Here is a 57671-nt window from a genome sequence, read left to right as displayed (position 1 = left end):
GCCCTACCGCAAGCCTCTTTTTTGTCTTTGTGCTTATTGGATTTATCTTAAAGAGGAATTTCAAGCTGATGGAAGCCCTTGCAATCGTCACACTTGTGAAATACGGAATATGGGCAGTTGTGATGAATATACTGACCCTGATGGAAACAGGAGAGCTTCCGATAGAAGGGTATATGCTGATCGTCTCGCACGGTGCAATGGCCGTTCAGGGGATCCTTTACAGCCCATACTATCGATTCACAATGTGGCATCTTGTTGTGGCAGCCATATGGACATTACATAATGATGTGATTGATTATGTGTTTAAAATGATGCCTTGGTACGGCAGTCTTGTGAAGTATATGTCCGAGATCGGCTATTTCACTTTCTGGCTCAGCATTTTCTCCATTGCGACCGCTTACTATTTTTCAATTAGAAGCAACCGTCAAAAGTTATCTCTGCAATAAAGTTCTAACCTTGTCCCATATCTCATAATTATCTACTAGAGAATATGGGAGGGACAAGCGATGATAGGGAAAAGGTTTACAGTCATCTTATTATTATTACTACTTGCGATACCAACTAATTCAGCGGCACGCTCCAATGAAAATGTACACCCTTTAAAATTGAACATATTGACTGATGACGCGCTACAACTAGTGAAAAACGAACGGTATGTAGAAGCGCATAATTTACTTGATATTTTTTCTGACGAATTTACAAAAGTGATGGTGAATGATCCGATGATGCCGATGGATCAAGTTCGGATCATTACCCTTGTCCATGATAAATCGATGGCGTCCCTATCGGATATCAACTTGCCCCATGAGGAAAAGGTGCGTGCTTTGACTAGGCTCCGATTGGTGGTAGATGCGATGACATCTGAGCATCAACCTTTATGGACGGAGATGGAGGATCCGATCATCACAACCTTCAATCAATTGAAGGATTCGATTGAAACGAGGAACAGTGAATCCTATCAGACACTGTATCAGCGGCTTTTACTGAACTATGACCTGATTCATCCGAGTTTGAAAATGGATGTCAAACCTGAATTCATCCATAAGGTCGATTCACATATCGCATATTTGAATGAAAACCGTGAACAGTTGCTTTCCAGTCCGGAAAGTGCGGAAGACCTGGCAGTCATCGAGGCCGACCTTAAGTCATTGTTCAAGGAACTGAAAGAGGATGAGACTGATCCATCCCTTATCTGGGTGATGATTTCGACAGGCAGCATCATCTTCCTTACGTTGTCCTATGTAGGATGGAGAAAATTTAACGCGGACAGAAAAAGGGCGAAGCGGAAAACAGAGAAACTATAATGTATAGGTGAACTAAAGGGATGAAGCCATATGGCTTCATCCCTTTTTCCATCCCTCTGGCCCATGTAGGAATAAAATGATGTTTCTTAAAGAATCCTAATGGGGTATAGCATCATACATAAAAGGCCAAAAGGAGGTCTCAAGCTTATGGGTCTATACTTAATTTACTTTGCGATACTTCTGATTGTCCCACTTTGGGCACAGTCAAGGGTGAAAAGAGCCTATAAAAAATATTCAAAGGTTCCTTCCTCGTCAGGTTTGACGGGAGCAGAGGTTGCCACAAGAATTCTCCATGATAATGGGATGTATGATGTGCGTGTGGAAGAATCCAGGGGCGTGTTGACGGACCACTATGATCCAAGAAGCAAGAGTGTGCGATTATCCTCACAGAATTTTCATGGTACATCCATTGCAGGTGCGGCCATTGCAGCACATGAAGTGGGGCATGCCTTCCAGGATGAACAGGCATATGCCTTTTTGAGATTTCGTCACGCTTTGGTTCCGATTGCCAGCCTTGGCTCCAATATGTCCTTCTTTATCATTTTTGCAGGATTGATTTTCGGGTTGAACAACCTGATCCTGCTCGGAATCATCTTTATGGCAGGGGCAGTGTTGTTTCAGCTTGTGACACTGCCTGTTGAGTTTGATGCATCAAACAGGGCGATGGATCAAGTGATCTCACTTGGGATCATCAACAATAATGAGGAACGGGAAACAAAGAGAGTACTGAATGCTGCTGCTTTTACATACGTGGCTGCGGCAGCTGTGGCGGTGGCAGAGCTTGCACGATTTATACTCATTTACCTGGGAAACAGGGAATGATGCAATTTGTATGGAACAGGGGATCTGTCCCAAAAGAAAAGCTCCGCTGAATATCATTCAACGGAGCTTTTCCTTGTTTATCTTTCCAATGGGTTTTTGTTTTCATCCAAGGTGAAGCCTTCCCCGAGTACGTCGTGGACATCGCTTACGGCTACGAACGCATGCGGGTCGACGGAGGTGATGGTGTTTTTAAGTTTTACGAGTTCATTCTTGGCGACTACACAGTATAGTACATTTCTTTCGGCTTTTGAATAGGAACCCTTACCGTGAAGGATGGTAACCCCGCGGTCCATCTCCTGATTGATTCTCAATGCGATGTCTTCATGCTTGTCCGAAATGATGGTTGCACCTTTCGCTGCATATGCACCTTCCTGCATGAAATCGATGACACGTGCCGCAACAAAGACAGCCACAAGCGTGTACATCGCTTCCTGATAGCTTAAATAGGTGATCAAGGACAGGATGATGACGATGGCATCGAACAGAAACATGGTTTTCCCCATACTCCATCCGATATACTTATGTCCTAGCCTGGCGATGATATCCACTCCGCCTGTTGTCCCGCCATAGCGGAATATGATGCCGAGCCCGATCCCGATGAAAACCCCTGCAAATAGTGCCGCAAGGGCAAGGTCATCCTCAAGTGGCGGAAATACCAAAGGAACACGCTGGAATATCCAGAGGAATACTGAAAGGCTGATGGTCCCGATCATTGTATAGATAAAGGTGTTCCGACCAAGCAGCTTCCACCCGATAAAGAATATCGGTATATTCAATATGAGGTTGGTGTAGGATGGATCTAGTTCAAACAGGAAGAATAGCAATAGTGTGATTCCCGTGAAACCGCCTTCTGCAAGGTTGTTCTGCATATTAAAGTTGACTAGTCCGAATGCAAAGATCGCTGATCCAAGTAAAATGAAGAAGATATTAGATGCTTTTATGCCTTTAAACATGGTGTCCTCCAAAAACTAGTGAATTTTTGAACTATTTCATTATAATAAACATGTAGACGGTAAGTAAATCAAATTAATTATTTGTCAAATGATTCGGTTTTAGCTAACATGAGAGGATGAGGTGAAAAAGTTGACTGAAAAGACCATGAAAGAGATGCAACAAGAGGTGGATCGATACATTTCACAATTTAAAGAGGGGTACTTCAGCCCGCTTGCGATGCTGGCAAGGATGACGGAGGAATTAGGGGAACTATCCCGCGAAGTTAACCATTATTATGGAGAAAAACCAAAAAAAAATACAGAAAAAGAAAATACGATGGAAGAAGAGATGGGAGATGTCCTGTTTGTATTGATCTGTTTTGCGAACAGCTTGAATATAGATCTTCAGGAAGCGCATGACAGGGTGATGCATAAATTCCAGACAAGGGACAAAGACAGATGGACGAGGATAGAATCTGAAACAGACAGAGGGGAAGAAGAGTGAACATGAATACTATCAAGATAATACTCGCAGGTCCACGTGGAAGAATGGGCCGTGAAGCAGTGGAATTAATACATAGAACAGAACATTTTGAATTGGTTGCCTGCCTTGATCGTGTCAATGGGGGCAAGAAGCTTTCTGAATTGGAAGGTTTCCCTTCGATGGATGCAAAAATTTTCACGGATGCTAACGAGTGTTTCGCTGCAGTTGAGGCGGATGTACTTATCGATCTTACAACCCCGGAAATCGGAAAACTCCATACAAGGCTGGCACTCGAACATGGAATCCGTCCAGTGGTCGGTACAACCGGCTTCAATGAAGAGGAGTTGAAAGAACTGACCCAGCTTGCTGAAGAAAAGAAGACTGGTGTCATCATTGCTCCAAACTTTGCGGTCGGAGCCATCCTAATGATGAAATTTGCACAGATGGCTGCCAAGCATTTGCAGGATGTCGAAATCATTGAACTTCATCATGACCGCAAGCTTGATGCTCCTTCAGGTACTGCCATCAAGACTGCTGAATTGATTTCCAAGACACGTGAGGCAAAGAAGCAGGGTCATCCGGATGAAGAAGAACAGCTTAAAGGTGCAAGAGGTGCGGAAACAAAAGACGGCATCCGCATTCATAGCGTACGCTTGCCTGGTCTTGTAGCCCATCAGGAGGTCATCTTCGGCGGTGAGGGTCAATCTTTGACTATCAAGCATGATTCATATAACCGCGCATCCTTCATGTCGGGAGTCAAACTTGCAGTAGAGACGATCATGACTTTGGATATGTTAGTGTACGGACTTGAAAATATCATCGAGTAGGGGGGAGAAACCATGAAAATTGCATTAATTGCACATGATAAGAAAAAGCCGGATATGATTCAGTTTGCGACAGCATATGAGCCAATCTTAAAAAAGCATGAATTATATGCAACTGGGACTACAGGTTTACGAATCGCCGAAGCGACAGGATTGAATATTCACCGCTATCAATCCGGCCCACTTGGGGGAGACCAGGAAATCGGGGCGATGATCGCACAAAACCAGATGGACATGGTCATCTTTTTCCGTGATCCATTGACGGCTCAGCCGCATGAACCAGATGTCACTGCGCTCCTTAGACTGGTGGATGTATACTCCATTCCTCTTGCAACCAATATGGGCACTGCAGAAATACTGATACATGGATTAGATCGCGGAGAGCTTGGCTGGCGTAATCTGGTAAAGGAAAAAGAGGGAGATCAATGACAGCACCATTAGACATACTGGCCTTTGGCGCCCACCCAGATGATGTGGAGATCGGGATGGCTGGCACTTTGGCAAAATATAAGGAAAAGGGATTGAGGGTCGGCATCTGCGATTTGACGATGGCTGAGCTATCCTCCAACGGTACAGTCGCCATCCGTCAGAAGGAGGCAAAACATGCCGGGGAAATTCTCGGGTTGGATGCAAGAATACAGCTGAATCTACCCGACCGTGGCTTGACCTTGTCGGATGAACATATCAAGGAAGTAGTATCTGTCATTCGCAAATATAAGCCAAAAGTCATATTTGCACCTTACTGGGAGGATCGTCATCCAGATCACGGCAATTGTGCAAAAATAGTGGAGGAGGCTGCTTTTTCCTCTGGCATAAGAAGATTTGCTGCTGATGATGATGGTCTTGAAGCACATAAGATCCAGAACTTATTTTTTTATATGATAAACGGAATGCATCAAGCCCAGTTTTACATAGATATCACAAAGTATGTTGATAAGAAGACAAATGCCCTCATGGCTTACGAAAGTCAATTCGAGGTCGGGGAAAATGGTGTAGTCACACCGTTGACCAATGGATATGTAGATAGTGTCATCAGCAGGGAAAAAGTATTTGGAAAACAAATAGGATCTGTTTATGCGGAAGGATTCTTTGCTAAAGCTCCTCTGATCATAAATAACGATCTAATAGGTGGGATTTAAGTGAAACTCAAGATAGGAATCACCTGTTATCCTACGGTTGGGGGATCAGGTGTCATTGCAACGGAGCTCGGAAAGCTCCTCGCGGAAAAAGGGCATGAAATCCACTTCATCTCCTCGAGCATGCCTTTCAGACTGAATAAGGTCTATAGCAACATCTATTATCACGAAGTGCAGGTCAACCAGTATTCCGTGTTTCAATACCCTCCATATGACCTGGCACTTGCAAGCAAAATGGCAGAGGTGGCAAAGCGGGAGAAGTTGGACCTGCTTCATGTCCACTATGCCATTCCACACGCTGTATGCGCGTATCTGGCAAAGAAAATGACAGGCGATGAGCTGAAAATAGTAACCACCCTTCATGGGACGGATATCACGGTCCTTGGCTACGATCCTTCCTTGAATGACATGATCAGATTCGGAATTGAAGGCTCAGATGTCGTCACAGCAGTATCAGAATCACTTGTACAGCAAACCTATGACCTTCTGCAGCCACGTTCATCGATCAGGACTGTTTATAACTTCATCGATGAAAGGGTCTATTATAAAAAGGATACATCCGACTTAAAAGAGCAATATGGCATCCTACCGGAAGAAAAAGTGGTCATTCATGTCTCCAATTTCCGTAAAGTGAAACGGGTGGAGGATGTGATCCAATCCTTTTACCGCATTCAAAAGAAAGTGGCATCAAAACTGTTGCTCGTTGGGGACGGCCCGGAGATTTCAGTGGTTTGCAAACTGGTCAAAGATCTCGGGATATCAGATAAAGTATTGTTTTTAGGCAAACAGGAGAATGTGGAGGACCTGTTATCCATATCGGACCTCAAATTGCTATTGTCTGAAAAAGAAAGCTTTGGACTGGTACTGTTAGAAGCAATGGCATGCGGAGTGCCTTCAGTCGGAACCAATATCGGCGGTATCCCTGAAGTGATCGACCATGGTGTCACCGGCTATCTGAGTGAAGTGGGAGAAGTGGATCACATCGCAGAACAGGCAATTTCCATCTTAAGCGATCCGGATTTACATAAAAGATTTTCAGAGAATTCCATTCAACGCGTCAAGGATAGGTTCAGCTCGAGACATGTTGTGGAACAATATGAAGAAATATATATGAATCTGATAAAGGAATAGCTCCATCGATCATTGATGGAATAAAGGGGAGGGATATCAATGAACATCGCTTTTCATTCTGCCACCGACATTATCGACATTCTTGAGAAAGCAGGACATGAAGCCTATTTTGTCGGGGGTTCAGTCAGGGATCATCTAATGGGAAGATCCCTGGGGGACATTGATATCGCCACTTCTGCCACTCCCGATCAGATACAGGCACTCTTTTCAAAAACCGTCGATGTCGGAGCGGCACACGGAACCATCATAGTGGTAACAGAAAAAGATTCTTTTGAAGTGACAACCTACCGCACTGATGGAACATACACCGATAACAGAAGACCGGATGAGGTTGTTTTTGTAAAGAGCCTAACAGAGGATCTGAAGCGTCGCGATTTTACAATGAACGCCATTGCGATGAATAAGAAGGGGGATATCCTTGACCCTTTTCATGGAAAAGTGGATATAGAAAGAAAAGTGATCAGGACAGTTGGTGAACCATCAGAGCGTTTCCACGAGGATGCATTAAGAATGTTCCGTGCACTGCGTTTTTGTTCCCAGCTTGGATTTGCAATCGATAAGGAAACATTCCTGGCCATCAAAAAACATGCAGCACTGATGGGAAATGTCTCAATTGAAAGAAAGACAGTCGAAATGGAGAAGCTGCTTCTTGGAAAATCCATGAACCTGTCTGTACCATCATTGATTGATACAGGATTATTCAAGTACCTACCATTATTGAAAGATAAAGGCGAGGAGCTTGGGAGCTTATCCTCCTTTCCTTTTCACAGATTGACCAGCCGCATACAACTATGGACGGCTTTTGCATATTTATTGAAAATACCCGATCTTGAGGATTTCCTGAATAGCTGGAAACTACCGAAGAAGGTCAGCAAATCAGTCATAATGAATATTACGACGATGAATCATTTCATGGATGAGGGTTGGAACAGGGAGCTCATTTATTACTCAGGGATAGAAGCCTGTCTTCAGTCCCATGAGATTCTGCTGCTGCTGGGAATGGACAAGCCTACAAACAGGGAGACGATTCAAAAGATAGATGAAGCGCTGCCAATCAGGGGAATAAAGGACATTGTAGCAAATGGAAACGATTTAGTGCAATGGCGCGACCAAAAAAGAGGAAAATGGATCTCCGAACTTTTACATGATCTTGAAAAAAATATATTGAATGACCTTGTCCAGAATGAAGCAGGTGCAATAAAGGAGTGGGTAAGATCTTGGCAACAGAAATAAGATCCAAGCTATTAAAAATGTTTACAGAAGCACAAGGCGGCTTTTTATCCGGTCAAAAGATCAGCGAGGAACTGGGTTGTTCAAGAACTGCAGTATGGAAGCATATCGAGGAACTGAGGAACGCTGGATACGAGCTTGAGGCAATCAGGAGAAAAGGTTACCGCATCACGAAAATCCCCAACAGGATCAGCTCAAATGAAATATCCCTCGGATTAAAGACTGAAGCGTTAGGAAGAAGGATTCATTTTGAGGAATCAGTCACTTCCACACAAAAAATCGCTCATCAATTGGCATATGACGGTGCGCTGGAAGGTACTCTGATTGTAGCGGAGGAGCAGACGGCAGGACGTGGAAGGTTGAATAGGGCATGGCATTCACCGATGTACACGGGAGTGTGGATGAGCCTCATTTTAAGGCCGAACCTTCCTCCGGCGAAAGCACCCCAGCTTACCCTGCTTACGGCGGTGGCTATTGCGCAGGCAATCGAAGAGGTCACATCCTTGCGGACCGATATTAAGTGGCCGAACGATATCCTTATCAATAAAAAGAAGACAGTCGGGATCCTGACCGAGATGCAGGCCGAGGCGGATAAAATCAATTCTGTCATAATCGGGATGGGGATCAATGTGAATCAGGAGTTGGAGCACTTCCCCGAAGAACTCCACAGCATCGCAACTTCGCTCGCAATCGAGCTCGGAAAGCCGATTAACCGAGCGGAACTGATTCAAATGATATTATTGAAGTTCGAAAACTTATATCATAGCTATCTTGAGCATGGATTCTATCCGATCAAACTGCTATGGGAATCCTATGCCATCAGCATTGGCAAGAAAATCATCGCGAGGACGATTACCGGCACCCTTGAAGGAACCGCAAAAGGAATCACAGAAGATGGTGTATTGATGCTTGAAGATGACAAAGGTCATATTTCCTATATACATTCGGCCGATATTGAAATTGGAAAAGATTAAAAGAATGGCATCTTTTCCAAACATCTTTTATAATGGAATTGTGGGCAGTATCCCCAAAGGAACTGCACCGGGAGTACCGATTTTTTAAATGAAAACGCAACTACAACCAAATATCTGCCTTGATCCAAAGGACTAGGACAGAGGGATTGAACTGAACCGATTAAAATTAACCATGCAGCACGCCTGCGTGAATTAACCTTCCTTCTTTCTGTGGAAAGAGGGATTTTTATGTTTCGGTCGTTCATTTCTTGTCCTCAATAAGAGGAGGAAAGAACATGAAAACAGCTACAGATTTCATGAAGATGAAACAAAATGGAGAGAAGATCGCCATGTTGACAGCCTATGATTATCCATCTGCAAAGCTGGCAGAGGAGTCCGGGGTGGATGTTATCCTTGTCGGGGATTCGCTAGGGATGGTCGTACTTGGCTACGACTCGACAGTGCCTGTGACGGTGGAGGATATGATCCATCATACCAAGGCGGTCAAACGGGGAGCAGGTTCGACTTATATCGTGACAGACATGCCGTTCATGAGCTATCATCTATCCATTGAAAATACGTTATATAATGCAAAAAAAATGATCCAGGAATCAGGTGCACATGCTTTGAAGCTTGAAGGGGCGGAAGAAGTAGTGGATATGATCCGTTATATTACAAAAGCCGGGATCCCGGTCGTAGCACATCTTGGCCTGACGCCACAGTCCGTCGGCGTACTTGGGGGCTTTAAAGTGCAGGGCAAGGATGTGGAAAGTGCCAGGAAAATGATCGAGGATGCCATCATGGTCGAGAAGGCTGGCGCGATGGCGCTTGTATTGGAGTGTGTACCAGAACAGCTGGCAAGGGAAATCTCAAACAGATTATCCATCCCGACAATCGGTATCGGTGCCGGAGAAGCGACAGATGGCCAGGTGCTGGTTTTTCATGATGTTCTCACATACGGAGTAGAGAGAGTGCCGAAGTTTGTTAAATCCTATGCCAATGTTCAGACTGTCATGAAGGAAGGACTCTCCGGTTATGTAGCGGAAGTGAAAAGCCAAGCTTTCCCCAAGACTGAACACAGCTTTACCATGAAGGAAGAAACCCTGCAAAGATTATACGGAGGCAAATCTCAGTGAAAATCATTAATCTAATTTCCGACATGCAAAAGGAAAGCCTTGAGGCACGCCAGGCTAATAAAACAATCGGGTTTGTCCCGACCATGGGCTTTTTGCATGAAGGCCATGCAACATTGATTGAACGTGCAAGAAAAGAAAATGACATTGTCATACTCAGTATTTTTGTCAATCCTCTGCAATTCGGTCCAAACGAGGATTTTGATGCATATCCGCGGGACATCGAACGGGATGAAAGAATAGCCAGGGAACTTGGAGTGGATTATCTCTTCTACCCAACCATCCAAGAAATGTATAAAGATGACCGGACCACGCTCATTACAGTGCAGAAGAGGGTGGATGTCCTTTGTGGGAAAAAACGTCCCGGTCATTTTGACGGTGTTGCAACTGTCGTAATGAAGCTTTTTCAGATTACCATGCCTGACAAAGCTTATTTTGGGATGAAGGATGCCCAACAGGTTGCGGTGATCGAAGGATTGATCTCTGATTATCATTTGACTGTAAATCTAGTCAGGGTAAATACAATCAGGGAAGAGGACGGCCTTGCTAAAAGCTCCCGGAACGTCTATCTTTCTCCTTTGGAACGGAGTGTAGCCCCTGCCATCTATCAGGCTTTGAAGATGGGAAAACAAAGGCTCGAACAAGGGGATTCCATTTTACAGACAAAGGAACTTGTAGAAAGCTATATAACAGAAAAGACAGGTTCGGAAATTGACTATGTGGAAATCTATTCCTATCCTGGTCTGAAAGAAATACAAAAACCGGAAGATGGAGACGGGCTTATTCTTGCCGTTGCTGCAAAGTTCAGCAAGGCGAGACTGATTGACAACATCGTTTTTTCATACACGAAGGGGGAAAATTAATATGTTTCGTACTTTAATGAATGCAAAAATACACCGTGCACGTGTCACGGATGCAAACCTTGACTATGTCGGAAGCATCACCATCGATGAGGATATCCTGGACGCAGTCGGGCTTGTTGCGAACGAAAAGGTCCAGATCGTGAATAATAACAATGGGGCACGTTTTGAAACGTACATCATCCCTGGGGAACGAGGGGGAAAAGAATTCTGCTTGAACGGTGCAGCAGCCCGCTTAGTGCAAAAAGGGGACGTCATCATCGTCATTTCCTATTGCCTGATCCCAGAGGAAAAAGTAAAAGGGCATCAGCCTAGAGTAGCTGTGATGAACGAGAGCAATGAAATCGTGGAAATGCTCGGGACAGAGCCGGCAGCCACCGTCATGATCTGATTTTACGTATAATGGTCACAACATATTCCCAATAAGTTAATTACTGTCGAAATCCCCCTTAAATGGGGGTTTTTCTTTTAAAAGACTGGAGAAAATAAATTTAACTATTTTTTTCATGGAATGACTATGATACTTTGTTTATAGATGATTTGAGAAGTTAAGAGGTGTAAAGAAATGAAACAGCGTTATGTAGTCCTTGATTTGGAAACAACAGGGAACTCTCCGAAGAAACAAGATAAAATCATACAAGTGGGCGCTGTTTTAGTGGAAGATGGCGAAATAACGGAACGATTTGCCAGCTTTGTCAATCCAAGCTGCAAGATCCCTCCTTTTATTGAACAACTGACAAGTATAAATAATGAAATGGTAAAAAAGGCACCGACCTTTGCCCAGATCGCTCCGATGCTTGTAGAGATGCTGGAAGGTTCCACATTGGTGGCACATAATGTCCCGTTTGACCTCTCCTTTTTACAGCATGAACTTCAAGAGAGCGGCTATCCGGCTTTTTCAGGGAATACTGTGGATACAGTGGAACTGGCACGAATTCTCCTGCCTACCCGTACAAGCTATAAGCTGACGGACCTGGCAGACTTTTACCAGTTGGACCACGATAATCCTCATCGGGCCGACAGTGATGCGGAAGTGACGGCAATCATTTTTCTTAACCTTTTGGAAAAGATAAAGAGCCTGCCCATCCAAACGAGTAAGAAGTTACATAACCTGTTACATAATATGAAAAGTGATATATACATCCTGTTCCACCATAAGGATGATGGCGCAACACTTTCCGATAGGTTCCATCTTTATCAGGAAATGGTGGTCCTTAAAGCTCCAAGTTCCCTGCAGATTGATGAAATGGCGAAACGCAAGGAAATACTACTCTCACAGATAAAAGAGCTTATCGGACAAACTCACGTGATAGATGAAGTCAAGAGGCTTTTTGAATCCAGGGAGCATGGACTTTTGGAAATTCCTCCTACATTTGAAGAAGAGGACTCCTATCTGCTTGGGGGAATCTTGTTTTCCCTTGAAAATGATAAACAGGTAGTCATCAGCAGTCACCGTTCCGACACCCTTAACACTATAAGGGGGCTCTTTAAAAGGCTACATATGGATGACCGGGACTTCAATATGCTTACCTCTTCTATAAAAGGGAAGTATTTTTATTTGAGTCTTCCGCGATTTATACACGCGCTCGGAGAAGAGGAAGACAATTATGATGCCGTGCTGACTAAAGCGCAGATCCTTGTTTGGCTGACTGAAACGGAAACAGGTGATATGGAGGAGTTATCCTTGTCATCTGGAGGCCGCTTTTTATGGGAATCCATCAATTGCTCCTTACCCTCGGGATGGGGTGGGGCGGAAGAAGCAACGTACTGCTTTTATCAGGCAGCAAGACGAAAAATCAGCCAAAGCATTATGCTGCTGACTAATCATTCCTTTTTGGCCAAAGAAATTTGGAAAGAGGAAGTATTAAAGGGGATGCATTATTACATAATCGAAAATGCAAATGTATTCCATCAGAATGTCAGTAAATTCTTAGGGATTGAAATAAGCTATCTGGACATTTACTTCGCCTTATCGAAGCTCCCTGATGTACCTGCCGTTTTGCAATCAAAAGAAGAGCTGGATGATATGTTCAGGATTCTTAGGGATTACTGTCTTGCAAGAACCAAAAGATCATCAACTAAAGTAACCTACCGTTATTCTGTCCAAGAGGAGAGCGGCAGGGCATGGTCGGGTGTACAGGAGGCGGCACAGAGACTTTATATGTCATTGACTGATGTCATCCTCTACCTGGATAAGGAGACAAGCAGGATCGGAACAGCTTCTGAAGCCATGCATTCTGACCATTTCAAAGAGGAGCAGGCAATTCTCACAGAGATGCGGGAAACTTTCTATTCCCTCCTATTTATTCCAAAGAAAGATCGGTTAACATGGTTTGAGGTGAATGTCCGAGGGGCAAAGAACTCTGTAACCATTTACGAACAACCCTTGGATATCAGTACGAGGCTTGCTGAGAAATTTTATCAGCTGAAAAGCAGTGTGATATTCGTTTCCCCGGCGCTAAGTGTGAACGGTAGCTTTGATTTTGTAACGGAGGAACTTGGCCTTACAGAATTTTATCCGGCTATGAAGGTGATGAATCGAAAAGAACTGAATCCTTTACCAGGAGTCTTCATCCCAACAGATATGCCTTACATTGAAAAAGGCAAAAATGATGCATTCGTTTCAATCGCTGCCCTGCAGATCCAGGAGTTATTGGCACATAACGGAGGACGGATCCTCGTAAGCTTTTCATCAATCGACATGCTTTCCGCCGTATACAATGAATTGAAGAATTTGCCGCAATCAAATGAAACCGTTGTTGTCAGCCAAAGCGGCATAAGCGGGGGCAAGCAGAAAATCTTAAAAGCTTCAGCAAACTTCGAAAATGCAATCCTACTGGTGACAAACAGCTTTTTGGAGGAGGTATCGATCAAGAAGGAGAAAATTGATACCCTTGTCATCATCAGATTGCCATTTAGCGCACTAGATGAGCCTCTTTTAGCTACAAGAATCAATTTTGTTGAAAAGCAGGGGAGAAATTCCTTCAAGGATGTGTCCCTGCCAATTGCCGTCCTCCGGTTCAAAAAAATGATCGCCACTTTTTTGGAAGGGCAAGGCAGCAAAAACATTTTTATTTTTGACAGAAGAGTGGTAGAAAAAAGATACGGCACCCAATTCATTGAGTCGATTCCAAATGGGATCGTAAAAAAAGATACTTTTTTCAGCCTTCTCCATAGTATAGATTAAAGCGATTGAAGTCATTTTAATACAGTACAAAACTATGGTTAGAATGGATGAGACCAATGTGGAATATCTTCTTGCTGGGACTTCTTTTGATCAACTTTGGAATCCTGCAGCCTGAATACCCTACCGATGTAGAAAAAATCGATCTACAATTGGATGAAGAGGAAATAGCCTTTACCTTTCTTGACCTGCCGAATGGAGAATGTACCATCATCCAGACATCGGAAGGAGAAAATATCCTGATAAATACGGGATCGCCTGAATCCGAAGATGAATTGCTGCATTACTTGAAAATTTATGGAATTGACGAAATATCGGACCTGATCATCACCAGCCCCGATTCTGAATATACAGGGAACCTGAAGTATCTTGTGGAAAATATCGCAATTGACAATTTGATCCTCCCTAACAGCATGTCAGATGCTAAACTTGGGAAAGAGACCGATTGGTGGGGGAAAGGTACTAAAAGCGAACCTGTGAAGGATTTAAAAGTGCTGGTACTCAATGAAGACTATTCCAAGAAAAAGCATCTTGGGATGGATTTATTATTGGAATACAATGATACGTATCTGTTATACATGACCAGTGCAGATAAAGAAGTCGAGAACAGATTGATTCGGCAGCATGACCTTAGTTTCGTCAACATAATCAAGGTAGGGGACTTCGGGAATGATACGGGGACTTCAAAAAAATTCCTCAATGCCTGTGATCCACAAACTGCAATCCTGTTTCACAAGGAAACAACCTATGGAAAGTCGATGGTCTTGGAAAGGCTCAAGGAGACATGGCTTGACTTATATCAAACGAGCCAAAAAGGAAATATCACCATCAAAATGAAAAACGGCTATTACCACGTCTTCACACTGACCCTCGACACCTTTCAACAGATGTCATAAAAAATAAGTGTAAAATTTCATCCTTTAGTACGAATATGCTTAGCTGTTGATTGGAGCAATAGGCGAAGACTCCTTGAAAATGCGAGCATTTTCTGCGTGCGATGTATCGCTTCCGAAGCCTTCCTTGTCCTGCGGGAGATGGCGTTTAGTGGAGACCCCACAGGCGAAGCCGAGGAGGCTCCACAAACGCCCCGCGGAAAGCGCAGCCTAGTGCGGAAATCAACAGCGGTTTTAAAGGAGACGGAACATCATAAAAAAATGGGTGAATCAATAGCTGCCAATTGACTCACCCTTCAAATATCGGTGTAGGATAGGAGAAAATTTATTATACTGAAAAGTACTTAAGTGTACTAAACTGAATATTTACTGTTATAATGTGTTTGAACACTATAGGTGATTCAGTACTTATATTCTTACCGACAAAAAGGTGCAATATGAGTAACAATAATTGCTTGAAAGCAGGAGGATTTTGGGATGGAAAGTAAAATTGAAGTGATTTCCACCGTGAAAGTGGAATACTCTTCCGATCTTTATAAAGTTGTCGATACACTCAATCGGAATCTGAAAAGGGAAAACCTTATGTTTGGCCTGGCATTGGATGAAGAAAACAAAGATAAAGCAGTATTCACCATATATCGTACATAAAGAAGTGATAAAATGAAAAAATGGATGATAATCATAAGCACCCTCATTGTAGTCCTGTTTGTGTGGCAGTTGATATCTATTTACCATACAGCAATGTCGCCTATACGCGAGGATGAAAATGAAGCTGTGGAAATAGCAAAAGAAGAGAAGAACCTGCAGACCATCAGTGAAGTTTATACATATAATGGTACGACTCCTTACACCATCGTCCAGGGAACGGATGAAAAAGATGAAGAAATAATCATCTGGGTGGATGAAAAGAAGAAGATTGCCCTGACAGCAAACGCCAGTGATGGAGTAGCAAAAAAAGATGTAATGAAATATGTCGATACTGACCGGAAGCCTTCTGAGGTCTTATCTGTAACACTTGCGATGGAGAATGAAATCCCACTATGGGAAATCAAATTCAAAGATCAGAATGACCGATATAATCTGTACTACATTAAGTTTGAAGATGGAGAGTATTATCAACGTATAACGTTTTAATTGTAGCGGGAGGAATAAGAACCATGAAATTAGCCAAGCGAGTATCAACCTTAACACCATCAACTACATTGGAAATTACTGCAAAAGCAAAAGAATTAAAAGACGCAGGTCATGACGTTATCGGCCTCGGAGCAGGGGAACCGGATTTTAATACGCCTGAACATATTTTAGATGCTGCTAAAAAAGCAATGGACGAGGGGCTAACAAAATACACACCATCCGGTGGACTGCCTGCATTGAAAAAAGAAATTATCAGCAAATTGGAAAAAGATCAGAAGCTTTCCTACAAGCCTTCGGAAGTGATTGTATGCACCGGGGCAAAACATGCCCTCTATACATTATTCCAGGTTATCTTGGATAAAGAAGATGAAGTGATCATTCCTACACCTTACTGGGTAAGCTATCCCGAACAAGTGAAGCTTGCAGAGGGAGTTCCTGTCTATGTTGAGGGAAAAGAAGAAAATCAATTTAAAATTACTCCATCACAGTTAAAAGCTGCAATTACATCAAAAACTAAAGCACTCATCCTGAACTCCCCGAGTAATCCTACAGGGATGATCTATTCAAAACAAGAACTGCAAGAACTGGGGCAGGTGTGTCTCGATCACGATGTCCTGATTGTTTCTGATGAAATATACGAAAAGCTTTTATACGATGGGAATGAGCATGTTTCCATTGCCCAATTGTCACCAGAGCTTAAAAATATGACCATCATTATTAATGGTGTCTCAAAGTCCCATTCCATGACAGGTTGGAGAATCGGTTATGCTGTTGGAAATGCAAGCATCATCAGTGCAATGACAAACCTTGCAAGCCACAGTACATCCAATCCCACTTCGATTGCACAATATGCAACCATTGCAGCATACTCCGGTTCACAGGAAGATGTGGAAGTGATGCGTCAAGCTTTCGAGGAACGCCTTAACATCATATTTGAAAAATTAAATCAGATTCCAGGCTTCCATTGCATCAAGCCTCAAGGGGCATTCTACCTGTTCCCTAATGCATCAGAAGCTGCAACTATGGCTGGTTTTGATGATGTTGACGGTCTTGTGAAAGCTTTGCTTGAAGAGGAAAAGGTGGCACTGGTTCCCGGATCCGGATTCGGGGCAGATAACTACGTACGCCTTTCCTATGCTACCAGCCTCGACCAGTTGGAGAAGGCTATTGAACGTATAGCCCGCTACATGGAAAAAGTGACTGTAAACAGATAAAGAAGGAAAGGAAGCAGGCTTAAAAGTGTTTGCTTCCTTTATTCATGGCTTGTATAATAAAGGTTATGTACATAACAGTAAGATAAAGCTGCCAGAACAAGGTTGGAGGGAACAAAAGAGTGAAGACAACAATTAAGGAAGTATATAAACATGTAGGAGAAGAAGTGACGATTGGTGCCTGGATCGCAAATAAGCGTTCAAGCGGAAAAATCGCCTTCTTACAATTGCGTGATGGCTCCGGTTTCATTCAAGGAGTAGTGGTAAAAGCTGAAGTAGCTGAGGAAGTATTCCAAAGTGCAAAATCAGTGACACAGGAAACATCCGTTTACGTGACAGGAATCATTCGTGAAGACGAAAGATCTCCATTTGGATATGAATTGGGGGTTACCGGCCTGGAAGTGATCCATGAAGCCGTTGATTATCCGATTACGCCGAAAAACCATGGTACTGAATTCTTGATGGACAACCGTCATTTATGGCTGAGATCCAAAAAGCAACATGCCATCATGAAGATCCGTAATGAAGTGATCCGTGCGACATATGAATTCTTCAACGAAAATGGATTTGTAAAGGTTGATCCACCTATCCTGACAGGAAGTGCTCCTGAAGGGACATCAGAGCTATTTGCGACTAAATACTTTGATGAGGATGCCTATCTTTCCCAGAGTGGCCAGCTATATATGGAAGCGGCAGCGATGGCTTTAGGAAAGGTGTTTTCTTTTGGGCCGACCTTCAGGGCAGAAAAATCCAAGACTCGCCGTCACCTGATTGAATTCTGGATGATCGAGCCGGAGATGGCGTTCGTCGAATTTGATGATAACCTGAAAGTGCAAGAGGAGTATGTGTCCTATATTGTACAGGCAGTCCTAAGAAACTGTAAGCTTGAGTTGGGCGTTTTGGACAGAGACGTTACAAAGCTTGAAAAAATCAAAGCACCATTCCCACGCATTTCTTATGATGATGCCATCAAATTCCTGAATGAAAAAGGCTTTGATGATATCAAGTGGGGCGATGACTTTGGATCTCCACATGAAACGGCGATCGCGGAAAGCTATGATATGCCGGTATTCATCACCCATTATCCAATCGGCATCAAACCGTTCTACATGCAGCCGCATCCAGAGCGTGATGATGTTGTATTATGTGCAGACCTGATTGCACCTGAAGGATATGGCGAAATCATCGGTGGTTCCGAGCGTGTCCACGATTTTGATTTGCTTAAGCAACGCTTGGAAGAGCATAACCTTGATTCAGATGCTTACAAATGGTATTTGGAACTACGCCAATACGGTTCAGTACCACATTCCGGTTTTGGACTTGGACTTGAGCGTACCGTGGCATGGATCAGCGGCACAGAACACGTCCGTGAAGCGATCCCATTCCCAAGACTATTGAACCGTCTGTATCCATAATAAAACGCGAAAAATCACTTGTTCGAAGGAACAGGTGGTTTTTTCTTTGTTTCAACATTTGGCTTTTCTTAATTTTTCCTTAGAAGAAAAGGTATAAATTTGTTATACTTAGTCATGAGGTGTCTCCTAATGAAAAAAGAGCAATTTATCGAATTTTTGGAAGAAGGGAATTTTTCCATTCCAAATTACTTACTGAACAATTACGTGAAGCTTGGCTTAAATGAAAAAGAATTTCTTCTCATCCTTCATGTTCATTCTTTCGTGGAAAGTGGAAAAATCTTTCCTACCCCAATGGAAATCGCAGATAAAATGACGATAGATCCAACAGAATGCATGGAAATCCTGCGTCATCTACTACAAAAAGGGTATCTTGCCATCAGTGATGAGATGGACGAGTACTCCATCAAATACGAACGTTATTCCCTCCAGCCCTTATGGGAAAAAATGATTCAATATATGCTTGATAAAAGCAAACAGGCAACCATCCAATCCAATAAAGACGATGAAGCCAGCCTATATACAATATTTGAACAAGAATTCGGAAGACCATTATCACCGTTTGAATGTGAAACGCTAGGCATGTGGATGGACCAGGACCATCACGATCCGACTATCATCAAAGCTGCCCTGAGAGAGGCGGTAATCTCAGGTAAATTGAATTTCCGCTATATTGACCGTATTCTTTTTGAGTGGAAAAAGAATGGCATCAAAACACTCAATCAAGCAAATGAATATGGCAAGAAATTTAGAAAATCCAATATTCCTCCAAAACAGCAAAATCAGATGCCTGTGAATAAAACCAACAAAAACACGGTTCCATTTTATAACTGGTTGGACTGAAGGTGGATCATATCAGGAAAACGGATTATCGCCGTTTTCCTTTTTAAGTAAAAAGATTCATAAATTTCATTAACTGATCAAGGTAAGAAGGGCAGGGCAGATAGATGCTTAATTTAAAACAGGTGAGTGAAGTCGTAGAGGTGATGGGGGAGATGTTCCCGGATGCACATTGTGAGCTGAATCACCGTAATCCATTTGAACTCGTGATCGCGGTGGCTTTATCCGCACAATGTACGGACGCGCTTGTAAATAAAGTAACCAAAACATTATTTGAAAAATATAAAACGCCTGAGGATTATTTAGCTGTTTCATTGGAAGAGCTTCAGCAGGACATAAGATCCATCGGATTGTTCCGCAACAAAGCAAAAAACATCCGGAATTTGTCTCAGTTGCTACTTGACGAATATAACGGTGAGGTTCCACAGGATCGGGATGAGCTTGTAAAGCTTCCTGGGGTAGGCAGAAAGACAGCCAATGTCGTTGTATCTGTAGCATTCGGAGTACCCGCGATTGCGGTGGACACGCATGTAGAACGGGTAAGCAAACGTTTAGGAATCTGTAAGTGGAAAGACAGTGTCCTGGAAGTGGAAAAAACGTTGATGAAAAAGATTCCCATGGACAAATGGTCCGACACACATCACCGGTTGATCTTTTTTGGAAGATATCATTGCAAGGCTCAAAACCCACAGTGTGAAAGTTGTCCACTGCTTGAAATGTGCCGTGAAGGCAAAAAGAGGATGAATAGGAAGGTTAAAGGATGAGAGTGCCTTCAGCCTTCGTCCATCCTCTGTATTACTCAGAGAGCCAGCTGATAGAGTCAGGACGTTTTGATTGGCAGGGCAGTTTGACTGTACCCTTCAAATATGACATAGCTTACTCACTCGGCCTTGCTCCATCAAATCTCCCATGGGAGCATCAGTCACAGACGGTACCGCTTTTGTTCCACTTATGGAAGGAGACAGAAGCGAAACTTAACGTGCTGCATGAAAAAAGAGAGCGTTCTGATGTGAAGGGAAATATTGCAGGTGGCATTGCGCTACTCCTTCAAGCAATTTTCTGGATGAACCAGTTGCCCGTTATATCTTTGACAGATTGGGAAAAGGAAATTCGCCAACTGCAAGCAAAACCAGTCAATATAGTAGAGCGTCTTGATTTTGTGATGAAGAAGCCTGACATGTATCATGCTTTTATCCAGCTACAGCAGCTTTTTACAGAAACCAGTAAATTGTTTTATAAAATGCAGGCCATCCAAAAAAGGTAGGACCCAAAATATAGGGTCCTACCTTTTCTTTATTCATCATTATTATTGTTGTTGTTTTGACCACGGTTTCGACCTTCGCCAGTGCCGTCGCCGCCATCACCGGTACCGCCGCCAGTCCCGCCGCCGGTATCGCCTCCAGTTCCACCGCCGGTATCGCCTCCAGTTCCACCGCCAGTGTCGCCACCGGTACCGCCACCTTCACCAGTACCTTCACCAGTTCCGTCGCCTTCACCTTCACCTTCACCTTCGCCTTCACCAGTTCCGTCACCTTCGCCTTCACCTTCACCTTCACCCGGTGGAGTAATAGGGAGCTCAGGAACGATTTCTTCCTCTTCTACAAGCTCTGGGACCTGAACGGACTGGGTAGCAGGGTCGCTTCGGCTTTCTTTATTTTCATCAAGGAATGCAGTGATTTCAAAAGTGAATGTTGCACCAGGGTCCGGATTATTCACTGCCATTCCAAGCTCCTTGGTTACAGTCAGTGCTTGAGGGGACCCCTCATTCACTGCAACTTTTACATCAAAACTTACATTCTCCAATTGATCTTCAGGGTAATCCCAATTTAACAGGATTTGATTGCTAGCTTCGTCATACGTTGCAGTAAAGTTTGATGGACTAGCAAGCTTCTCGAATTCTTTTGATACTTTCGTAGGTTCAGTACCTTTGACGAAATACTCGTTGGTAATTCGATCTTTCGGAGTGAATTCACTCGCTTTCAGCGGTGGATTCGATCCTTTTTCAACAGCTACCCGTACGACACTTTTCGGAACAGGGAAGTCCGCTTTATCTTCTTCTGTCGAAGAGACGTGCTCCATCAGCTGTCTGAATATTTCTCTTGATAAATACTGATCCTCAGAACCGGATGCAATACTTCTTAAATAATTATCTTCGCCACCCTTGTTAAAGCCGGTCCATACGGCTGCAGTATAGGACGGTGTGTAGCCTGCAAAGAGTGTACTTGGTGCTGCATCTTCCGGTATATCATACTTTTGCAGTTCATCAGTTGAAAAGTTGGTTGTCCCTGATTTTCCTGCAAGGTGTAAGCCAGGTACATTTGCTGCACGTGCCAATCCGGAAGTAATGGATGTTTTCAGCATATCAGTAATCAAGAATGCAGTGGAATCCTTCATCACGACCTGTGATTCCTTGTTTAAATTGATACTCTTGCCATCCTGGAATACAACCTTGGTAACAGCAAATGGTTCTGTGTAAACACCGCCATTCCCAAATGGTGCATATGCTCCAGCAAGTTGAAGAGGGGAGATGCCCTTGTTGAATCCTCCGATTGAGTATGCCTCCGGTATGTCTTCACCAAGTGGAATACCAAGCTTCACAGCGAAGTCACGCGCTTTATCCGCTCCGACTTCCTGGAAGGCTTTCAGGGCTGGGATATTTCGTGAATCTGCAAGATGCTCACGGATACTCAGGACACCTTTATGTTTTTTGTCCCAGTTATTGATAGGATCACCGTTGGTATAGGTGACAGGCTCATCATCGATTTGCTGATAAGTGGACCAGTCGAGATGCTCGATGGCAGGGCCATAGTCCAAAATAGGCTTGATGGCGGAACCTGGCTGAACTCGGATATCAGTTGCATAGTTCCAACCTTGCTTTTCATGATTACGGCCTCCGCCGATCGCCCGGATTTCACCGGTTTTCGTATCAATCAATGAAACTCCTGCCTGAAAATCTTCATTTTCTGGATATGCAATGCCGCTCTCATCTGATAAAAGGTATTCCACATGCTCCTGTGCATCCACGTCGAGCGTTGTGTAGATCTCCAATCCGTCAGCCTGTGGATCCACTTCTCCGATCTGTTCAGAGATTTCTTCAATTACGCGGTCCATGAAAGCATTGTATTTATTGGAGAAGTTTGTTTTCTCCACATCGCTTGCCAATGTTGCGTCAATCGGTGTTGCTTTTGCTTCATCCGCTTGTTCCTGGGTGATTTTTCCGTGCTGTACCATTAAACCAAGAACTATATTACGGCGTTTCTCTGCATTTTCCGGATTCGTCAATGGATTGTAGTTGTTTGGACTTTGAGGAAGGCCGGCAAGCATGGCCGCTTCATGCAGCTCCAATTCGTCCAAAGATTTACCGTAATAGTTTTTAGCCGCTTTCGCGATTCCATATGAATAATTGGAAAAATAAATTCTGTTTAAGTACATTTCAAGAATCTGCTCTTTACTGAAGCGGGATTCCAATTCATATGCAAGATAGAATTCCTGCGCTTTTCTTTTTAACGTTTTATCTGTGGATAAGAAGGATAATTTCACTAACTGCTGTGTAATCGTACTACCGCCTTCAGCACCGAAACCGCGTGTGACGTTTGCAAGGACAGCTCCTGCAAGACGACGGTAATCCACTCCTTTATGTTCAAAGAAGCGTACATCCTCCGTTGCTAGAAATGCATCCTGTACAAGCTGCGGTATTTCATCATATTCCACGTATTCCCTTGCTTCATGTCCGCCGATTTCAGCCGCCAATTCACCATTTCGATCATAGACCTTGGATGGGACCGGGACTTTCAGCAATGTCTCATCAAGAGGGGGGGTGTCCTTTACATAATAGGCAAATGTGCCGATTCCAGTAAGGAGCCCAACGATTCCGACGATAAGTACAGTCAGAAGGATCTTTTTAAAGAGATTTTTTCTCTGATTCGTTTTCGGTCCCTTTTTTGCACCTTTTTCTTCCTGTAATGCTTTTCTTCTCTGTTCTCTAGATTGATATTTATCTGCCATGTAACAGACCTGCCTTTCTCCGCTTTTGCCGTGATTCAGGGGTTAGCAATAGACACTGTCTATTATTTTAATATAATCAATTCTTGGCTGAAAACCTATAGGTATCAAGTACCCGTCTTTTTCAACCTCCTGCTTAGTAATTGATTTTCTTTCCCCAGCTTCTTTTCTCTCCCAGTAATAAAACAATCTTTCAGCCGGCAGCAAATAGACTTCATTAAAAACACGGAACATTAATATGACGAAACAGATTCCATTTTGTTTCACTACCTGCTGCATATGTTGGATCTGATGTTCATGGAAGTTCTGAAGAGGGAAGGAAGTTTTATTTTTTGTTTCCTTCGCTTCAAAATCAATATATCTTCCATTGTAGACACCATTAAAGTCGGTGGTGGATGCCTGTTTGAAATAGGCTTCCTTGATGACCGCCGCACTTCTTTTCGGATAATGGACATCTACAATCTGTATCGGTGTGGGTTTTTTATGAACAACAGCAATCTGATGATGCAGATAGTACAAATTGGATTCATGCAAGTCGTCCTCAAGGGTCATTCCCCTGTTTGCGTATAGGACGGGAGCCTTGTTTTTGGAAGGCGTATTTGCGGTTGACTGAAATACTTTTCCGTTTGGGTATCGGATATTCATAAAATTCCCCCTATAGACCAAAACTAACCTTATCTAGGAAAAAAACGTCAAATTTATTTGTCGAAACAGCCCATGCCGATGCAAGGAGGAAAAAAGTTGAGTCTTTCATCGATGCTTCAAAGCTATCATTCCATTGGTGAAAAAAGGAAGAATTATGTATATTCCTTTCAAGAAAATAAGTTTATCACTAGTATTAAAAAAAATACAGCAAAACATAATCTTGATAATATCTCCCGTACAAAGGCATACGCCAGTTATTATGAAAGGAACAAAAGAATCAAATGGGCATTTTTGGCCAGCATGGTATCCCGGAATGCCGGATGGAACATGACAGACCTTGAAGGCCGGTGGTTTACCCTTGCATTGGATTGGCAGCAGAGGTTCCCCTTGTTCTATACGTATGAGCTAGCCAACTGGATGATCTTTCAGGATGCCTTTCCTCAACTTTTGATATATGAACTTTCCTCCTATTATAACAAATCATTTTTCCATCTATTAAAAGAGTTCGGTGTTTCCTGTTTCATGGAATATGAGTGGATGAAATTCTGGGAAGAAGGGGACGAACAACGTTTAGTTACTTCCCTTATCATCAATGAACAAAACCTTATTCAAAAACCTGTCCTTCAAAGCCGCACACTAAAAAAGAGAGTCTTTAAAACAATTGTCTACTCATTCCAGGATCTGGGACACTTCAGTTGTGTCATTTTCCCGACACTTGAGGGTAAACTTTATGGTTACTCTGTTCATGGTTTTCAAAAGCTTTCCAACAGGATTGATTTAGGGAAGCGCCTGGCTGCCTTGTTATTTTCACCTGAACTCCATGATTCATTTCACAAGTTCTCGATCCATACAGAGCATACAGGATCAAGGAGGGATTATGAGCAGTATCTCAATAAAAAGCTTTACCCCGAAACACCGATTTTGAGATCTGTCTATCCAGTGATCAGCCACAAAAAAGAAAGTCAGGAGGATTGGATAATTAAGGGAGCTAAAAAGATAGAAAAGTGGAGGGGGCCATGTAAAAGAAAACCTAGCGAAGAGGACCTGACAAAATGGTTCATCCATAAACAGCATCAGATGCATGGGCTGATCGCTTTAAGGAATTGGTTGTGAAAAGATGCTTTTCGAATACTACATAGGGTTAGGGATTAGAGCTCAATAATTTCCGACAGAAAAATTATAATGCCCTTTTTAGACGGATTTTCACTGAATAAGTCCAATAGATAGGAGTGCTCTAATGGACTTTTCAAATGGAAATCAGGACAAAAAGTCCAATAGGAGTGCTCTAATGGACTTTTCAAATGGAAATCAGGACAAAAAGTCCAATAGGAATGCTCTAATGGACCTTTCAAATGGAAATCAGGACAAAAAGTCCAATAGGAGTGCTCTAATGGACTTTTCAAATGGAAATCAGGACAAAAAGTCCAATAGGAGTGCTCTAATGGACTTTTCAAATGGAAATCAACACAAAAAATCCAATAGGAAGCCTCTAACGTAACTCTCAATGATATACCTAAAAAGAGGCTATCCAGGAAGCCATGTGTAACTGACTTTCTGGTTAACCTCTTACATTTTCTTATGTCGATGGACGATTTGGTCCGCCTAGTTTCTTGTCCAGTTGTTCAGGTGCATTCTCAGCAGCATTTCGATTGTGCTGTTGCTGGCTTTGTTGTTTGCCATTGCGTTTTTTTGCCATCATACAAACCTCCTATAAGTTGTAGTGAATTTGCTTTTATATTTTCTCCTGTAAGGATGAAAACATGCAGTTTCGCAGAAAAACACTTTCTTTGACGAATTAGTTCTAGTTTTGTCACATGGGAAGGTGGAAGGAAAAAAGCGGCGAAATATAACAATAATAAAGTATGGAGGGGATTATTATGTCCAATGTTGTATCACGCTATGATGTCTCTAAGTTGTTTGATGATATGATGCTGCAAATGGATGTGCTCGAGCAAACCATGGCCAATTCCATGAAGATCGAACGTGAAGAGATGGAAGAGGTCATGAAGGATCAGATTAAACGGTTGCATTATACATTGGATGAAGTGGAAAAGGTCATGAAGGAACAGAAAAATTTAAAGCTCGAAGCGAAGCCTAACATCCCATACAATCAACGTGCATATCCTGTTTCTGTGTAGAAAATCCCATTTTTGTGGTACTATGTATTGCTAGAGGTGAGAAGATGAAAAGCACTAACAGCGATATAATGGAAATGACGCAAAAGCTATTGGATTATATAGAGGAAATCGAAAAAAGGTTCATTCACACCCAGGAAAACAAAGAGGAACCAGATTTTTTCAATGAGGTCAAACCCTTTGCGGACCAAGTGCACAATCTCCTTGTGGTATGGGAAAAGGAAACGGTGGAGTGGTTAAGGATCGCAGCTCCAAAATATATCCATTCACAACAAATTGTCAGCACGGTGGAAAATGTCAATCATGTAACGGTCCAATGTTTTTACCCTGATACTCGTGAGAAAAGGTTTAAAGGCATGATCCAATCGATCCGATATGTATTGAATGATATCCTGTCAAAAAAATAATGAAAACAAGTGCCTGACCCTTGTGGGACAGGCACTGTCTTTTTATCGTTCTTTCTCTTTTTGAATGGTGACAGGACGGTTTCCGTTTTTGGCAGAAGGCTCTATTGCGAATTCCGCCTTTTCAAAGACCTTTTTTTCTGCAGGGGCAGATCCTATTGTAGGTTCATGGCCTTTTTTCTTGTGCTGAAAGTGTTTTCCACGGCTCATCGTTCATTCCTCCTTTATCCTCCTTATTGTTCCTCAATTTTTCAGGTTCATTACATAGGAAATTAAAAAAGGAGATCCTGATGTGGAATCTCCTGTCATTGAATCATATCAAGTTAATTCTAAAATATCTTCGAAGGTTTTTGGCGGAACTGCACCCTTTTTCTCTAGCTCTTTGATAAGGCATCGAAACTGTACAATCGATAATTCTTCACGTAAATAAAGCTGCCTGGCAAAATCCATTAACTCATTTTCTTCCATTGGTTCATAGCTTTTACAAGTAACAAATTTGTGATGAAGTTCTTCTAGTACCACCAAAACATCCCCCCACTTTGAAGTTACTTTTATAGTAGCATGGGATTTGAATTTTTCTTGTTTTTGAAAAAATGAAACTTCCGACAAAATGGGACATAAAATATAAAAATTCCCAATAGGATGAGGGAGGTTAAACGACAATGAAAGATAGGCACGTTTCCCAGATGTCATTCATATGTTATGGATAGAGTGAGCAAAGAGGAGGGATCTGAATGTTTAGGAGAATGTACGGAAGACCTAGACATTTATCATATAACAGGAATATGTCTTTACTGAATCAACTGCCTTTTATGCAGAATATGATACCTTTTATGAATAGTGGCAGCTTTCCAGGTATGTCAGGCGGATTCCCGTTTAACGGAGGGATGGAAGGCTGGAACCAGGAGGTATTCAATCAGAATGGAATGAATATGTTTTCCAACCAGGGAGTCCAGAACCAGAATTTCCAAGGGATGCCGGGGTTTCAGGGATTCCCGTTTCAGCAAAATGGAATGATGGGGCAAAATGGAATAATGCCTCAAACCGGTTTCCAAAGTGGAATGCAATCCAATGGTGTACCAGGCATGTCCATGTTCCCCGTACAGGGTGCCATGCCGCAGGGAATGAACATGTTCCCGCAAACGCCATTCATGAATCCATATCCTACGCAAAATCAGAACAATAAACCTCAATCCTCACAGGTTCAATCCTTCATGAACCAGTTCAAAGGGCAGGATGGGAATGTAGACATGAAGAAAATGATGGATACAGCGGGTCAGATGATGAATACGGTCAACCAATTAAATAATATGGTAAAAGGAATTGCAGCCACGTTCAAGGCTTAAAAAGGATGCCGGGAGAGTGGCATCCTTTTTTATAGAAATAAAGCACTACTGAAAATAAAAATCTCTCTTTTTTTTCGTTTATTATGCAGGACAAGTTCTCTCTACTACAATAACTCATAAACCTCATTCAATTGCTGAAGACGGGGAAAATCCTCGGACTCCAGTGCATGATTCATTTCATCTGGAAGAGAGTGATTGAGAAACTGAATCTGCTCTTCGTTCAACTCCTTGATAAAGGAAGCAGTACTCATGTATCTCGTCTCATGCATCTTAAGGATGATGCTATTGGCCATCTTCCTGTCTTCCCCATAAGAGGAGAGAACCTCCTGCAAGTAGGCTAAAGGCTTATTCATGATAATCGCCCTTTGCTTTCCCGTCGAAGAAGAAATTATCGAGTTTTTCCTCTTCCTGATGATTAAGGGAGGAGCTGTAATAGGGATTTTCCACTTTCTCTTTTTCGTCCAAATTTGTCTTTATGACAAGGGACGGAGACGTAGACGGACTGGCATAGATCTTTTTGTATTTTTCCACGCTGAACACCTCCTTGCCTTATGTTTTGTAAGGAGAAGAAAAGTATGTGAAGGAGGGATTCATCAACATTATGTAAAAAATGATGAAGTTTCCAGAAGTAAGAGCTCAGATTTGAGGGACAATAACCGATAGCATCAGTTTTACAAAAATCAATATAGGAGGAATTCACATGACAAATCGCAACGATAACCGGGAGCGAAAAAATAAATACCCCAACAATAAACAAAACATAGAAGCCTCAAAGGAAATATCCAGCATCCAACAGGATCCCACCCCTGAGGAAAATGCGAAGTACGGATCAAAATCGCATAAAAACTAAACAAAGACGACGCCATACATATGTGGCGTCGTTTTTTTATTCAGTCCTCGATTCTGATCTGCCGCTTTGACTTTTTGGGAAAGCGGATCTGAAGAAGCCCATCCCGGTAATTTGCCTGCAGTGCACTGATTTTGACATAAGACGGAACGGGGATGCTGCGGCTAGATCGGTTGGAAGAAAAGCTTTTGGAATACATTTGAGTTCCTTCATCGGTGGTTTCCAGGATCTCTTTATGATCGACACTGATCGTAATGTACCTGTCGAAGCTTTCAATGGTAATCTGTTCTTTTTTTACTCCTGCCAGTCTGCAAAGAATGAGAAACTCCTGTTCCGATTCTGTTGTTTCTACCGGAAAAGTAGCGTTAGCGAAGGATTGCCCGAAGAAATCATCCATCTGCCGCAAGAGCCCTTTAATGGGAGAACTGCTAAAAAAGGAATCGATCGATTGAAGAATATCGGTTTGGGGCGGACGCGTGCCTTTTTTTGGAGTTAAGTCAGAATTCTTGTCTTTCATCATGAAGCTCCTTTCAAGTCATGTTAATTATCTATATGTAGAAATGGGTCGGCAAGGTTCCACAATTAATAAAGAGTGGGGAGGAGATTGGAAAAAACTCTTGGTAAGCGAATACAAACTATGTTACGTTTGAAATAACATCCTTAAGTCGAAGGAAGATAACGTATGCAGCTTTTGAAAAATACATATTTCTTGAGAGTTTTAAAGGTCGTTTTTCCGTTAACGATACTTATCTTGATTTACATAGAAGGAAAAAAACAAATAAAATCGGTGAATATCTCACTTGTTATTCAGAAAATACAGGAAATCGGCCTGCCTTGGTTCCTCTGGCTCCTTCTGCTCGGTGTATTTGCAGTTGCAACCATGATTCTTTATGATGTTTATCTGATTAGGAGGTTGAATGTCCACGTTCCTAAATGGAAAGTGTTTGTACAAGGTTTTTCTGCAAACGCATATGCGAATTTTTGGGGATTTGGCGGTTTTGCCGGGGTCGGACTTCGAACTTTGTATTACAGAAGGCAATCTGCGAATATTTCCTTTTTCCTTAAATCGGTTACCATCCTTTTACCCTATATGTTGGTTGGCTTATCCATTTTTGCTTGGATGGTGCTGGTGAATGAATGGTATTCACCTATCGTCCTGCATAATTATCCAATTATAAAACTGCCATTGCTAATTATGTGTGGATACGGCATTTTTATTGTGGCTGCCGGATACTATACAAAAAGAGTATCAAATCATACACAACTTACGTTAGTGACCATATCACTCCTTGAATGGGGACTTGCCGCATTTCTCTTTTTTCAGATTTCACTTGCCTTAAATGTCCATATGCCTGCTCATATAGTAATACTGCTCTTTTTTATGGCAGCCATCTCCGGGGTATTGAGCACAGTGCCAGGTGGGGTGGGGGCCTTTGATTTTATCATTCTGGTTGGTATGGCCAGTTTCGGGAATTCAGAAGAAAAAGCATTGGCACTTTTATTTTTATACCGGCTTGTATATTATGTGATACCCTTTTTGATCAGCACTTTGCTGTTAGGGCATTTCCTCTATAAAGAAAAGATTTGGAGAAGCATCATTCCGAACAAGGAAGCTTTTTCATCCTTATGTCATCGCATATTATCAGTGTGGGTGCTAGTGGTTGGTGTCTTGCTACTGCTTTTCCCAGTGGTTCCGGCATTCATTCAAAGGGTGAAGCTTGCAGATCAGTTTTTATCCATGGAGATGCTGCAGATTTCCCAGCAATTCTCCATCGCAATCGGCATCATTCTATTGGTGCTATCCAGAGCGATAGAAGATAAGGTCAGAAGGGCCTATTATTTTACCTTTTTTGTTTTAATTATAGGAATGTTTGTCAGTTTCTCTAAAGGCTTTCATATGTGGGAAGTGGTCCTTCTCCTGGGTGCACTCTTTCTTCTGTATGGATCCAAGCGTGAGTTCTACCGTCATGTGAGTCAATATAACATAACAAAAGTTTTTATTGATGGGTTCATATTATTTTGCATTTCTCTCTTGTATGTACTGGTTGGTTCTCTTCAGATAGCTTACCTGAGGAAAATGGTGCCAGGCAGATTGCAGGATCTGTTTGCCCTCCATCCTCAGGCGCTGATTCAGGATATGGCAGTAGGTGCAGCTATTGCATTGGTTCTTTTATATTTCGGTCTCTTCATTAAAAGGAAAAATAAATCCAATCTGTTATTCAAAAAAGTGACAGAAAGGGAAGGGCAAGATCGGAAGTTGTTGTTTCCGGAAAAGCCTCTATACTTCTTTTCCATTGATTCAGCGAAGGTGTATTACCAAAAGTGGAAGGAATCACTCATTTTGGTTGACCATACAAGCAAGCTCGACATACTGGCCTTATCTGAAATGGAAAAGGAAGCGGATCGATATGGGTATTCTCTGATACTTATGGGGTTTCAAAATCTTTCAGCTGCTGACCTGAGAGAGATGGGGTATTATGCCTTGCGTGAAGAAAAGCATATTTTTTTCATTTCACAGCAATTGCCACAATTGGAAGCGAAATTTTTGATAAAACAACTTGTCCGAACCACTAAAAAGGTGGTAAGATAGATGTCTTTTCTTTTGAAATATGTTACAATGAATATTGGAAGAGATTGTATACCGATGAGGGCTTGTAGCATGGCATCATCTTTTTTAAAACATTTTTTAAAATAATATTATTTTTTCCTCGTATTTTGGAATACTAAAAGTATATTAGTGTGGATGTAGTTTGCCCCACCTCAAAAGATAGGAGAGTGGCACTATGGCGTTTGGAAGAAGAGAAGTAGAGGAAATCGTGACAGACGAAACAAAGATTTGGGTATGTGAATCGGAAGACTGTAAAGGTTGGATGAGAGACAACTTCAAAAGCAGTGAAACACCTTCTTGTCCTTTGTGTAAGAGCGGGATGAAAGAATCCACTAAAGTATTGGCAGTAATCAATAATTATAGTCAAAATCAGAAAATGTAAATATTGCAGAGCAAAAATAACCATGCCCTATAGGAGGCATGGTTATTTTTGTCTTGATTATGTGCAGTTAAATCTTTCCCTTGTCCCAGGTGATGACTCCATCACTTTCCAAAATCCCAAGAACGACATCCCCTATATCCGGATCTGTATAAAGCAGATCCCTTACCCGGAATTTAATATCATCTGCATCTGCAAGTGAGAAGCCTTCGCGAAGTTCGATATAGCTTTCCACATGATATTTCCGGCCTTCCTGAAGTATCCTGAGGTTCTTGATGTCAACTACATCCTTATCTGAAAGAATCATGTCGACAATCCTTGTTTCTACTTCTTTCGGTGCTGAAACACCAATCAGGCCAATTGTATTTTCATACCCTATTTTCAGGGCGATACCGATCAATAATACCCCAATAAGAATCGTTCCAACGCCATCAAGGACATAAAGACCGGTGAAGTGTGCAATCACAATTGTCACCAGTGCTAAGGCAGCCCCGAAAGTTGCGATAATATCCTCATAGAAGACAAGCCTCGTCGGAGGGGAAGCAAGGCGGACGTTTTTAAAGGCACTAATCAATACTCCCCCGCCACTTGATTCGGTTCTCGTCTCTTTAGCAATTTCTTTTGCCGCTTTAATCAATACGAGTCCATCGATGATTACCGCTATAATCAAAATGACACTGTTCAAAATGATATTTGTGGATTCCTTAGGATGAACAATCAGCTCCCATCCTTTGATGATCGTTTCATACGCCATAATCGAGATTACGATGACTGCGATCAATACAAACAGGTTAACAACGCGTCCAAAACCGGTTGGAAACCTTTTGGTAGGGGCCTTTTCTGCCAAAGCACTCCCTAAAAAGACGAATCCTTGGTTGGTGGCATCTGCCAAGGAATGGAATGTGGTCGCAAGCATTGTCCCACTTCCGCTATAAATTGCAGCAACCCCCTTGATGATTGCCAGCACCGTATTTGCAAGAGCTGCAATCCCCGAGGATTTATTACCTTTTTTTAATAGTTGAAAAAAACTCATATCATCACCCTCACATATGACCTATTTTATTCTTTTGCATATACCCCAAAAAATATGTAACTTAATCCCTCCATCCAATATTCCTGATATTCATTCATTATATAGTAGAAGGGAATATTTTGGTAAGAGTTAGTTTGTAAGACTCTACAAGTTATGAAAAATATAAATATTACAAACTGTTCTTTCGATAGAATATAATGAAAGAAGATGATCGCCTGATCAGAATTAAATAAATGGAAAAGGGGAATGTAGTTGAAAACTATTTTACCTTTTGAGATAAGAGTAACCAACGTGAGGAACCAAGTCGTCTTTCCGGATCAAATACAGATTGATCTCCATGATCATTTTAATGACGAATTAACCATCGTGACAGAAAATAGTACCTATACTTTGAAGGATATTTATTCCGTGCCGGCTATTTTTTTTAGTGATCTTTTAAAAGGGAAGAAAGAGATCATTTTACATTCTGATCTATCACTAGATGTAATCCTTCCCGTTTATATCATAAAAAAAGCTTTGTTAGATGAAACGCTTCCACCATTCAGTTTCTATTTACAGATGTCAGAAATCATCAGAAAAGTCCGCTGGGAATCTTCCATTTCCAATTTAAGAGTACTATGGGAGGCGGGCAAGAAAGTAAATCCAACCTTTACTGCATTGGAAAAATTCACTTTATTGATATCCTTTTTTGAAAAATGCCATCAAAGGGGACCGGAAAAATTCAGCAATTTACTGGAGAGGATTTATTTAGAGGGAGTAGAAACGATTCTTTATGAAGAATCTGACTTTCTAATGAAGGATTTTCAGTTCTATGTGAGAGAAGAGAGCAATCATCAAGGCAAAACATCTGATAATTTCCTTGTCTCTTTTGAGGATGGGACTGTAAGGGAAATTCGGGGGAAAGTAAGCAGAAACAATCCGCATGCGCATTTCTATCATTATTGGTTGCAAAGGGATGGATTTTCCCTATTGATACAAGAATTGAAAATCGAAAATGAAAAAGTATGTAAAATAGTAAAATTGGACAAGAAAATAAACCTGAAAAACTTAAAGAGAATTTTGGATCATTATGAGTTAGAAAAGGAGTGGATGGAGACTGGAGAGTATTTATATGCCGAAAGTTCATCACAAACTCTGACAGGGATTTTATCACATCTTAAAAATGTCACAGATCCATGGGTAAAAAGGCAAAGGGCAAAATATGTGATCCCCTTTCATTTTGATTACAAGAGATATAATAAAATTTCCGCTTACATCGATAATCTATTCTTGAAAATTGATGAAAGTATGATTCATCATAAATTCAGGGACACGTTCTTACCACAGTTTAATGACTACTTTTTCAACAATATCGGATTATCAAACAAACAAATACATAGTGAGCATTTTAAGTCTGGGGGAAAATACTTCATTTCATTACAACAAAAGGATTTTAAGATATTGACTTCTCAAAATGGCGAAGCGACACAGCATGATTCGAGAGAGGTCCAGGTGAGCATCCGGATTTTCCAGTATGGTGTGGGCTTCATCATACTTGATTCAGATTTTATCCCGGAAGAAATTGTCCCCTTAAAGTATATATTGAGAAACGACGAAATCATTTGCCGAAATGTAGATTATATATTCCGTTATTTTATAAAGGATAACAAGGATTTGAAAATAGATGCCACGAGAAGAGGCATAGTCTATGAATCCATTGAGTTGGAAAGTGAATCGTTTCAGCATTCTTTAAAAGAGAATTTGATATTAAAGACTTGCAGCGCAAATAAAAATACATACATCAAGGATAAAGAGGAATTGAAAAGTGAAATCAACGAGAAATATTTAAGCAGGGGGGATTTTGTATTCTATGGCTTTTCTAGAAGCTGCGGCGTACAGTATTTGGTGGATAATCCTGCACTGAGTAAAAGTGGCCTGGAGAAGCTCGCACAGAATTTCATGGAGGAAAAATTTTTTGTTTTCTTATTTTCAATCCAGCAAAGAGATGCCATCAGGCAATTTTCCGATAAGTTGGTGAGGGGAAGCATGTTAAAGCAAAAGCTGAAAACAAATGCTATCAGGAGAGATTTCATCGAATTCATCACCCAAGTTAAATTAAGTCATATTTCCGACCATAATGTCGTAACCAAATTTTATAACAAATGGAGGGTAATTTTTGATAGCGAAGCCATTTATCAAGAAGTTGCAGAAAAATTGTCTGCACTAGATGGCTATCAGCAATCCAGGGTGTCATATCACTTTAATTTTCTGTCCTTCCTAGTCTTTCCGATCATTGCAATCTCTTCACTGTTTACGATGGGCATCTTCAAGACAAATCCGATACACCTTGAGTTGGGCACTGTCATTATTTCCTGTTTTGCACTACTAGTGCTGTTTTTTACGTTACTAAATAAAAGGTGAGAAGAGTATAATCATGGAACTGAATGTCATAAAAGCTATCAGCGATAAATTTACAAAAGAAGAGTTTCTAGAAGGCGATCCACATATTTTCCTCAAAGGAGATCATGAGGTAATGTTCTCTGCAGCCCACGCTGTAAGCCAGATCAGAAACGGAAGGTACAAGAAATCCGAGACATATACTGGAGTACTGGCCAAACTATTGAACAGCTACGCTAGATATCCAGCCATCGTCAAAACAAGAAATCTGTTTGATGATGCAAACTATGACCCGGAAAGTTTCTATCGGCAGGAACTGATTGACTTTATCAAAGTCAGTAAAATCCAATGTTTAATTGATTTACATATAATGAAACCTTCAAACCACTATGATATTGAAATGGCAACAGGAAACGGAGCCAATATCCAGGGACAATGGTGGATAATCAATGAGATCAATGGGACTGCCAGGGAAAACGGAATTGAAAAAATTGCTACAGATGAAAACTTTTTTGCCCTCAATCCCAACTGCATAGCCGCCGACATCTCAAAAAAGTGCGGGATACCCGCAATCCAGATGGAGATAAACTGGAAAGTCATATCCGATGAAAAGGGATTTACTAAAATTTATAGTTTTTTAAAAGGTTTAAATACAGTTTTCGACTCTTACTAGAAGGATCTGTTTTTAAAATTGTTGCTAGATTTTGTCTTTTGTAGAGAAAATAATGTTAAAAAACTGAGTTGATTGTAGCGGAGGACACTTGACTCCTGCGGGAACTTAGAGGGCATGGGAGACCCCACAGGCGAAGCCGAGGAGGCTCCCATCCGTCCCCGCGGAAAGCAAGTGTTCGGAGCGGAAATCAACGGGCTAACTTTGAAGTTTACATTTTATCTATATAGCAAAGACAGAGATTGCAAACCTCATAGACCATCTCTAATGGAAATCCTTTATTATCCAGTTCACTCCCCCTTTACGAAGCGAACGCCTATTCGCTAAAATAGAATGTAGATAACGAGGTGAAGGAATCATGTGGAGAAAATCAATTCATGAAGTGATAGATTGGATGAAAACGGAGGAATCGATCGCGAGGAATATCGTTCATTGGGAAACGGTCCCCCCAAAGGAAGCGCAATCGGTGACATTTCCAGAAAAAATAGATGACAGGCTGCGCAATGCATTAACCAGCAGAGGGATAACAAGCCTGTACACCCATCAAGCGGCTGCCTTTGAAGCGGCTATACATAAAAAGCATTTTGTAGCCGTCACGCCGACGGCTTCCGGGAAGACGCTCTGCTACAACCTTCCAGTTCTCCAAAAGATTATTGCAAATAAGGAAAGCAGGGCCCTTTATCTTTTTCCGACGAAAGCACTTGCACAGGATCAGAAGAGCGAGCTAAATGAAATCATCACGGAAATGGGTGTGCCGATCAACAGTTATACCTATGATGGGGATACGGCCCCGGCTATCCGGCAGAAAGTCAGAAAGGCTGGCCATGTTGTAATCACAAATCCGGATATGCTTCACTCTGCCATTCTTCCGCATCATACGAAATGGGTATCCTTATTCGAAAACCTGGAGTATATCGTCATAGATGAATTGCATACGTATCGTGGTGTTTTCGGGAGTCATGTGGCAAATGTCATCCGTAGGTTAAAGCGGATATGTAAGTTCTATGGAAGCAACCCTACATTCATTTGTACTTCGGCTACCATAGCCAACCCAAGGGAGCTGGCAGAGGAGCTTACAGGGGAAAACTTCGAGCTGATCAATAATAACGGGGCGCCTTCCAGTAAAAAACATATCGTTTTTTATAACCCGCCCATCGTCAACAAACCGCTCAATATCCGTAGAAGTGCAACACTTGAAGTAAGGAAGCTTGCAAGCGAATTCCTGCAGGAAAAGATCCAGACGATTGTTTTTGCCAAGAGCAGGGTGCGTGTGGAGATCCTCCTGACATATCTGCAGGAACTGGTGAAAAATCAGTTAGGCAAAAAGTCGATACAGGGCTACCGTGGAGGATACCTTCCGACTCAAAGGCGTGAGATTGAAAAAGGTTTGAGAAACGGGGAAATATATGGGGTCGTCAGTACCAATGCACTTGAACTCGGTGTGGATATCGGCCAACTTCAGGTTTGTATCATGACAGGTTATCCCGGCACCATTGCAAGTGCCTGGCAGCAGGCTGGCCGCGCCGGGAGAAGACAGGGGGAGGCTGTAATCGTCATGGTGGCAAGTTCTAGCCCCCTTGATCAGTATGTCATTCAGCATCCTGAATTTTTCCTTAAAAGCAGTCCAGAGTCTGCAAGGATCAATCCGGACAATCTTGTCATTCTAGTCGACCATATCAAATGTGCGGCTTATGAACTTCCATTTAAAAAAGGGGATACCTTTGACGGGGTTGAGCTCGAAGACATCCTTGACTATCTTACTGAGGAGAGGGTGCTTCATGAAAATGGGGGGAAGTGGCACTGGATGAATGATGCATTCCCCGCCCATAACATAAGCCTGCGCTCAGCGTCCCAGGAAAATGTCATCATCATTGACCAGACGGTGGAGCCTGCGAACAAAGTGATCGGGGAGATGGATCGCTTCAGTGCGATGACACTGTTGCATGACGAAGCCATCTATCTGCATCAAGGAATTCAGTATCAGGTGGAAAAGCTGGATTGGGAAGAAAAGAAGGCCTTTGTCAGGGAAGTGAATGTCGATTATTTTACAGATGCGAATCTGGCTGTTTCCCTTGATGTCCTCGAGGTCGATAAACAGACGGAAAACCATACTGGAGCAGTATCATTTGGAGATGTATCGGTAAAGGCGATGGCCACTATATTTAAAAAGATTAAATTCGAGACTCATGAAAATATCGGTTCCGGACCTATCCACCTTCCAGAAGAGGAGCTCCATACCAATGCAACGTGGATCACCCTTGAGGAGGAAATTACGGAAGCACTTGGTGCAGATGAACTAGAAAAGAGCCTGCTTGGGCTTTCTCATGCCCTAAAAGCTGTTGCACCCCTTTTGCTGATGTGTGAACCTGCAGATCTTCAAGTTGTACCGCAGGTGAAATCAACTCATGATGAAAAGCCGGTCATCTATTTCTATGACCGCTATCCTGGTGGCGTCGGACTAAGCGAGAAAGCCTATGAAAAAGTAGGAGAGCTTTTTGATAGAGCGAGCGAGCTTATTGGAAACTGTCCCTGCAAGAATGGCTGTCCTTCATGCATTGGCGCCGATTATTCCATGGATGATACGAAAAAGCTATCATTACAGCTACTGCAGCAACTTGTATAAAGGAGTAAAACATGTCTTTAAAAAATAAATTAAACAGAATGAAAAATCATCTCCAGACAGGGAAGCAAGTAGTGGAAACAATAAAGGAAGAAAGTATTCCCCCTGCATCAAAGAGTGAATCAATACCTAATGCGGACGAATGGAAGGCTTATGGTGCCCTTCCCTTTCATTTCCACGAGGAGTATTGCCTGATCCGTGAAGTGGAATATCCGCTCGATTACAAGCATGGGCATTATACCTTGGGTGAAATCCTACCTGTAATGGAACAATGGCAAAAAGACGTTGCAGGGCATCCTTTATCCGCGAAAGGTCATCAGTGCAAGGACTTGTTCTTTTTTGATACGGAAACAACTGGACTAAGCGGAGGGGCAGGTACCACGATCTTTCTTCTCGGGTATGCCAGGGTGCATGATGATAAAGTGGTGGTCAGACAGCATCTCCTGCCTGCGCCGGGGAATGAGGTCGCCCTCTATCAGAGCTTCCTTCAGGAGGTAGACTATTCAACGCTTGTCACCTATAACGGGAAGGCGTTTGACTGGCCACAAGTCAAAACACGGCACACCCTTGTAAGGGAACACGTCCCCAAGCTCCCTAGTTTCGGGCATTTCGATCTTTTGCATGCTGCGAGAAGGCTATGGAAGGATACAATGGAGTCGGTTCGGCTTGCGAACGTGGAGAAAGAAATACTAGGCATCAAACGAGAAAATGATATACCTGGCTTCCTTGCACCGATGATTTATTTCGACTTTGTCAAAACGCATGAGATGGAAGGGATAAAAGGCGTGCTGAAGCATAACGAATGGGATGTGCTCACACTTATCACGCTATATATCCATCTCTCAAAACTATTACAGGCGGATTCTGATACCAGGAATGAAAAAGAGGAATTCGAAGTAGGAAGATGGTTCGATTCGCTAGGCGAAAAAACGGTTGCTGCAAGGATATATGAAAATATTGTCGAACAATCCTTCGGAGCGTCTTATAAATTGGGACTCATCAAAAAGCGGGAAGCACGATACGATGAAGCAAAAGAGCTATTCCTGCAATCTTACAGCCACAGAGACAACCCGAAAAAGGAAGAGGCTGCCATTGAACTTTCGATGCTTTTTGAACATAAGGAAAAAGACTATCCCGCCGCACTTTTTTATGCAGAACAAGCTTTTGTTTCTTGGAAGGAAAAACAACTTTCAGTGCGTAGTGGTGAAGGTAAAAACAGGGACAAATATGTGAAAAGGATCGAAAGGCTGAAAAGGAAATTAAAGAGCTGAAATATATTTCGGATTTTGTCAAATAATCGCTTGATTTGTATTGTCAACGTAACATTTACCATGTAAAATTAAACATTGTGATTTACTATTAAACAAAGGAAAAGCATGGGAGAGAGAGCGTTGTCAAGATTAATTTTGTGTTTGTTTTTTGTTGTTATCGGTCTGACACTTTTTGTATTTTCGAATCTCAAAGAAGATATTTACACGATTCTGCTATAATTTTCATAGGCAAACGAGTATATCTTTGTAAAATAGGTGTTTGTATTAGTACATGTATCACCCTTCTTTCATAATTTGTTAATGTAAAGAGAAAAACAAAAAATGAAAGGAGATCATAAGTATGTACAACTGCAGACCAAACATGATGGGACCAATCGTCCATCCTACGAAATGTTGTGTAAAGAACTTACAATCGGTAACTGAGGTTACTCACATCCATCCTTCACACACAACATATGTAAACAACCAAATGTTCCAGCATAAACATTACTTCCCTCACACTGAATCAATGGTTGACTCAGTTTCACACCAAAACTTCAACTGTGGTCCTGGAGCGCCTGGCATGGGTCAAGGAGCACCTGGAATGGGTCAAGGTATGGGTCAGGGAGCACCTGGTCAAGTAATGGGAGCATACCAAGGTCCTGGCGGAATGCCTGGAGGCCAAGTATTGGGAGCTTCACAAGGTCCTGGAATGGGTTATGGCGGAATGCCTGGTGGCCCTGGAATGGGTTACGGCGGCGGAATGCCTGGGCAATGTAAGCAATATGGCAGATAAGCCGTATTGACAAGTCAAAAAAATACGTTACTCTGTTAATATAAAGGAACTGGTGAGAAGCCAGTTCTTTTTCTTTTATATGTTTCTTTAAAAAATCATTGTTCTTGCGCTTTTGTGCGTACATATCTATTATTGATTTATGAGGTGTCTATGAAAGTACTCGTCCTTACTGGTTATAAATCGCATGAACTTCAAGTGTTTAAAAAGAATGATCCAGCTGTGCTCTATATTAAAAAAGCCATTCAAAAACGGATTGTCTCTTTACTTGAAGAGGGGCATGAGTTAGAATGGATTGTCATCAGTGGACAGTTGGGTGTGGAGCTATGGGGGGCGGAAGTGGTCTTTGAGCTCCAATCAACCTATCCTGACCTGAAGCTAGCAGTATTCACCCCATATCTTTCCCAGGAAGAAAAGTGGAGTGAATCAAATAAAGAGTTTTATGAACTGATTATGGCCCAAGCAGATCACATCGATTCCATTACCAAGAAAAAATACGAATCGCCTCTTCAACTTCGCATGAAAAACCAATTCCTGATTGATAAATCGGATGGCTTATTGGTGGTTTATGATGAAGAGAGGCCGGGTAATCCCCAATATATGCTTGAAATGGCCAAAAGGAAAGCAACCGGGCAGTCATATCCGATTTTCATCATCGATGACTATGAGCTTCAACTGGTTGTGGAGGAAGAACAGTTTAATGGACAACATGATTGGTAAAAGACTACAATTTTTGCCGAAATCATATTTATAGAATTTATTCAAATACTATTAAAGAGAAAATTGACAAGTGTCCCATTTTTTGAAAAAATAATAAGAAAATAGTGGCACTGGCATTGAGGTGAGGAACTTATGCTATCTGATAAAATCAAATTGACAGCAAAAGAAATTTTGGAAAAAGAATTCAAGGCAGGCATGAGAGGCTATAAGGCTGAAGATGTTGATAAGTTTTTGGATGTTGTGATCAAGGACTACGAAACTTTCCATCAGGAATATGAACTTCTGATGCAGGAAAATGCAAGGTTGAAACGTCAGTTGGAGGAAGCCGGCAAAAAGCCGCAACAAAGCACAAGCAATACCGGCTCCACTAACTTTGACATCCTTCGCAGACTTTCCAATCTGGAGAAGCATGTATTCGGCAGTAAATTATACGAATAACATTATTTTACAGTTGCATTATTCATCCAGATTTACTATACTATATCTTGCTGACATCAATAGTGATTGGGTAACCGCTACAGTTACATGTAGAGGAAAGTCCATGCTCGCACAGGCTGTGATGCCTGTAGTGTTCGTGCCTAGCGAAAAAATAAGCTAGGGTAGTCTGGTTTTATACTGGGCTAACGGCAGGGAAAGCACCTAAGTCGAGAGATATGGTGTGAATACCTTGAAAGTGCCACAGTGACGTAGTCCGGCAAGAAATTGCAGGAGTGGAACGAGGTAAACCCCTCGAGCGAGAAACCCAAACAATGGTAGGGGCACCTTCTCTATGGAATCCGAACGAATGAGAAGGACAGATAATATTATATTATCTGTAGACAGATGGTTACCACCTGAGTACAAGGAGCAATCCGTTTGCAGTACAAAGGAACAGAACATGGCTTACAGATCGCTATTGATTGGATGTCGCATGATAACGTAGATGTTTGAAAAATAAGCTCTCCTGATCCCAGGGGAGCTTTTGTATTAAGAAAAGGCGGCTCGACAAGAAGATTATTGGCTAAAATAGATTTACATACATATTCGCTTAAAAAGGTCAGGGTGAAAAAATGAAAAACAAATATAAGTTAATCGCAACCGCTGCAATGGGACTTGAATCCTTAGTGGCAAAAGAAGTTAAAGACCTGGGATACGATTGCACAGTAGATAATGGTAAAGTCATCTTCTATGGTGATGCATTAGCCATCTGCCGTGCAAATCTGTGGCTAAGGACAGCCGACAGGATCAAGGTGGTGGTCGGGGAATTCAAAGCGGCTACCTTCGATCAGCTTTTTGAACAAACAAAAGCATTGCCATGGGGCGATTATCTTCCAGAGGATGCTGAATTCCCTGTTATCGGGAAATCCGTTAAATCACAGCTTTCCAGTGTGCCTGACTGTCAGGCAATCGTGAAAAAAGCGGTAGTGAACAAAATCAAGCAGCACTATAACATCCAATCCGACTGGCTCGATGAAAAAGGGGCTGTTTATAAAATTGAAGTGGCCATTCTCAAGGATAATGTCCAGCTTACCATCGATGCGTCAGGAATCGGCCTGCATAAGCGTGGCTATCGTGCCGATCAAGGGGAAGCTCCGTTAAAGGAAACCTTGGCGGCCGCACTGGTGATGTTGACGAACTGGACGCCTGATAAGCCATTTGTCGACCCATTCTGTGGCTCCGGGACTATTGCCATTGAAGCGGCCCTGATAGGTCAGAATATCGCACCAGGCTTCAACAGGGATTTCGTCTCTGAGGATTGGCATTGGATTGGTGATGCTTTATGGGAAAGAGCCCGTCAAGAAGTGGAAGAGAAAGCAAACTACGATCAGCCACTCGACATTTCCGGGTATGATATTGACCATCGCATGATATCCATAGCGAAAGAAAATGCTTTTGAAGCGGGTCTTGGGGAACTGATTTCATTCAAACAGATGCAGGTATCCGATTTCACAACGAAAAAAGAGTATGGTGTGATTGTCGGAAATCCTCCTTACGGTGAACGTCTAGGGGAACGCCCCGAGGTGGAGAAAATGTACAGGGGCATGGGTAAAGCCTATAAGGAACTTGATACTTGGTCCATTTATATACTTACATCCCATGAAGGATTTGAGAGCTTTTTCGGAAGAAAGGCAACGAAAAAAAGAAAACTGTTTAACGGATTCATCAAAACGGACTATTACCAATACTGGGGCAAGCGTCCTCCCAGAAACAACTAGGTAATTGTTTATCAGTCGATCTCCTGGGGAAAAGGTAACAAAGGAGTGATTTCGGTGACTGACACAAAAAAAGATAAAGAGCTTTTGGAAAGAAATGAAAAAGATAAAGCCTTCAAGGAAAATGAAAAAGAGCAGAAACGGCGCGATCAGCTGGTGATGCCGATTGACGAATTGCCTTTGGAGGACATCAAGTACGAAGCGGAAGAAGAGAAAAAGAAAAAAGATTCAAAAGATGATTCCAGCAGTGAAGAGCAGTAGAATGAAGGCTTGTACAATTTAGTGTTGAGACAACGTATATATACATGAAAATGGGCATAGAATACTTCTATCAGCAGTAAGGATGGAGGGGTATTCTATGCCATTGCATGTTAATGACTTTATGAAAATATCAAAAGCGCTGGATAGCAGCTATCAAAGACTAGCCAATGAGAATTTACTTGATGTCGAATGCGTGGAGCGGATGAAGGCTGCACGGGAGGAATATATGAAAGCCATGCTACATGCATCCTATGTGGACGAGAGCATGGTTCATATAACGAAAGGCTAAAAAGTTCCCTTCAAAAGAGGGGAACTTTTTTTATTTAAAAAAACTTGACAAAACACGCTATTTTTTCAATAATGTTCAGATGCAAACTTTTTTGTAACGGAACATATACATGATGCAAAATCTTTCACGGAGGTACATATTATGAACAATCGTCTGCCTTTTACAATGAACAAGGGTGATTCTTTTTTTGATCGTTTGAACGAATGGATCGGGGATGTTTTTTATGACATTCTACCGGAAGCAGGGTTTGAACTTCGTGATGAGCAAATTTTTATGGCATTTCAACTAGAACGTGCATTCAAGGAAAAGAAGGTCATCTTCTCTGAAGCAGGTGTAGGAACAGGTAAGACGATGGTATATCTCCTTTATGCAATTTGTTATGCAAGATACATGGGCAAGCCTGCCATCATCACCTGTGCAGATGAATCACTCATCGAGCAGCTGGTGAAAAAGGAAGGGGATATTGCGAAGCTTTCCAAAATACTTGACGTGACATTCGATGTAAGATTGGCAAAATCACCGGATCAATATCTCTGTTTGAATAAATTGGACCATGCCCTCAATGCTTACGATATAGACAATATTGATGATGTATACGATTCTCTACCTAAATTCGTCAACAAAACAGCCCCGATGCAATCCTTTCATCCATATGGAGACAGAAAAGACTATTCAAAGCTGAATGATGACGAATGGAACCTCATTGGTTGGGATAGCTTCCAGGATTGTTTCAGTTGTGAAAAACGCCATCGATGTGGACAAACCTTATCAAGGGATCATTACCGGAAATCGACGGACCTTATCATCTGTTCCCATGACTTTTATATGGAGCATGTTTGGACAGTGGAAAAAAGAAAGCGTGAAGGACAGCTCCCATTACTGCCTGAAGCTTCCACGGTTGTCTTTGATGAAGGGCACCTCTTGGAATATGCGGCCCAAAAAGCACTGACCTATAAAATCAAGAAGCATATGGTAGAAGAGCTGCTTACTAGACTTTTAGGAAACGACCTTAGGGAAGAGTTCGTCCTGCTGGTTGAAGATGCACTTGAAGCCAATGATCTTTTCTTTGAAACGCTGGAGGACAACCTAAGCTCCGTTGATGGTTCGGATAGAAAAGATATTAGAATGGATCAATCTTTAGTGGGTGTTGCAAAAAATCTTCTCGCAAAAGTGGAGGAGATCGGAAATCAACTGGTGTTTGAAGGTGAACTTCATACTGTGGACCATTATCAGCTTCATATAGTGGAAGAGTATCTGGATTCAATCGAGTTCCTATTGAAATTACTCCTGTCCCAGGAGGATGTGATTGCGTGGGCTGAGCAGGCAAAAAATGATTTGACACTTGTCGTCATGCCGAAAACGGTCGAAGAGGTATTAAAAGAGAGTGTGTTTTCGAAACAAATACCTTTCGTATTCTCTTCGGCTACGTTATCGGACAACAATTCCTTTGATTATCTTGCCAGCTCCCTTGGTATCGGTGACTATCTTTCTTTTTCCATAAAGTCACCATTTGATTATGATGAAAAAATGAAATTGCGTTTATCTGAGCTTGATAATGACGAAGCTGGTTTCGAAAGAAAATACCACGCTGCGATGCAAGCGATAGAACGTTCAGAAGGTAGCGCGCTTATCTTATTTTCTACCAAGCGTGAGCTGCAGCAATTCAAATTAAGAAATGAGCAAAATACTTCCTACCGTTTCCTCTATGAAGGGGAACAGGAGATAAGTGTCCTTGTTTCCGAATTTCAAAACGATGAAAAATCGGTTCTTTGTGCTTATCACCTGTGGGAAGGGCTAGATATTCCCGGTCCATCCCTATCCAATGTGGTGATCTGGTCCCTGCCATTCCCTCCGAATGATCCAGTTTTTGCGGCAAAACGAAAAGGTCTGGATGATCCATATATGCAGTTGGACGTACCTTATATGCTACTTCGCCTAAGACAGGGAATTGGAAGGCTGATCCGTTCATCTGAGGATCAAGGGGAAATAACAATCTTCCTGCCCTCCCATTTACCAAGTCAGGTCAAGGACAAGTTGGAAACGGTTCTTCCGACAGTTCCTGTCACCCAATAAAATATATTTTGAAAGCACTCTGTTAAAATCTGCAGAGTGTTTTTTTGTTGTAAGAAGCAAGAAAACCATATACCCAGAAATATGTTGCCAACTAGTAAGAAAATTGTGTATTCTTAAACTTAGCCTAGATATGTTGGGGGATATAAGCATGATAGAGACAGCAAGCCTTGAAAAGCAGTACTTGGAATACATGTCAAAGATGGAAAGCTATAAAGAAGCACTTTCCCTTATTTTCTGGGATTTGCGTACAGGGGCCCCAAAAAAAGGGGTAGATCGCCGTTCAGATGTGATCGGGGTCCTTTCTTCTGAGGTGTTCAACATGTCAACTTCAGAGGAAATGGCGGCCTTCCTTACACAGCTTCTGCAGGAAGATGTTTTCGAAGCATTAAATGAGGTAACCAAGGCATCTTTACTTGAAACAAAAAAGAACTATGACCAAAACAGAAAAATTCCCGCTAAGGAATATCAGGAATATGTGGTTTTGAGCACAAAGGCGGAAACTGTATGGGAAGAGGCAAAAGCCAAATCCGATTTTTCAATGCTCCAACCTTATCTTGAGAAATTGGTGGAGTACAATAAAAAATTCATCGAGTATTGGGGACATGATGGAAATAAGTATAATACACTTTTGGATCTATACGAACCAGGTGTGACAGTAGATACATTGGATGAGGTTTTTGGAAGGCTCAAAGACCGGGTTGTGCCTCTTGTAAAAGCTATTCAAGATTCCAAGGTCCAGCCGAGGTCTTCCGAATTGCTTGTTCCATTTTCCAAGGAAAATCAGCAAAGTTTCAGTCTTGAAGTCTTGAAGGAGCTAAAATACGATTTTGATGCAGGAAGATTGGATGAAACCGTTCACCCGTTTGCGATCGGACTAAACCCCGGAGATGTGCGGGTAACGACAAAGTATGACGAGCAGGACTTTCGAACAGCAGTTTTCGGTACCATCCATGAGTGTGGTCATGCCCTGTATGAACAGAACATTTCTTTGGATTTGATCGGTACTGGGCTTTGTACCGGAACATCGATGGGAATCCATGAGTCTCAGTCACTGTTTTATGAAAACTTTGTTGGCCGTAATGAATCATTCTGGAAACGCCATTATGGAACGCTTCAACGTTATGCAGAAGGTGCATTTGACTCTTTGGATTTGGAAGAGTTCTATCTGGCAATCAATGAAGCGAAACCGTCCTTGATCAGAATTGAAACGGATGAACTAACCTATGCCTTACATATCATGATCCGTTATGAGTTGGAAAAAGCATTATTCAATGATGAGTTGGAAGTTGGTGACCTTCCCAAGGCCTGGAATGAAAAGTATGAAAGCTATCTTGGCATCACCCCTCCAAACGATGCGCAAGGTGTATTGCAGGATGTTCACTGGTCAGGTGGCAGCTTTGGCTACTTCCCATCCTATGCATTGGGATATATGTATGCTGCCCAATTCAAGCAAGCGATGTTAAAGGATCTTCCGAACTTTGATGAGCTTTTGGAAAAAGGGGAGCTCGATTCCATAAAAGGCTGGCTGACCGAAAAAGTCCATCGTCATGGAAAAATGAAAAAACCACTCGAGATCATGAAAGAGGTAACAGGGGAAGAACTCAACGTAGACTACTTAATCAATTACCTGGAAGATAAATATAAAGCAATCTATCGGTTGTAATTCATAAAAAACTATAAGCCTCAGTAATGGGGCTTCTTTTTTTTCTATAAAAAAGAAGCCCTCAAAATGGACTTCAATTGGTATGAATAATTTATGATGCATTTTCTAATTCTACAATTATTTGCATTTCACCGTTGTCCTTTAAGTAGAGAGGAGAATGCAGACGGTGGTGGAGATGAAATTCAGTTTGCTGTTCAATCAATACATTGGGAGGGGTAATATCCATATTAAGACCACTTTGAGCAATGTTCGATGAGAGGGTGCCGGCGATCATGTTGCCGAGTTCACCTGTAAAGGATTGAAGCATTTCCCCATCCAGTTCCATGCCGAACATCTTTGTGCCGATATGCTGGAATACTGTACGTTCACCCTGGATGATCAGTTGACCTCTGATGTCTCCAGTTAATACGATCAGGACACCTAATGCCACATTTGTCAGATTTTCTGTATGTAGACTGGGCTGTTCAAACGTGAAGTCGATAGGAATGACCGATTTGACTGAATCGATAGTCCTGTTGAAAACTTGGGTTAAGCTCTCGGTGGGGGACATAAAGCACCTCCTGAAACTGAAGTATCTAGTTCTTTTTTATCATAACACAATATTTGTGAGAAATATCAACAAATTTCAACATTTTGTTTGAGAAAGAGTCATTTGTTGAACAATAAGCTTAGATGTATTACGATGTGTAACTCAGCAATAATTATGGGAGGTTCATATGTTTGATTTATTGTTAGAATTCACAGCAAAAGACGGGTCCACAGTGAAGCTTAGACCTGTAAAAGAAGAAGATGCAGACGATATTGTAAAAGCGGTAGAGAGTATCATTGCTGCCGGTGAGTTTATCCAGAAAGAGAAGCCACGTTCTGTCGAAGAGGAGAAGGCATTTATAAAGGAAATGCAGCAAAAAGGCAATATGTACTTGGGTGCGGAATGGAATGGCCGGGTGGTAGGCATCGCGAGGGTGATCAAGGGTGAGCTTCAGATGAAGAAGCACACAGGGATCTTCCGTACATGGCTTGCCCGGGAAGCACAGGGGCTAGGAATCGGAAAAAAAATAATGGATTATACAGATATGTGGTGTGAACAGCATATTAGAAAGCTGTCGTTGACCGTATTCTCATCGAATGAGGTCGCCTACCAATTATATAAAAAATATGGGTTCCATGAAGAAGGCAATCAAAAGGAGCAAGCCTTCATCAATGGTGAATATGTAGATGAACTATGGATGGCCAAATTCTATAAATAAGTGATTGCAAATAATTAACAATGCTAACCCTTCACTTTTTAGTTATAATAAAAATGCACAACACAACAACTCCTTTAAAACGAATTGCGCTTTCCCTTGTATCGAGGGGAAGCCTTTTTTATTCCTCTTACATTCCATTTTTTGTATATAATATTACTTTTTGGTAATAGTAAATATACTAAATCTACGAGGTGTTCCTCTATGCCAAAAATACTATCAGTCGGAACCGCCATACCGAAATATCCGATTTCACAGGATACGGCTGTGGAATTTGCCAAGGAGCTTTTTGAGGAGTCTTTCAAGGATATAAATCGGCTGCTGACTGTTTTCCAGAACGGTCAAATCGAGAAAAGACATTTTGCCAAGGATGTTGAATGGTTTAGCACGCCCCATACCTTTGAAGAAAAGAACAATATTTATCTTGAAGAGGCGGTAGCGTATGGGGTGAATGCCATTCAAGCATGCCTATCCAATACTGTCACCCTAAAAAGCCCGGTCCAATATGAGGAAATCGAAGCGATTTTCTACATTTCCACAACAGGCATGTCCACACCGAGCATCGAAGCACGTATCATGAATAAGCTCCCATTTTCCCCCTATACGAAGAGAATTCCCATTTGGGGCTTGGGATGTGCCGGTGGTGCTGCAGGATTATCGAGAGCGTATGAGTACTGTTTGGCGTTTCCGGATGCGAAGGTATTGGTTCTTTGTGTGGAGCTTTGCAGTCTCACCTTTCAGAAGAACGATCATTCAAAAAGCAATCTTGTCGGCACCTCTTTGTTTGCTGATGGAATTGCTTGTGTGCTTGTTGCAGGGGATGGTGTTGCATTGGATGGTAAGCAGGCCTATCCGAGAATCCTGGGAAGTCAATCAACACTCATGAAAGATTCTGAGGACGTGATGGGCTGGGAAATCAAAAATGAAGGCCTATATGTCGTATTTTCCCGGGATATTCCAAGCATCATCGAGAATTGGCTAGCCCCTAATGTCAAACGCTTCCTTGACCAGCAAGATATACGCCTGGAAGAAATCGAACATTTTGTCTTTCATCCTGGTGGGAAAAAGGTATTGGAAGCTTATAAGGAGTCCTTAGGGATCCCCGATGAAAAACTGGAAACTTCCATGAAGGTGCTAAAGGAATACGGCAATATGTCATCTGCAACCGTTCTATATGTATTAAAAGAGATTATGGAAACGAAGGCGGGAAAAGGTCAGATAGGAATAGCCGGCGCTCTTGGACCAGGGTTCAGCTCGGAACTCTTACTACTGAATTGGGAGTGATAGGATGTTCTTTCTTTTTTATCTATTTGTCATCTGCCAACGGCTTGTTGAGCTAAAGATTGCCAAAAGAAACGAAAACTTGATGAAAAAGAAGGGGGCAGTGGAATTCGGCCAGGGGCATTATGGATACATGGTGCTCCTGCATATAGCATTTTTACTGGCCTTGCTCATAGAGGTTCTTTATCTATCAAAGGAAGTCAGTCCATTTTGGCCATTACTCATCAGCTTGTTTATAGGTACTCAAGTAATGAGGGTCTGGGCAATTGCATCTCTTGGAATGTTTTGGAATACAAAAATAATCATTTTGCCTAATGCTGATGTGGTAAAAAAGGGACCGTACCGGTTTCTCAGGCATCCCAATTATTTAGTGGTATCACTGGAAATCATCATCATCCCATTACTGTTCCAGGCCTACATTACAGCCTTTATATTCACCATCCTCAATGCGTGGATGCTATCAGTCCGTATCCCGATGGAAGAAAAAGCCCTGAATAATACAACTAGCGACTATTCAAACTATGTTCAAGAGAAAAGCAGGTTTACTCCGAAAATTTAATTATCCGGAATGATAGTCATTGTCAATTAGGCGTTAATCTGATATGATGATGATAACAATTATCAGTATCAACGATATCAACTAAAGGGATGGTGGGAGTATGACACTTCTATTTGTAGGAACTACAGTTGTTGCCTATTCCATATTAATGAAGGTTGTCCTAAAATCTACATGTGAGCCGAAACTTGCAAAATAATCATACATAACAAGACCCAATGCGTAAGCTTTAGCATTTGGGTCTTGTTTTTTGTCGTACAAGTACGTCAAGCAAACATCCCGCATACATATGGAATAAAACGATGCCTCATTTTCGCAAAGAATATAGGAAATCCCGGCGAATTCAAGTAAAATAGAATAATCAGGCATTAAATGACATCCAAGGGGACTTATATATGGCAATTAATAAACCGATTGAACGAAAAACAGCTTCCTATAAAGAGCTATTGGCAAAAACAAATCTTATTCTTGAGAGATTACATACGTCTGGCGATAAACAAAGTGCAAGAAAGGTTGCAGAGCTCTCCAGAAAAATCACGGAAGAAAATCTGACCATTGCATTCTGTGGACATTTTTCAGCAGGAAAATCTACATTCATCAATGAAATCCTGCAAGAGTCCCTTTTGCCGGCAAGTCCGATCCCGACCTCGGCAAACGTGGTGAAGATACAAAAGGGGACAGAAAAGGCACGTGTTTACTTTTTTGAAGGTGAATCATTGGAAATCCTCCCGCCAGTTTCTTTTGAAAATGTAAAGGCATATTGCAAGGACGGGGATAAGGTCGAATCGGTCGCGTACCAGTATCCTTTTAAAAATCTGCCGGACGATCTGATCGTCCTGGACACACCGGGCGTGGATTCGACCGATGACGCCCACCGTGTCTCAACAGAGTCGGCCTTGCATCTTGCCGACGTCATTTTTTATGTGATGGATTATAATCACGTTCAGTCCGAAGTAAACTTGAAATTCATCAAAGAGCTGCAGGATCAGGAAAAAAGGATCTATCTTGTGGTGAATCAGATTGACAAGCACAGGGAAGAGGAAATTCCCTTTGAGACCTACCAAAAAAGAATCCAAGACTCTTTCAAGGACTGGGGTATCGAGCCTGTCAGCCTCTACTTCACCAGTTTAAAAGATCCTGGGCACCCATTAAATGATGTGAACATTGTGAAGGAAGCGATTCAGCTTTTGCGTGAAGACAAAATGGATATTTTGCCGATCACGGTGGAGAACGCCCTTCATCATATTTTGGAAGAGCATAGGAACTGGCTCTTTCAAGAGAAGCAGGACACGCTTGATAAGCTCAATCTACTTGTGCAGGAGAGCGAACTTGCTCCTGATGAAGTAACAAGACGCCTTCAGGTCAAAAAAACAGAATGGGCCGCAATGGAAGCACAGGTCAAAAAAGTAAAAGAGGACTTTATTAAACAGAACAATCAACTGCTGGAGAATGCCAATATCACTCCCTTTGAAATGAGGGAGCTTGCTGGCAGATATCTCGAATCCATGCAAAAAGGGTTCAAGGTAGGCCTGCTGTTCTCAAGCAAGAAGACATTGGAGGAACAGCAGAAGCGTCTTGAAGCCTTCATCGAGGACCTTGCGAAACGTGTCAAAACACAAATTGAGAAATTCGTCCACGAGCTTGTGATTGATTTCTTGAAAGATAATGATTTATATCAGGCTGTCCTATTTGAGGAAGTGCAAAACATCACGGTTCAAATAGACAGCCAGCTTGTCGCATCCCATGTTAAGCAGGGAGCAGGTACAACAGGGGACGCAGTACTGCATTATACAAAAGAACTGGCACAAACCATAAAGGGTAGCTATCGTAAACAGGCATTGTCGTTCATGGAGAAAATCTTTGAACAAATTGACAGCCTCTATAAAGAAAAGAATGAAAACACGCTGTCGGAAATAAAAGGTCTTGAATCCCTATACCTTGCCAATGAAGAAATAAGGACAATCAATAGCCTTATAGAGGAAAAAATGGATCAGATCCAAACCATCCTATATCATAGCCAGCCAACCGCGGTTGTCGCTGATCAGGATCACTCTTTGATGGAATCATATGTTAACAGGACATATAGACAGGTGAATGGTTCAGACCTGGAAAAAGTGATCCTTCAAAAAGAAAAACCAAGAAATGAAAATCAGGTCCACATCAAACAAACTGTAAAAGATGTAGAAGACCCTAAGGAAATGGCGGGAATATTAAAAAAGACTGCAGGCTACCTTTTCAATCTTGAAGGTTTTCAATCAGTCGTGCAGGACCTGAAAAACAAGCAACAGAAGCTTGAAAAACAATCCTTCACAGTGGCGCTTTTCGGTGCATTCAGTGCAGGGAAATCATCCTTTGCAAACGCTTTGCTTGGTGAATACATCCTACCGGTTTCACCTAACCCGACAACTGCATCCATCAATAAAATTTCACCGGTAACAAAAGAATGTCCACATGGAACCGTTTCGGTGCAGATGAAATCAAGGGATCAGATATTTGAAGATGTCCATCAGGCATTGTCAGTATTTAATACGAGCATGCAGGCCCTTGAAGATGCAAAAGATATCATTTCAGCAATAATACAGAAAAATGAGCATCTGGAATTGGACGCAAGCAAAAAGCCGCATTTTCACTTTCTGAAGGCATTTGCATCCGGATGGGATCAAATGGGTCCGCAGCTTGGCTCACAGCTTACCGTTTCCTTGGATGCATTCCCATCTTATGTAGCTGATGAGGAAAAATCGTGCTTTGTGGAATGGATTGAGGTGCATTATGATTGTGCATTAACGAGGGAAGGCTTGACGCTGGTCGATACACCTGGTGCCGATTCAATCAATGCCAGACATACAGATGTAGCGTTTGACTATATCAAAAATGCCGATGCGATCCTGTTTGTCACCTACTATCAGCATGCTTTTTCAAAGGCTGACCGTGAATTCCTCATCCAGCTGGGCCGGGTAAAGGATGCATTTTCTATGGATAAGATGTTTTTCCTTGTCAATGCAGCAGACCTCGCCCAAACAAGAGAAGAACTCACATTGGTGACTGACTATGTAGAAGAGCAGCTACAGATGTATGGGAACAGAAATCCAAAACTCTTTCCTGTTTCCAGTCTTCTTGCATTAAAAGAGAAAGAAGGGAAGTCTTTTGATCATCCCTTTATGGAAAGCTCGATGCTTGGGGATTTTGAGGACTCCTTTAAAGGATTCATTCAATCTGACCTTATCAGTATGAGCATCCGTTCAGCAAGACTTGAGATAGCCCGTGCGGTCGCACTGATGGAAAACTACCTGAATGAAGCAAGGCTTGGAAAAGAAGAAAAGGCTGAAAGAAGGGCTGTCTATCTACAAAACAAAAGCCAAATCCAGAATTGGATCGCCGATTATTCCATTGACAGTTTTCAAACACTCTTAACTAAAGAGATCGGTGAATTACTGTATTATGTAAAACACCGCACCTTCTTGCGTTTTAACGACTTTTTCAGGGAAGCCTTCAATCCGTCCGTATTAAAGGAGGATGGAAGAAATATGAAGGAGCAGTTCTCCCACTCGTTACGTGAATTTCATGGAGATATCTCCCACAACCTATCGCAGGAGGTGCGTGCGACCACTGTGAGGATAGAAAATTATATCAAAAAATCGTTGCAAACCTGGCAGAATGAGGTTGAAGGGCATGCTAAAAAAATTGAAAAGCAACTATCCTTTTCAGCCTTTGAACTTGATAAGCTAAGCGATATCAAAGTGGAAAATCACTTCCTTCCCTATTCTTCCAAAGTAGAAAAGCAGGCTATCGGATTTTTCCGAAACTCCAAAGCTTTTTTTGAAAAGAATGAAAAACAGAAGCTAAGTGATTATCTGGAAGAACAGACCTCACCTTTGATGGATCATTTTTCAAAAGAAAATGAAAAAGAACTCGACCGTCATTACCAGGTAGAATTAGAAAACAGTTTTGCAAGGGTTAAAGCGGATTTAGATCGGCAGTTGGAGGATTTCTACCGCGGGATGCAGGCAGCATTAAGTGAAGAAATCAATACGGTTGAACTCGAGGAGGTATATCATAAAGTCTCCGAGCTAAACCGTAAGGAGAACTAGTATGAAGGAAACGATTCTCTCTTTTTTGAAAAAGTTGGAAAAGGAACATGAGGTTACCATTTTGTATGCATGCGAAGCCGGGAGCAGGGCATACGGGGTGGAAACAGAGAAAAGTGACTATGATATCAGATTCATCTATATCTCTTCTCTCAGGCGATATCTCAGTATGAACCCTGTGAAAGATACAATAGACTATAAGCAGGGGGAGTGGGATATCCAGGGATGGGATATTCAAAAAGCCTTAAGGCTGGCACAAAAATCGAATCCATCCCTATATGAATGGACACTTTCTCCCATCGTCTACATGCAGGAAGAGCACCTGACGGATATGCTTTACAACATATCACAAAAGGAATTTTCTAAAAGGACGCTTTTGGCACATTATGTTAATATGACTAAACGTAACTTAAGCGCCTTCGAGGAAAAGGGTCACTATTCCTACCTATACCAGGCTTTCAGGTCATCATTAATGACTGAAAATTTGACGAGGGATGGTGCTCCAGCTACCATCCTGTTGCAGGAATTGATAGCAGGGAGCACCCGCTTTTCAGAGGATGATCTAAAACATGTCCTTGAACTGAAATATGGAGAGGCCGATGATAGCTTTAGCCTATTGCTTGGAAAAATAACCGCATGCATCGCTGAGGCTCAAAAACAGGAAAGTCGATTACCCCATACCAAACCAGATATAAATGAGATACAGGAATGGTTTTACTGCCAGTTCGGCATATAAGGGGGAAACATAATGTCAAAGACAAACCGCTTCCATGCTTGTGCCACTTGTCGGCACTATCAAGTAATCAAACTTCCTGAGCAAAATATATATCGATGCAGCCGGCTTGGCTTTGAAACAAAACCGCATTATGCATTTAATTGTTGGCAGCCAAAGGATAAAGTACTACAATTAATGAAAAAACATGGAATCAGAGTGGAGGATCACAACAATGAGCGTACATAAAGAAATCAGTGAGCATTCAAAAAAGCAGAACCAGATTGTTACATCATTTTTGAAGCTTGAACAGCAAAGGGAGAATTACATAGAAGAAGCGATCGTCCTTTGCAAGCAGAAAAAGCCCTTTACAACGGATAAAATCAATAGTGTCACCAAACAGATCAATGAACTTGCACGTAAAGGGATTGCTCCCCAAAGAATGCTCGTCACAAAGGAAATGGTGGAGGAATTTGTTTCTCGCAGCTAAAAGCGGAGGGGATAGGATGAACTATATCGTGGAACCCGAATGGGTGAAAGAAAACTTGGATGATCTTATTGTCATTGATTGCCGATTTTATTTACAGGACCCGTTAAAAGGAAGGCAGGAGTATGAAATTGATCATATACCCGGTGCCCATCATTTTGACCTTGATCATGATCTTTCCGGGCCAAAGCAGAAGCACGGCGGAAGGCATCCGCTGCCCCCATTGGAAAACCTACGGGGAAAATGGGAGGAAGCCGGAGCGGCCAATGATAAAACGATTCTGCTTTATGATTCCCAAAATGGTGCCATGGCTTCACGACTATGGTGGCTCCTCAACTACATGGGGCATAGTAAGGCATTTATTCTCAATGGCGGCTATGATAACTGGAAGAACAAAGGTTATCCTGTAACGGCTGCATTGCCTGAAAAAACACAAAAGGGGCATTTCCAACCAGTTATACAGGAACATATGATAGCGTCAGCCCAAGAAATATTCGCGAACCTTCCAAGCATCGAAAAAGGAGAACGCTACTTAATCGATTCCCGGGAGCAGAAGCGCTATCTTGGCATCGAGGAACCGATCGATCATAAGGCGGGTCATATTCCCGGAGCACGCAATTATTTCTGGGGAGACAATCTGGATGGGGGCGATTGGAAGAATCAGGAGACTTTGAAAGAGCGGTTTTCCGATATGGATCCCACTAAAGAAGTGATCGTATATTGCGGATCAGGGGTAACCGCATGTCCGAATATTTTGGCCCTAAAAGAAGCGGGCTTTACAGATGTAAAGCTCTATCCCGGTAGCTGGAGCGACTGGATCAGTTATGAAGATTATCCAATTTCCGATAAGTCGAGAAAATAATTACCTATCATGTAAAAGCCACAAACGTCACAAACTATTAAAGACCAATTTGTGATAGGGGGTTTTACGATGGGTCGTACGAAAAAAGGAAATGCAAATGCTCAACGCAACAACAACGCAAAGCAAAAAGGCACAATGGATACCGAGTTTGCTTCTTATGCGGAATATGAAGCGGCCAAGATGACCAATAAAAAGAACCATTAATATTCTTTTAGAGCCTGACTGGTGTTGTCAGGCTTTTTTCCATTACTCTTCCCTTAATTTGGTGCGGAAAATATGATATAATCAAATTCGCGTAAATCGAGAGGAGAAGATCTGATGACTAAAAAAGTACTTCTGATAGATGGCATGGCCCTATTATTTCGTTCATTTTTTGCAACAAGTGTGTATAACAGGTTCATGTATACCTCTAAAGGAATTCCCACCAATGCGGTGCAGGGGTTTGTAAAGCATATGATCTCATCCATGGAAGCATTCAATCCGACACATGTCGTCTGCTGCTGGGATATGGGAAGCAAGACCTTCCGTACAGAAATGTTTGATGATTATAAGGCAAACCGCCCGGCGCCACCTCAAGAACTGATTCCCCAATTTGATTTGGTTAAAGAAGTAGTGGAAGCCTTTGATATCCCAAATATCGGACTAGCCGGTTATG

At 42.0% G+C, this 57671-nt stretch carries 63 protein-coding genes and 1 other RNA gene (2 of these 64 cut by a window edge); 53 read left to right on the top strand and 11 right to left on the bottom strand.

Annotated elements, in window-relative coordinates; genetic code table 11:
- The 3 genes from lhaT to JOC95_RS06725 form a co-directional block, all read left to right on the top strand.
- Positions 1–446, top strand: partial view of a lipoprotein heptaprenylglyceryl N-acetyltransferase LhaT gene (lhaT, locus tag JOC95_RS06735; RefSeq protein WP_204414600.1) — the 3' portion only. The gene continues 151 nt to the left of window position 1, outside the view; 446 of the gene's 597 nt are visible here — the last part of the coding sequence; its start codon lies off the left edge, out of view; the stop codon is at positions 444–446.
- 60 nt (positions 447–506) lie between these two features.
- Positions 507–1304: a sporulation protein YpjB gene (gene ypjB / locus JOC95_RS06730; protein WP_204414599.1), complete on the top strand. Its 798-nt coding sequence runs from the start codon at positions 507–509 to the stop codon at positions 1302–1304.
- 147 nt (positions 1305–1451) lie between these two features.
- Positions 1452–2126 (top strand): zinc metallopeptidase, encoded by a 675-nt coding sequence (locus JOC95_RS06725; protein ID WP_204414598.1) that lies wholly within the window; start codon positions 1452–1454, stop codon positions 2124–2126.
- Between the two features lie 77 nt (positions 2127–2203).
- Here JOC95_RS06725 and JOC95_RS06720 read toward each other — a convergent pair whose 3' ends face one another.
- Positions 2204–3079, bottom strand: a complete 876-nt coding sequence (locus JOC95_RS06720) for a YitT family protein (protein ID WP_204414597.1) — start codon at positions 3077–3079, stop codon at positions 2204–2206.
- A 130-nt stretch (positions 3080–3209) separates the two neighbouring features.
- Here JOC95_RS06720 and JOC95_RS06715 point away from each other — a divergent pair, with 130 nt between their 5' ends.
- From JOC95_RS06715 to JOC95_RS06625, 19 genes are all read left to right on the top strand, one after another.
- Entirely contained in the window at positions 3210–3563 is a 354-nt protein-coding gene (locus tag JOC95_RS06715) for a nucleotide pyrophosphohydrolase (protein WP_204414722.1), read from the top strand.
- Between the two features lie 2 nt (positions 3564–3565).
- A complete protein-coding gene (gene dapB, locus JOC95_RS06710) occupies positions 3566–4369 on the top strand; it encodes a 4-hydroxy-tetrahydrodipicolinate reductase (RefSeq protein WP_204414721.1) in 804 nt (267 codons plus the stop codon).
- Between the two features lie 12 nt (positions 4370–4381).
- Complete coding sequence (mgsA, locus tag JOC95_RS06705) at positions 4382–4795, top strand: methylglyoxal synthase (RefSeq protein ID WP_204414595.1); 414 nt, start codon at positions 4382–4384, stop codon at positions 4793–4795.
- Complete coding sequence (gene bshB1, locus JOC95_RS06700) at positions 4792–5505, top strand: bacillithiol biosynthesis deacetylase BshB1 (RefSeq protein WP_204414593.1); 714 nt, start codon at positions 4792–4794, stop codon at positions 5503–5505. Before mgsA ends, bshB1 begins: the two co-directional genes overlap by 4 nt.
- Positions 5506–6633 carry an N-acetyl-alpha-D-glucosaminyl L-malate synthase BshA gene (gene bshA, locus JOC95_RS06695; RefSeq protein WP_204414591.1) on the top strand — a complete coding sequence of 376 codons (1128 nt, stop codon included), beginning with the start codon at positions 5506–5508 and terminating at the stop codon, positions 6631–6633.
- A 39-nt stretch (positions 6634–6672) separates the two neighbouring features.
- A complete protein-coding gene (locus JOC95_RS06690) occupies positions 6673–7866 on the top strand; it encodes a CCA tRNA nucleotidyltransferase (RefSeq protein WP_204414589.1) in 1194 nt (397 codons plus the stop codon).
- Positions 7851–8837, top strand: a complete 987-nt coding sequence (locus JOC95_RS06685) for a biotin--[acetyl-CoA-carboxylase] ligase (RefSeq protein WP_224840199.1) — start codon at positions 7851–7853, stop codon at positions 8835–8837. The genes JOC95_RS06690 and JOC95_RS06685 overlap by 16 nt, the downstream gene beginning before the upstream one ends.
- Before the next feature lie 275 nt (positions 8838–9112).
- Positions 9113–9952, top strand: coding sequence for a 3-methyl-2-oxobutanoate hydroxymethyltransferase (panB, locus tag JOC95_RS06680; protein ID WP_204414587.1), 840 nt, complete (start codon positions 9113–9115; stop codon positions 9950–9952).
- Positions 9949–10812, top strand: coding sequence for a pantoate--beta-alanine ligase (gene panC / locus JOC95_RS06675; protein ID WP_204414585.1), 864 nt, complete (start codon positions 9949–9951; stop codon positions 10810–10812). The genes panB and panC overlap by 4 nt, the downstream gene beginning before the upstream one ends.
- A gap of 1 nt (position 10813) precedes the next feature.
- A complete protein-coding gene (gene panD / locus JOC95_RS06670) occupies positions 10814–11200 on the top strand; it encodes an aspartate 1-decarboxylase (RefSeq protein ID WP_204414584.1) in 387 nt (128 codons plus the stop codon).
- Between the two features lie 174 nt (positions 11201–11374).
- Positions 11375–13996: an exonuclease domain-containing protein gene (locus JOC95_RS06665; RefSeq protein WP_204414582.1), complete on the top strand. Its 2622-nt coding sequence runs from the start codon at positions 11375–11377 to the stop codon at positions 13994–13996.
- A 56-nt stretch (positions 13997–14052) separates the two neighbouring features.
- Positions 14053–14889 carry a ComEC/Rec2 family competence protein gene (locus tag JOC95_RS06660; protein ID WP_204414580.1) on the top strand — a complete coding sequence of 279 codons (837 nt, stop codon included), beginning with the start codon at positions 14053–14055 and terminating at the stop codon, positions 14887–14889.
- 474 nt (positions 14890–15363) lie between these two features.
- Entirely contained in the window at positions 15364–15534 is a 171-nt protein-coding gene (locus JOC95_RS06655) for a YpmA family protein (RefSeq protein ID WP_204414578.1), read from the top strand.
- 12 nt (positions 15535–15546) lie between these two features.
- Positions 15547–16020 (top strand): cell wall elongation regulator TseB-like domain-containing protein, encoded by a 474-nt coding sequence (locus JOC95_RS06650; RefSeq protein ID WP_204414576.1) that lies wholly within the window; start codon positions 15547–15549, stop codon positions 16018–16020.
- A 23-nt stretch (positions 16021–16043) separates the two neighbouring features.
- Positions 16044–17234: a pyridoxal phosphate-dependent aminotransferase gene (locus tag JOC95_RS06645; protein WP_204414574.1), complete on the top strand. Its 1191-nt coding sequence runs from the start codon at positions 16044–16046 to the stop codon at positions 17232–17234.
- A 119-nt stretch (positions 17235–17353) separates the two neighbouring features.
- Complete coding sequence (gene asnS / locus JOC95_RS06640) at positions 17354–18646, top strand: asparagine--tRNA ligase (RefSeq protein WP_204414572.1); 1293 nt, start codon at positions 17354–17356, stop codon at positions 18644–18646.
- Between the two features lie 129 nt (positions 18647–18775).
- Positions 18776–19486, top strand: a complete 711-nt coding sequence (locus tag JOC95_RS06635; RefSeq protein ID WP_204414571.1) for a DnaD domain-containing protein — start codon at positions 18776–18778, stop codon at positions 19484–19486.
- Between the two features lie 104 nt (positions 19487–19590).
- The gene (gene nth / locus JOC95_RS06630) at positions 19591–20247 is read left to right on the top strand and encodes an endonuclease III (protein WP_204414570.1); all 657 of its coding nucleotides are present in this window, start codon (positions 19591–19593) and stop codon (positions 20245–20247) included.
- Positions 20244–20747, top strand: coding sequence for a YpoC family protein (locus tag JOC95_RS06625; RefSeq protein ID WP_204414569.1), 504 nt, complete (start codon positions 20244–20246; stop codon positions 20745–20747). Before nth ends, JOC95_RS06625 begins: the two co-directional genes overlap by 4 nt.
- Positions 20748–20776: 29 nt before the next feature.
- Here the strand turns inward: JOC95_RS06625 and JOC95_RS06620 are convergent, their stop codons facing one another.
- On the bottom strand, positions 20777–23488 hold the full coding sequence (locus JOC95_RS06620) for a transglycosylase domain-containing protein (RefSeq protein ID WP_204414568.1): 2712 nt from the start codon (positions 23486–23488) through the stop codon (positions 20777–20779).
- Between the two features lie 42 nt (positions 23489–23530).
- Positions 23531–24130, bottom strand: a complete 600-nt coding sequence (recU, locus tag JOC95_RS06615; protein ID WP_204414567.1) for a Holliday junction resolvase RecU — start codon at positions 24128–24130, stop codon at positions 23531–23533.
- Positions 24131–24226: 96 nt separating this feature from the next.
- On the opposite strand from recU, the gene JOC95_RS06610 reads away from it, so the two are divergent.
- The gene (locus JOC95_RS06610; protein WP_239582723.1) at positions 24227–25243 is read left to right on the top strand and encodes a DUF2515 family protein; all 1017 of its coding nucleotides are present in this window, start codon (positions 24227–24229) and stop codon (positions 25241–25243) included.
- Positions 25244–25367: 124 nt separating this feature from the next.
- Positions 25368–25628, top strand: a complete 261-nt coding sequence (locus JOC95_RS06605) for a hypothetical protein (RefSeq protein WP_204414566.1) — start codon at positions 25368–25370, stop codon at positions 25626–25628.
- Between the two features lie 78 nt (positions 25629–25706).
- Here the strand turns inward: JOC95_RS06605 and JOC95_RS06600 are convergent, their stop codons facing one another.
- Entirely contained in the window at positions 25707–25829 is a 123-nt protein-coding gene (locus JOC95_RS06600) for a spore protein (protein ID WP_239582722.1), read from the bottom strand.
- Positions 25830–26007: 178 nt separating this feature from the next.
- On the opposite strand from JOC95_RS06600, the gene JOC95_RS06595 reads away from it, so the two are divergent.
- A complete protein-coding gene (locus JOC95_RS06595) occupies positions 26008–26268 on the top strand; it encodes a hypothetical protein (RefSeq protein WP_204414565.1) in 261 nt (86 codons plus the stop codon).
- A 44-nt stretch (positions 26269–26312) separates the two neighbouring features.
- Complete coding sequence (locus tag JOC95_RS06590; RefSeq protein WP_204414564.1) at positions 26313–26672, top strand: YppE family protein; 360 nt, start codon at positions 26313–26315, stop codon at positions 26670–26672.
- 42 nt (positions 26673–26714) lie between these two features.
- On the opposite strand, the gene JOC95_RS06585 is transcribed toward JOC95_RS06590, so the two are convergent.
- The gene (locus JOC95_RS06585; protein WP_204414563.1) at positions 26715–26879 is read right to left on the bottom strand and encodes a hypothetical protein; all 165 of its coding nucleotides are present in this window, start codon (positions 26877–26879) and stop codon (positions 26715–26717) included.
- A gap of 108 nt (positions 26880–26987) precedes the next feature.
- A complete protein-coding gene (yppF, locus tag JOC95_RS06580) occupies positions 26988–27191 on the bottom strand; it encodes a YppF family protein (RefSeq protein WP_204414562.1) in 204 nt (67 codons plus the stop codon).
- 212 nt (positions 27192–27403) lie between these two features.
- Here yppF and JOC95_RS06575 point away from each other — a divergent pair, with 212 nt between their 5' ends.
- Positions 27404–28015, top strand: coding sequence for a YppG family protein (locus tag JOC95_RS06575; protein WP_239582721.1), 612 nt, complete (start codon positions 27404–27406; stop codon positions 28013–28015).
- Between the two features lie 104 nt (positions 28016–28119).
- Here JOC95_RS06575 and JOC95_RS06570 read toward each other — a convergent pair whose 3' ends face one another.
- A complete protein-coding gene (locus JOC95_RS06570; protein WP_204414561.1) occupies positions 28120–28368 on the bottom strand; it encodes a sporulation protein in 249 nt (82 codons plus the stop codon).
- A complete protein-coding gene (locus JOC95_RS06565) occupies positions 28361–28546 on the bottom strand; it encodes a hypothetical protein (RefSeq protein ID WP_224840179.1) in 186 nt (61 codons plus the stop codon). Before JOC95_RS06565 ends, JOC95_RS06570 begins: the two co-directional genes overlap by 8 nt.
- Before the next feature lie 169 nt (positions 28547–28715).
- Between JOC95_RS06565 and JOC95_RS06560 the strand changes: the two genes are divergently transcribed.
- A complete protein-coding gene (locus JOC95_RS06560) occupies positions 28716–28865 on the top strand; it encodes a hypothetical protein (protein WP_204414557.1) in 150 nt (49 codons plus the stop codon).
- Between the two features lie 40 nt (positions 28866–28905).
- Here JOC95_RS06560 and JOC95_RS06555 read toward each other — a convergent pair whose 3' ends face one another.
- On the bottom strand, positions 28906–29379 hold the full coding sequence (locus JOC95_RS06555; RefSeq protein ID WP_204414555.1) for an Hsp20/alpha crystallin family protein: 474 nt from the start codon (positions 29377–29379) through the stop codon (positions 28906–28908).
- Between the two features lie 165 nt (positions 29380–29544).
- On the opposite strand from JOC95_RS06555, the gene JOC95_RS06550 reads away from it, so the two are divergent.
- Both JOC95_RS06550 and JOC95_RS06545 read left to right on the top strand, forming a co-directional pair.
- Complete coding sequence (locus tag JOC95_RS06550) at positions 29545–31452, top strand: putative bifunctional lysylphosphatidylglycerol flippase/synthetase (protein WP_204414553.1); 1908 nt, start codon at positions 29545–29547, stop codon at positions 31450–31452.
- A 193-nt stretch (positions 31453–31645) separates the two neighbouring features.
- Positions 31646–31852: a cold-shock protein gene (locus tag JOC95_RS06545; RefSeq protein WP_204414551.1), complete on the top strand. Its 207-nt coding sequence runs from the start codon at positions 31646–31648 to the stop codon at positions 31850–31852.
- A gap of 67 nt (positions 31853–31919) precedes the next feature.
- Here the strand turns inward: JOC95_RS06545 and JOC95_RS06540 are convergent, their stop codons facing one another.
- Entirely contained in the window at positions 31920–32882 is a 963-nt protein-coding gene (locus JOC95_RS06540) for a cation diffusion facilitator family transporter (RefSeq protein ID WP_204414549.1), read from the bottom strand.
- A gap of 291 nt (positions 32883–33173) precedes the next feature.
- Here JOC95_RS06540 and JOC95_RS06535 point away from each other — a divergent pair, with 291 nt between their 5' ends.
- From JOC95_RS06535 to JOC95_RS06475, 13 genes are all read left to right on the top strand, one after another.
- Positions 33174–35282, top strand: coding sequence for a hypothetical protein (locus JOC95_RS06535; RefSeq protein ID WP_204414548.1), 2109 nt, complete (start codon positions 33174–33176; stop codon positions 35280–35282).
- 13 nt (positions 35283–35295) lie between these two features.
- On the top strand, positions 35296–35931 hold the full coding sequence (locus JOC95_RS06530) for a hypothetical protein (protein ID WP_204414547.1): 636 nt from the start codon (positions 35296–35298) through the stop codon (positions 35929–35931).
- 352 nt (positions 35932–36283) lie between these two features.
- A complete protein-coding gene (locus tag JOC95_RS06525) occupies positions 36284–38551 on the top strand; it encodes a DEAD/DEAH box helicase (protein ID WP_338083067.1) in 2268 nt (755 codons plus the stop codon).
- 11 nt (positions 38552–38562) lie between these two features.
- On the top strand, positions 38563–39819 hold the full coding sequence (locus JOC95_RS06520; RefSeq protein ID WP_204414545.1) for a ribonuclease H-like domain-containing protein: 1257 nt from the start codon (positions 38563–38565) through the stop codon (positions 39817–39819).
- Positions 39820–40159: 340 nt separating this feature from the next.
- Positions 40160–40594 (top strand): CotD family spore coat protein, encoded by a 435-nt coding sequence (locus JOC95_RS06515; protein ID WP_204414544.1) that lies wholly within the window; start codon positions 40160–40162, stop codon positions 40592–40594.
- A gap of 150 nt (positions 40595–40744) precedes the next feature.
- On the top strand, positions 40745–41311 hold the full coding sequence (locus tag JOC95_RS06510) for an SLOG family protein (RefSeq protein WP_204414543.1): 567 nt from the start codon (positions 40745–40747) through the stop codon (positions 41309–41311).
- Between the two features lie 132 nt (positions 41312–41443).
- Positions 41444–41749 carry a cell division regulator GpsB gene (gpsB, locus tag JOC95_RS06505; protein WP_204414541.1) on the top strand — a complete coding sequence of 102 codons (306 nt, stop codon included), beginning with the start codon at positions 41444–41446 and terminating at the stop codon, positions 41747–41749.
- 62 nt (positions 41750–41811) lie between these two features.
- An RNA gene (gene rnpB / locus JOC95_RS06500) (RNase P RNA component class B) lies at positions 41812–42201 on the top strand.
- 159 nt (positions 42202–42360) lie between these two features.
- The gene (locus JOC95_RS06495; RefSeq protein WP_204414539.1) at positions 42361–43506 is read left to right on the top strand and encodes a THUMP domain-containing class I SAM-dependent RNA methyltransferase; all 1146 of its coding nucleotides are present in this window, start codon (positions 42361–42363) and stop codon (positions 43504–43506) included.
- Positions 43507–43560: 54 nt separating this feature from the next.
- Positions 43561–43764, top strand: a complete 204-nt coding sequence (locus tag JOC95_RS06490; protein WP_204414536.1) for a hypothetical protein — start codon at positions 43561–43563, stop codon at positions 43762–43764.
- 97 nt (positions 43765–43861) lie between these two features.
- On the top strand, positions 43862–44053 hold the full coding sequence (locus tag JOC95_RS06485) for a hypothetical protein (RefSeq protein ID WP_204414534.1): 192 nt from the start codon (positions 43862–43864) through the stop codon (positions 44051–44053).
- 141 nt (positions 44054–44194) lie between these two features.
- On the top strand, positions 44195–46126 hold the full coding sequence (locus tag JOC95_RS06480; protein WP_204414532.1) for an ATP-dependent DNA helicase: 1932 nt from the start codon (positions 44195–44197) through the stop codon (positions 46124–46126).
- A gap of 148 nt (positions 46127–46274) precedes the next feature.
- Positions 46275–47789, top strand: a complete 1515-nt coding sequence (locus tag JOC95_RS06475; RefSeq protein WP_204414530.1) for a carboxypeptidase M32 — start codon at positions 46275–46277, stop codon at positions 47787–47789.
- 91 nt (positions 47790–47880) lie between these two features.
- Here the strand turns inward: JOC95_RS06475 and JOC95_RS06470 are convergent, their stop codons facing one another.
- Complete coding sequence (locus JOC95_RS06470) at positions 47881–48339, bottom strand: chemotaxis protein CheX (RefSeq protein WP_204414528.1); 459 nt, start codon at positions 48337–48339, stop codon at positions 47881–47883.
- A 166-nt stretch (positions 48340–48505) separates the two neighbouring features.
- On the opposite strand from JOC95_RS06470, the gene JOC95_RS06465 reads away from it, so the two are divergent.
- The 10 genes from JOC95_RS06465 to JOC95_RS06425 all read left to right on the top strand — a co-directional run.
- The gene (locus JOC95_RS06465) at positions 48506–49036 is read left to right on the top strand and encodes a GNAT family N-acetyltransferase (RefSeq protein WP_204414526.1); all 531 of its coding nucleotides are present in this window, start codon (positions 48506–48508) and stop codon (positions 49034–49036) included.
- Between the two features lie 150 nt (positions 49037–49186).
- Positions 49187–50317 carry a type III polyketide synthase gene (locus JOC95_RS06460; protein ID WP_338083066.1) on the top strand — a complete coding sequence of 377 codons (1131 nt, stop codon included), beginning with the start codon at positions 49187–49189 and terminating at the stop codon, positions 50315–50317.
- 4 nt (positions 50318–50321) lie between these two features.
- Positions 50322–50873: an isoprenylcysteine carboxyl methyltransferase family protein gene (locus JOC95_RS06455; RefSeq protein WP_204414523.1), complete on the top strand. Its 552-nt coding sequence runs from the start codon at positions 50322–50324 to the stop codon at positions 50871–50873.
- A 392-nt stretch (positions 50874–51265) separates the two neighbouring features.
- Complete coding sequence (locus tag JOC95_RS06450; RefSeq protein WP_204414520.1) at positions 51266–54958, top strand: dynamin family protein; 3693 nt, start codon at positions 51266–51268, stop codon at positions 54956–54958.
- 1 nt (position 54959) lies between these two features.
- Complete coding sequence (locus tag JOC95_RS06445) at positions 54960–55691, top strand: nucleotidyltransferase domain-containing protein (RefSeq protein WP_204414518.1); 732 nt, start codon at positions 54960–54962, stop codon at positions 55689–55691.
- A gap of 12 nt (positions 55692–55703) precedes the next feature.
- Positions 55704–55916, top strand: a complete 213-nt coding sequence (locus JOC95_RS06440; protein WP_204414516.1) for a hypothetical protein — start codon at positions 55704–55706, stop codon at positions 55914–55916.
- Entirely contained in the window at positions 55903–56157 is a 255-nt protein-coding gene (locus JOC95_RS06435) for a YpbS family protein (RefSeq protein WP_204414514.1), read from the top strand. Before JOC95_RS06440 ends, JOC95_RS06435 begins: the two co-directional genes overlap by 14 nt.
- Before the next feature lie 16 nt (positions 56158–56173).
- Positions 56174–57016, top strand: a complete 843-nt coding sequence (locus JOC95_RS06430; RefSeq protein WP_204414513.1) for a sulfurtransferase — start codon at positions 56174–56176, stop codon at positions 57014–57016.
- Positions 57017–57085: 69 nt separating this feature from the next.
- The gene (locus JOC95_RS21500) at positions 57086–57220 is read left to right on the top strand and encodes a hypothetical protein (RefSeq protein WP_263629600.1); all 135 of its coding nucleotides are present in this window, start codon (positions 57086–57088) and stop codon (positions 57218–57220) included.
- A gap of 114 nt (positions 57221–57334) precedes the next feature.
- Positions 57335–57671: the 5' portion of a 5'-3' exonuclease gene (locus JOC95_RS06425; protein WP_275580517.1), read on the top strand. It continues 536 nt past the right edge of the window; 337 of the gene's 873 nt are visible here — the first part of the coding sequence; the start codon lies at positions 57335–57337; its stop codon lies off the right edge, out of view.

Origin of the sequence: Sutcliffiella tianshenii (genome assembly GCF_016908565.1) — a bacterium.
Taxonomy (GTDB): Bacteria; Bacillota; Bacilli; order Bacillales; family Bacillaceae_I; genus Sutcliffiella_A; species Sutcliffiella_A tianshenii.
Note: the sequence above shows the minus strand (reverse complement) of the source record. Positions and strands in the feature narration are given on the sequence as shown.

What these genes read in the sequence shown, in the direction of transcription:
- ypjB (WP_204414599.1), top strand. Translation starts at nt 507, where the DNA reads ATGATAGGGAAAAGGTTTACAGTCATCTTATTATTATTACTACTTGCG.
- JOC95_RS06725 (WP_204414598.1), top strand. Translation starts at nt 1,452, where the DNA reads ATGGGTCTATACTTAATTTACTTTGCGATACTTCTGATTGTCCCACTT.
- JOC95_RS06720 (WP_204414597.1), bottom strand. Translation starts at nt 3,079, where the DNA reads ATGTTTAAAGGCATAAAAGCATCTAATATCTTCTTCATTTTACTTGGA.
- dapB (WP_204414721.1), top strand. Translation starts at nt 3,566, where the DNA reads ATGAATACTATCAAGATAATACTCGCAGGTCCACGTGGAAGAATGGGC.
- mgsA (WP_204414595.1), top strand. Translation starts at nt 4,382, where the DNA reads ATGAAAATTGCATTAATTGCACATGATAAGAAAAAGCCGGATATGATT.
- bshB1 (WP_204414593.1), top strand. Translation starts at nt 4,792, where the DNA reads ATGACAGCACCATTAGACATACTGGCCTTTGGCGCCCACCCAGATGAT.
- JOC95_RS06690 (WP_204414589.1), top strand. Translation starts at nt 6,673, where the DNA reads ATGAACATCGCTTTTCATTCTGCCACCGACATTATCGACATTCTTGAG.
- panB (WP_204414587.1), top strand. Translation starts at nt 9,113, where the DNA reads ATGAAAACAGCTACAGATTTCATGAAGATGAAACAAAATGGAGAGAAG.
- panD (WP_204414584.1), top strand. Translation starts at nt 10,814, where the DNA reads ATGTTTCGTACTTTAATGAATGCAAAAATACACCGTGCACGTGTCACG.
- JOC95_RS06665 (WP_204414582.1), top strand. Translation starts at nt 11,375, where the DNA reads ATGAAACAGCGTTATGTAGTCCTTGATTTGGAAACAACAGGGAACTCT.
- JOC95_RS06660 (WP_204414580.1), top strand. Translation starts at nt 14,053, where the DNA reads ATGTGGAATATCTTCTTGCTGGGACTTCTTTTGATCAACTTTGGAATC.
- JOC95_RS06655 (WP_204414578.1), top strand. Translation starts at nt 15,364, where the DNA reads ATGGAAAGTAAAATTGAAGTGATTTCCACCGTGAAAGTGGAATACTCT.
- JOC95_RS06650 (WP_204414576.1), top strand. Translation starts at nt 15,547, where the DNA reads ATGAAAAAATGGATGATAATCATAAGCACCCTCATTGTAGTCCTGTTT.
- JOC95_RS06645 (WP_204414574.1), top strand. Translation starts at nt 16,044, where the DNA reads ATGAAATTAGCCAAGCGAGTATCAACCTTAACACCATCAACTACATTG.
- JOC95_RS06635 (WP_204414571.1), top strand. Translation starts at nt 18,776, where the DNA reads ATGAAAAAAGAGCAATTTATCGAATTTTTGGAAGAAGGGAATTTTTCC.
- nth (WP_204414570.1), top strand. Translation starts at nt 19,591, where the DNA reads ATGCTTAATTTAAAACAGGTGAGTGAAGTCGTAGAGGTGATGGGGGAG.
- JOC95_RS06625 (WP_204414569.1), top strand. Translation starts at nt 20,244, where the DNA reads ATGAGAGTGCCTTCAGCCTTCGTCCATCCTCTGTATTACTCAGAGAGC.
- JOC95_RS06620 (WP_204414568.1), bottom strand. Translation starts at nt 23,488, where the DNA reads ATGGCAGATAAATATCAATCTAGAGAACAGAGAAGAAAAGCATTACAG.
- recU (WP_204414567.1), bottom strand. Translation starts at nt 24,130, where the DNA reads ATGAATATCCGATACCCAAACGGAAAAGTATTTCAGTCAACCGCAAAT.
- JOC95_RS06605 (WP_204414566.1), top strand. Translation starts at nt 25,368, where the DNA reads ATGGACTTTTCAAATGGAAATCAGGACAAAAAGTCCAATAGGAGTGCT.
- JOC95_RS06600 (WP_239582722.1), bottom strand. Translation starts at nt 25,829, where the DNA reads ATGATGGCAAAAAAACGCAATGGCAAACAACAAAGCCAGCAACAGCAC.
- JOC95_RS06595 (WP_204414565.1), top strand. Translation starts at nt 26,008, where the DNA reads ATGTCCAATGTTGTATCACGCTATGATGTCTCTAAGTTGTTTGATGAT.
- JOC95_RS06590 (WP_204414564.1), top strand. Translation starts at nt 26,313, where the DNA reads ATGAAAAGCACTAACAGCGATATAATGGAAATGACGCAAAAGCTATTG.
- JOC95_RS06585 (WP_204414563.1), bottom strand. Translation starts at nt 26,879, where the DNA reads ATGAGCCGTGGAAAACACTTTCAGCACAAGAAAAAAGGCCATGAACCT.
- JOC95_RS06575 (WP_239582721.1), top strand. Translation starts at nt 27,404, where the DNA reads ATGTTTAGGAGAATGTACGGAAGACCTAGACATTTATCATATAACAGG.
- JOC95_RS06570 (WP_204414561.1), bottom strand. Translation starts at nt 28,368, where the DNA reads ATGAATAAGCCTTTAGCCTACTTGCAGGAGGTTCTCTCCTCTTATGGG.
- JOC95_RS06560 (WP_204414557.1), top strand. Translation starts at nt 28,716, where the DNA reads ATGACAAATCGCAACGATAACCGGGAGCGAAAAAATAAATACCCCAAC.
- JOC95_RS06555 (WP_204414555.1), bottom strand. Translation starts at nt 29,379, where the DNA reads ATGAAAGACAAGAATTCTGACTTAACTCCAAAAAAAGGCACGCGTCCG.
- JOC95_RS06550 (WP_204414553.1), top strand. Translation starts at nt 29,545, where the DNA reads ATGCAGCTTTTGAAAAATACATATTTCTTGAGAGTTTTAAAGGTCGTT.
- JOC95_RS06545 (WP_204414551.1), top strand. Translation starts at nt 31,646, where the DNA reads ATGGCGTTTGGAAGAAGAGAAGTAGAGGAAATCGTGACAGACGAAACA.
- JOC95_RS06540 (WP_204414549.1), bottom strand. Translation starts at nt 32,882, where the DNA reads ATGAGTTTTTTTCAACTATTAAAAAAAGGTAATAAATCCTCGGGGATT.
- JOC95_RS06530 (WP_204414547.1), top strand. Translation starts at nt 35,296, where the DNA reads ATGGAACTGAATGTCATAAAAGCTATCAGCGATAAATTTACAAAAGAA.
- JOC95_RS06520 (WP_204414545.1), top strand. Translation starts at nt 38,563, where the DNA reads ATGTCTTTAAAAAATAAATTAAACAGAATGAAAAATCATCTCCAGACA.
- JOC95_RS06515 (WP_204414544.1), top strand. Translation starts at nt 40,160, where the DNA reads ATGTACAACTGCAGACCAAACATGATGGGACCAATCGTCCATCCTACG.
- JOC95_RS06510 (WP_204414543.1), top strand. Translation starts at nt 40,745, where the DNA reads ATGAAAGTACTCGTCCTTACTGGTTATAAATCGCATGAACTTCAAGTG.
- gpsB (WP_204414541.1), top strand. Translation starts at nt 41,444, where the DNA reads ATGCTATCTGATAAAATCAAATTGACAGCAAAAGAAATTTTGGAAAAA.
- JOC95_RS06495 (WP_204414539.1), top strand. Translation starts at nt 42,361, where the DNA reads ATGAAAAACAAATATAAGTTAATCGCAACCGCTGCAATGGGACTTGAA.
- JOC95_RS06485 (WP_204414534.1), top strand. Translation starts at nt 43,862, where the DNA reads ATGCCATTGCATGTTAATGACTTTATGAAAATATCAAAAGCGCTGGAT.
- JOC95_RS06480 (WP_204414532.1), top strand. Translation starts at nt 44,195, where the DNA reads ATGAACAATCGTCTGCCTTTTACAATGAACAAGGGTGATTCTTTTTTT.
- JOC95_RS06475 (WP_204414530.1), top strand. Translation starts at nt 46,275, where the DNA reads ATGATAGAGACAGCAAGCCTTGAAAAGCAGTACTTGGAATACATGTCA.
- JOC95_RS06470 (WP_204414528.1), bottom strand. Translation starts at nt 48,339, where the DNA reads ATGTCCCCCACCGAGAGCTTAACCCAAGTTTTCAACAGGACTATCGAT.
- JOC95_RS06465 (WP_204414526.1), top strand. Translation starts at nt 48,506, where the DNA reads ATGTTTGATTTATTGTTAGAATTCACAGCAAAAGACGGGTCCACAGTG.
- JOC95_RS06455 (WP_204414523.1), top strand. Translation starts at nt 50,322, where the DNA reads ATGTTCTTTCTTTTTTATCTATTTGTCATCTGCCAACGGCTTGTTGAG.
- JOC95_RS06450 (WP_204414520.1), top strand. Translation starts at nt 51,266, where the DNA reads ATGGCAATTAATAAACCGATTGAACGAAAAACAGCTTCCTATAAAGAG.
- JOC95_RS06445 (WP_204414518.1), top strand. Translation starts at nt 54,960, where the DNA reads ATGAAGGAAACGATTCTCTCTTTTTTGAAAAAGTTGGAAAAGGAACAT.
- JOC95_RS06440 (WP_204414516.1), top strand. Translation starts at nt 55,704, where the DNA reads ATGTCAAAGACAAACCGCTTCCATGCTTGTGCCACTTGTCGGCACTAT.
- JOC95_RS06435 (WP_204414514.1), top strand. Translation starts at nt 55,903, where the DNA reads ATGAGCGTACATAAAGAAATCAGTGAGCATTCAAAAAAGCAGAACCAG.
- JOC95_RS06430 (WP_204414513.1), top strand. Translation starts at nt 56,174, where the DNA reads ATGAACTATATCGTGGAACCCGAATGGGTGAAAGAAAACTTGGATGAT.
- JOC95_RS21500 (WP_263629600.1), top strand. Translation starts at nt 57,086, where the DNA reads ATGGGTCGTACGAAAAAAGGAAATGCAAATGCTCAACGCAACAACAAC.